Origin of the sequence: Tenacibaculum skagerrakense (assembly GCF_004345825.1) — a bacterium.
GTDB classification, from domain to species: domain Bacteria; phylum Bacteroidota; class Bacteroidia; order Flavobacteriales; family Flavobacteriaceae; genus Polaribacter; species Polaribacter skagerrakensis.
Genome location: NZ_SLXM01000004.1, coordinates 57672 through 115342, shown reverse-complemented (window position 1 = coordinate 115342; position 57671 = coordinate 57672). Strand labels below are relative to the sequence as shown.

Genomic DNA, 57671 nt, shown 5'->3' with positions numbered 1-57671 from the left:
GTTTACACATGGTTTAGCGAATCTTCTTTAGCTACCATGAAACGGGTTGAGGAAATTCAAAAAGGATTAACTCATAAACCTTTTAATCCGAATTCTGAGGCACATCAAAAGTTTTTAGAAAAACTCACTCTAAAACAAGAGCAACTTACGCAAGAGTTTTCTTTTATTAAATTCTAATAAATACCTACTCATAGGGAATACAATTAGCTTGCGCAAGATTTAATTTTATTGACATAATTCAAACATTAAAACTTTAATTATGAGACAATTATTATTAATCTGTGCTATGTTCTTTTTTATAGGAACATCTTTTGCTCAACGCAAATCAACAACAACAATTTACAAGAGTAAATCAAAAGCGAAATCTACTGTGATTCCAAATTCAAAAGGAGGCACAGATGTTATTGTTAATCAATCAACCCAAACACCAAAAAAGGCTAATGGAAATTATAGCAAGGTGAAAATACATCCAAAGAAAAAAAGTAAGTGGGATAAAGTAAAAATGCACCCTAAGAAAAAGGTGAAAATGGGTAAACCTAAAAAAGGATCAGTAATAGAACAATAATCCATTTAAAATTGAAAGAAACAAAAAAGAGATGCTTTCGCATCTCTTTTAAACTATAATTAAATATCTTATAAATATTGGTCAACATTACCCCATGGACCTCCATTGATAATATCGATTCCGTGACTTTGTAAAAAATCGGTTGCTTGTCCACTTCTAGCTCCACTTCTACAAACAGCAATTACTGGTTTACCCCAAGATTTTATTTCCTCAACATTATTTGGAATAGTGTCTAAAACAATATGTTTTGCTCCTTCACTATGTCCTTCATTCCATTCTCCTAACGTTCTTACATCTAATACAACGGCACCTTTATCTAGGTACTCTTGAATTTCATTTGCCATATTTTTCTTTCTAAATAATAAATTAAATAATTTCATTTTTTAAACTACTTGCTCTTTATAGATAATTGATAATCCTTCATTAATTAAACTCGCGAATTCTTCATCTTTTGAAAGATTATCTAAATATTCTTTTATATCATGTTGAACAGCATAATTGTTTTCAACAGCTAACTCAAACAATTCTAATGCCAATAACCAATCATTATTAAACTTTTCTTGAATTGTAGCAAATATTCCAATAACAATATCTTCTGATACTGTAGTTGTTTCTCTCATTTCTCGAACTTGGTTGTACAATGCATACAATTCTCTGTCTGAATCTGAATACTTAATTTTATGTGTTTTAGTCTCAGAAACTTTTCCAATATCTCCATATGAATTTACATCAGCAGGACCTGCGTAAGCAGAAATAATTTCAACGCCAACAGCCATATCATAAATTCCCCAATCAGGATGAAAAAGAACAGTATCGTAATGAGTAACTGTACAATTCTTAAACGATATTAATTGAATTCTTCCTCTTAAATCTCTTATTCCAGTAATTACTTCTCCTTCAACTTTTACACCACCTTCGAACTCTAAACTAACTTTCTCTCCTTCGTAAATTCCATAGGCCTCTAAGTCTCTTGGACTCATATTTTCAATAGGAATGTTAATTCCTTTTAACTTCCCAATCGGACTTCCAAAACCTTCTTTATGATAATTAGTTCCATGACCAATTAACTCTTTATCTCTATTAGCCAATGCAGTTGGTCCAGTAGTTTGAATATAAATAGGATTGTTATTAGCATCTGTAATAACATTAGTAAAAACCCCTGAAACCTGAACTCCAGTAGACAATTCAATAGTTCCTAAACTCTGAGAATCTATAAGTTTGTTAACTCCAGTTATTCCTCCTTTTCGGATTCCCATTGTATTTGCATACTGCTCTAGCACCAAACTTAAATGTGCAAAATCTGGTGTAACGAATAATTGAGGTTGTGGTTTAGTAATATCAAAAGACACATTTGATGCTTCTAAAGTATATGGCAGTTTTTTAACTGAATCTTGCATACACCATTTACTTTCTCCTATTGAAGACAACAACCCTGCTCCATAAATTTTAGGGTTTTCTAGAGTACCTATCAATCCGTATTCAACAGTCCACCAGTGTAAATTTCTTATTTGAGACATTTCCGAAAGTTCACCCATATTATCTTGAAGCCATTCAACTTTTTCTTGTGCTTCATTGATTTCTTTTTGGGTTGAATTTGGATCTTCTTTTAAGATAGATAATAATCGAATAGCTTCATACATTTCATAATCACGGGCTGAAGAAATAGCTTTCGCTCCTATTTCTCCAAACCTTCTTAAATATTCGGCATATTCAGGATTTGCAATAATTGGTGCATGTCCTGCAGCTTCATGAATAATATCTGGTGCTGGTGTATATTTAATATGATCAATAGTTCGCATATCGGAAGCGATTACTAATACGTTATACGCCTGAAATTCCATAAAAGCATTTGGAGGAATAAATCCGTCAACAGAAACTGCTGCCCAGCCAATTTCTTTTAAAATTCTATTCATCCCTTCCATTTTAGGAATTGTATCAACAGAAATTCCTGTTTTTTGCAATCCTTCAATGTAAGAACCATGAGCTACCCTACTTAAATAATCAACATTCATTCTCATTACATATCGCCACACTGCTTGGTTTTGAGATGTATATTCATCATAAGGTTGCTTTACCACAAACTTGTGTAAATGCTTAGGTAACTTTCTTGTAACTTCATTAAGCTCAAAGTGAGTATCCATAAGTTAAAATGTTTCTGTTGTTTGTAAGCATAAAAATACTCATTTGAAAATTAATAACCCTTGATTTTTTCATTTTTGTATCTTTACAAGTAACATCAAAAACATAGAAAATGAAAAGAGGAGGATTGAAATTTCGACTACTGATAGGCTTAATAATTGTTGCTTTTGCCTATTTAAGAAAATGTAGTCAACGACAAGAAAATCCCTACACCGGTAAAGTACAAACCATCAGTTTAAGTGCAAAACAAGAAATTGCTATTGGCTTACAACAAGCTCCTGCAATGGCTAATCAACATGGAGGTTTACACCCAAATAATGATTACCAAGCTTACATTGATAAAATTGGAAAACGATTGGTAGATAATTCAATGGCAAAAAAATCAGAATATAATTATGAGTTTCATTTATTAAGAGACGATAGAACTATTAATGCTTTTGCCTTACCTGGCGGACAAATATTTATAACGTATGCCTTACTTTCTCGTTTAACAGACTCCTCTGGAAGAATAAGTGAAGATATGGTTGCGGGTGTATTAGGCCATGAAATTGGTCATGTTTTAGGAAGACATTCTAATGAACGTATTAGTGAAGCTAATTTCTGGAAACTGATTACTATGGGTGCCTCAGTTGGTGCAGATTTAGGAGAACTTGCAAATAATGTCGGTCAAAATACTTTACTTAAAAATGGTAGAGGTGATGAATTAGAGAGCGATGAATTAGGTGTTAAATTGATGTTAGACGCTGGATACGAACCAAAATACTTAATTAATGTTATGGAAGTTCTTAAAGCAGCAGCTGGCCCTAACAGAACACCTGAATTTCAGAGCACACACCCTGATCCTGAGAATAGAATTCAAAAAATTAAGGAAGCCATTAGAAAATATGGCAACTAAAAAAAGGCTGATATAATATATCAGCCTTTTTTGGTTCTAACAATTTTGAAAACTAAGCTCCTTTTAACTTCTTAATAGCTTCTTTTTTAGTTTCTATCTCTCTTTCTATCTTATTAAGTCTTTTTTCTATTCTTTCAATAACAGATGTTTTCCTAACAATTGCTTCTTTATCTAAAGAACCTTCTTTTTTCGCAGCTTCTAGTTTTTCTTTTTCTCTATTCAAACCTTCTCTTCCGCTTAGTAGCATTTCTTCATTAACACTGATATCATCTTCATACTCCATTATTTTTTTTCTATTCTCTTCAGTTAACTTGTCCTTTATAGCTTTTTTCTCAGCTTTTAATTTGTTATCTAATTTAGATAACTCTTCGTTCTTCTTAAGAAGCGCTTCTTGTTGTCTTTTAAAAGCTTCTTCACTTTCTTTAATCTGTTGAGCTAATTTTTGCTTTGCTAATTGTAATTCAGCTTCTCTTTCTTTAATATCTGAATTTGAATTTTCAACAGTCTCTTTTTCTATAATTGCAACATCTTGACTCTCCTCAACAGCAATATGCAAACTCTTTTTAAAATCGATTAATTCTTGCTTTTGTTTAGCTATTTTCTCTTCTAGAGATGAAAGTCTCGATTCTACGTTTCTAATAATACCCTCTTTTCTTTCTACTTCTTCATTAGAAATTTTCCCTTTACTTTTATCTTTTTCTAATCTATCTTTAATTCTTGATAATCCTTTAACTCCAGAAACTAACATTTCTTCGTTAACTCGAATTTCTTCTTCTTGCATTTTTATTTGCTTTTTATCCTCCTTTGAAATCTCTTGGGCAAAAGCAAAGTGAATATTAAAACACACTAAAACAAGTGCAGGGATAATTTTAAATAATTTCATTTTATACGGTACTTTTATTTATTCTTTACTTACACTAGTGTTTGAAACATTATTTTTAAAAAAGTCACAAACACCACCTTGTTTTTTTTGGGGGTGCAAATTTACAAATTAAACAAACACATCCAAATCTTATTTAAAAATTAACACTAAAAATATTTAAACGTAACGTTTTTAATAGTTTAGCTACTAATAGGTAAATTCAAAATTAATTGCTATGGGATTTGGAGGATCAGTGTCTGCTATGATTAGCAGCTTAAAAAACAACAAAAGAGAACGAAAAAGTGCTTTTGAGAAGATGAAAAAACATGCTAGCTCTTCGATACAATCGGATAGTTTAGTTTTTAAAAACAAAGCTTCTGAAGAAGATTTAGCTGAAATCAAAAGAAAGATTCGTTTGGAAAACAGAAAGGGACTGTTATTAAATAGCATCGGACTTACAGTTGTTGCCCTTTTGATTGTTTATGTATTAACTACGCTATAAGTAATCATACTATGAGAAGAAATAACTTCAACGGTTTACAAAGTTTATCTAGCCACGCTACTCTAATGATGAGTGTTTTAAGAAACAATAAAAGAGAAAGAATTGGAGTGTTAGAAAAAATCAAAAAGTATTCTAACAAAAATTCGACTCAAATTCAAATTACTAAAAACGCTACTAAAGAACAACTAAACAACATCAGAATTTCCATTAAAAAGCAAAATAGAAGAAAACTAATTTTACAATTCTTGTTTGTTGGCCTTGTTTCAATAACACTGTTAATCGCAATCGGTTTCGTTAAATTTTAGTCGTAGATTCTAAATGTTTACTACTTTTACTATCCAAACGAAATATAATGAACAAGAAAGTTATTTTAATGATTTTAGATGGTTGGGGTATTTCACCTGACCCAAAAGTATCTGCTGTTGATAAAGCAAATACACCTTTTATTGATTCTTTATATGTTGACTATCCTCATTCCGAATTAAGAACCGATGGAGAGCATGTTGGACTTCCTGTTGGACAAATGGGAAACTCTGAAGTTGGACATATTAATTTAGGTGCAGGTAGAATTGTTTATCAGAATTTAGCAAAAATTAATAAAGCAATTGTAGACAATACATTAGCATCAGAAAAAGTGTTAGTTGATACTTTTGAATTTGCTAAGCAACACAATAAAACAATTCATTTACTAGGTTTAGTTTCTGATGGTGGAATTCATTCACATATTAATCACTTAAAAGGATTAATTACAGCCGCAGATAATTATGGAATAGAAAACTTGTTCTTACATGCTTTTACTGACGGAAGAGATACTGATCCAAAATCAGGAAAAGGATTTATTGAAGACATTCAGAATTCCATGAGTACAACTTCAGCTGAATTAGCTACTATTACAGGTCGCTATTACGCAATGGATCGAGATAATCGTTGGGAAAGAGTTGCTTTAGCCTACAATGCTTTAGTAAATGGAGAAGGAACCAGTTCTACTGATGCTGTAAGTAGTATAGAACAAAGCTATACTGATGGCGTTACAGATGAATTTATTAAGCCTATCATTATGGTTGATGAAAATAATCAACCAAAAGCCACCATCAAAAAAGATGATGTTGTAATTTTCTTCAATTTTAGAACCGATCGTGGTCGCCAACTAACACAAGCTTTAAATCAACAAGATTTTCCAGAGCAAAATCTAAAAAAAATACCATTGTATTATGTTACCATGACTAATTACGATGATACTTTCAAAGGTATCAAAGTTATTTATGATAACAAGAATATTGAAAACACGCTAGGTGAAGTTTTAGCAAATGCTGGAAAGAAACAAATTCGTATTGCCGAGACTGAAAAATACCCACACGTAACATTCTTCTTTTCTGGTGGAAGGGAAAAAGAATTTGAAGGTGAAAAAAGATTACTATGTCCTTCGCCAAAAGTTGCAACCTACGACTTACAACCAGAAATGAGTGCTTTTGAAATTAAAGATGCTATCATTCCTGAACTTCAAAAAGGCGAAGTAGATTTTGTTTGTTTAAATTTTGCAAACGGAGACATGGTAGGTCATACTGGAGATTTCGACGCAGCTGTAAAAGCCTGTGAAGCTGTAGATCAATGCGCTAATGAGATCATTACATCTGCTTTAGAAAACAACTATACAACATTGGTTATTGCAGACCATGGAAACTGTGAGACTATGATTAATCCTGATGGCTCACCTAATACTGCACACACTACGAATCCTGTTCCGTTAATTTTAGTTGATAAAGAACTGAAGTCAATTAAAAATGGTATTTTAGGCGACATGGCTCCAACAATTCTAAAATTAATTGGAGTTGAACAACCAAAAGAAATGACACAACATTCGTTAGTTTAAGTTAACATGAAAAAAACACTTTTATTAGTATCAATAATACTTTTAGCAGCATGTGCTTCTAGCCAAAAAACTGTAAACACCACATCAAAACCTAAAGCTGTAAAAAATGCAGATGGAAATTTAGTTGGATATGCTGTTAAAGATGATTTCAAACAAGAACCATATGGAAGCGAATGGTTTAATGATTACTACGCGTATTACGAAACTGATAAAAATACCATAGAAAATTTAAAACCTCTTTTAGAAAACATTACTATCAAAGGTTTTATGGGAACTTGGTGTGATGACAGCAAAAGAGAAACTCCAAATTTTTACAAAATCATAGACGAAGTTGGGTTCAATTACAACAACCTTGATTTTGTTACTGTAAACAGAGATAAAAAAGCGAATGGTATAGAAAAAGGGTATCATATAGAAAGAGTTCCTACTTTTATATTTTATAAAAACGGAAAAGAGATTGGGCGTTTTGTTGAGCATACTGTAGATGGAGCTACTCTTGAACATGATATTCTTCAAATTGTTGCTCAAAAAGGATACAAACACGCTTACGAAAAATAGCTTTGATGAATAAACAGAATTTCGCAAAAATCTTAGTTTATTCAATTATTACTTTTTGTGTTATTTCCTATATTTCTATAATGTATTCTTTATTAATCTCGGCAGGAAAAACTCAAGTCAAACCTACTGTTAATATAGGCTTTCCTTTTAAGTATTATTACCAATTCTGGTTATCTGAAAATAATTATCCAAATAACGGCTGGAAAATAAACGCTTTTATATATAACTTCTTTATTTGTTTCATTATCAACCTAGGAGTTCAATTTTATCTTAATAAACGTAGACATTAACCACTATATAATAATCTTAAATTATATTTGCATTTTATTTTAAGTCATGATCATACAAAAAACTAAAGAAGAAATAGAATTAATGCGCCAAAGTGCGTTGGTGGTTTCTAAAACACTAGGAATGCTTGCTAAAGAAGTAAAACCTGGAGTTACTAGTTTGTATTTAGATAAGTTAGCCGAAGAATTTATTAGAGAACAAGGAGCTATTCCTGGTTTTTTAGGTTTGTACGACTTTCCAAATACACTTTGTATGAGTCCGAACTCACAAGTAGTTCATGGAATTCCAAATAACACACCATTAGTTGAAGGTGATATTATTTCTATTGACTGTGGAGCTATTTTAAACGGATTTTATGGCGACCACGCATATACTTTTCCTGTGGGAGAAGTTGCTCCTGAAACACAAAAATTATTAGACGTTACCAAAGAGAGTTTATATGTTGGTATTCGTGAGTTTAAAGTAGGAAATCGAGTTGGCGACGTAGGTTTTGCCATTCAAAACTTCACAGAAAAACACGGCTATGGTGTGGTTAGAGAATTGGTTGGTCATGGAATTGGTAAAACCATGCACGAAGATCCTGAAATGCCAAACTACGGAAGAAGAGGTCGCGGAAAGAAATTTGTTGAAGGTATGGTAGTTGCTATTGAGCCAATGACAAACATGGGAACACAAAAAATTAGACATCATAAAGATGGTTGGACAATTACTACTTTAGATGGAAAACCATCTGCTCACTTTGAGCACGATGTTGCTATTGTAGATGGAAAACCAGAATTACTTTCTACTTTCCAATACATTTACGAAGCTTTAGGTATTGAAAGCGACGAAGAAAATGAGTTTAGACAACAACCTTTAGTTTTATAAATTGTCTCTTTTTCAGTCCATATTAAACACCATACCAAGACCTTTACTCATTAAGCTTAGTTACCCAGTAAGGTATTTCTTAACTTTTTGGTTGAAAGGAAAAAAATTCACTGACCCAATTGATGGGAAATCTTTCAGAAAGATGCTTCCTTATGGATATGAAGTACAACGAAAAAATGTACTTTCTCCATCTACACTATCTTTAGAAAGACATCGTTTAATGTGGTTATATTTAAAAAACGAAACTGACTTTTTTACTTCAAAAGAAAAGAAAAAGCTTTTACATATTGCTCCAGAGCAATGCTTTTATAGTCGATTTAGACATCAGAAAAACTTAGAATATGTAACTTCAGATCTTGAATCTCCATTAGCTGATGTTAAGGCCGATATTTGCGATTTACCTTTTGATGATAATTCTTTTGATATTATTTTTTGTAATCATGTGTTTGAACATGTACCGAATGACAAAAAAGCAATGCAAGAGTTATTTAGAGTTATGAAACCAGGTGGGTTTGGAATTTTTCAAATACCTCAAGACATTGAAAGAACTAAAACTTTTGAAGATGACTCAGTTACTGACCCAAAAGAAAGAGCAAAAGTATTCGGACAATACGATCATGTTCGTATTTACGGAATGGACTACTTTGACAAATTGCGCTCTGCAGGATTTGAAGTAAACGAAATAAAATACTACGAAAAAATTCCTTCAGAATTAGTTACAAAATATGCATTAGATGAAACTGAAATCTTACCTGTTTGCTATAAAAATTAATTAGTAAACTCAAGAATTTCTCCTTCCTTATTTGCATACAACAACACTACTTTTAATTCAGGATGAGCTATCAGAAAAGCTTTTGTATCTTCTAATCCCATAGCCATAAAAGCAGTTGCATAGGCATCAACATCAGCACAATCACCTTCTATCAAAACAGAAGCGCTGAGTAAATTATTTTCTTGAGCCAAACCAGTTTTTGGATTTACAGTATGCACAACTTTTTCTCCGTTGCTATTTACTTTAAATTTTCGGTAATTTCCAGAAGTAGCCATCGATTGGTTATTCAATTCTATGGTTCTAGATTGACTTCTTGTACCATCAGTATTCGGATCATCAATCGCTACTTTCCAAAAAGAGTTTCTAGGACTCATTCCTCTAGCTCTTATTTCTCCACCTATTTCAACTAAATAGTTTTCAATTTTTTTACTTTCTAACAATCTTCCAATCACATCAACTCCTAAACCCTTAGCAAAAGCATTTACATTAAACTCGATTTCATCAGGTTTAAGTACTTTATTCTCCTTTAACACAATTTTTTCAAATCCCATCAACTGCTTTAAAGAATCTACTTCTTCAGTAGTAAGATTATTTATTTCTTTTCCAGAACCAAATCCATAAGCATTAATTAATTTACCGATTGTTGGATCAAAAAAACCATCTGTTTCATTATAAATCTTTTTTGCTTTTTCAAAAGCTTCTATAAAATAAGAATCCACAATAACCGAATTTTCATTATTATTAACTTTTGAAATTATAGAGCTTGGAATATAGGTTGATAATGAGTTATTAAAATCTTCAAATACTTTATCAATCTCTTCTTGATAATTCTCAGAACTCTTGTACACAATAGTATAAGTTGTGCCAAAAATATTACCTTGTAACTTTGTGTACGTGTCTTTTTTTTCTGTTTTACAAGCATTAAAGGTTATTAAAATAAAAATTGAAAGAAATAAATATTGTCTTAACATGGATGATTTATGTTTATTTAACAAAAATAAAGTAATATCCGCTAAAATAGCGTTAACATAACCTCATAGTTTAATCATTTTCTTAAATTTGTATCTTACCATTAACTATAATATATGATGAAAAAAATAGTATTATTTGTATCAGCCAGTCTTTTGTTGATGTCTTGTGCTGCTAATAAAGAGCTTGAAGCATTAAAAGCAAAACATGAGCAAACCAAAGAAGAATTGTTAACAGTAAAAACTAACTTGACTAAATGTTTAGTAGAAAAAGACAAATTTCAAGATAGGTCTAAAGATTTAGAAGCAAGAATAGATGAACTAAAAAAGGATAAAGAAAATACTATTCAACAAGTTGAGAACTTAACTGTGCTTACTAAAGGTGCAAACGACAATATTAAAGAAACGTTATCTCAGTTAAGCAAGAAAGATAAGTACATCAATAAAATTAGAGCAGCAGCTTCTAAAAAAGATTCACTTAACTTAGTAGTTGCTTTCCATTTAAAGAAAGAATTACAAGATGGAATTGATGACGAAGACATCGAAGTGAACGTTGAAAAAACTGTAGTATTTATTTCTATTTCTGATAAGTTATTATTCAAAAGCGGAAGCTACACAATTACAGACAAAGCTTCTAAAGTACTTAAGAAAGTTGCTACTGTTGTTAACGCTCAACCTCAAATGGATGTAATGATTGAAGGTCATACTGATAACACTCCAATTGCTGAAAACTCAACGTTAAAAGACAACTGGGACTTAAGTGTTAAAAGATCAACTGCAATTGTACGTGAGTTACAAAGTAAATATGAAGTTGCTCCAGAGCGTTTAATCGCTGCAGGTAGAAGTAGCTATATTCCTTTAGCTGCTAATGATACTCCAGCAAATAAGGCAAAAAACAGACGTACAAAAATTATTATTTTACCACGATTAAATCAATTCTTTGATTTATTAGACCAAAAAGTAGAGTAGTATAATTTTACAAAGCATAAAAAAAACCATCAGAATTCTGATGGTTTTTTTGTGTTTCTCTGTTTCTTTTTTAAAGAAATCTGTATGTAGCTTTTATAAGAAAAGTATTTTGTAGTGTGTTCTCTAAAATTTGATTATTTAAACCTCCTAATAAAGATCTATCTGAATCTACATTTCCTGTTGTTCCTTGAGCCCAAACTAAGAACAACTCTGAACCTGGAATATATTCCCATCTTGCTACTAAATTCGACCTAAACTGAACAAACGAGAAATTAGGATTTGAAAATTGATAATCTGTAACACCATTTGCATCTTCATCTACTAAATAATCACCGCTAGATGATTGTTGAATTTGATTATTAGCATACCATACAACACGTTCATTCAAATCTTTAGCTATCGAATTATTCACATAATTAAAGTTATTGTACCTTCCTCTTGAGATAAAAGGTTGTCCATAATATTGAATCGACAAATTTGGATTGATACTATAATTAAGTCGTAAAGTTGTACTCCATGTTTTTTGATCAATATTTCCTAAAATATATCTTTTTACCGAACCATAATCTGCTTCACTCACATATTGAGTTTTATTTGGATCTTCAGTATATTCAGTAGTTAATGAAGCATTAAAAGAATCAAATGGTTGGTAATTTAAACCAAACACGTACCTTGTAAATGAAAAGTTGTTTTGTTCTGTTCCACTTTTGATATATCCAATTCTAAAATTAACTTTCTTACTCTGATCTGAACCAAAAAACAATACCATATAATTTTCTTCAGAAAAACGCCATCTTGGACCTCCTCTTAAAAAGGTATTTATGAAAATTCTTGGTTTATGCACTAACTGCAATTCTGTCCACCAATTATTTATCCAATTTATATTTCCTTGAAGACTATACTCCATTCTATTATAATTACCTTCAAAATCAAAAGAGGATAATTGAAAAAGCTCAACACGAGCATCTCTGTATGTTTTTGTTGGAACTTGCCATAAATAACTCACACTCGCCGACTGTCTAATTTCATCAGTCCTCCTCAAAAAACCAATATCATTAAGCTCTAATTCTGGTGAACGCCAATTAACACTTGCCCAGTAACGCCAATTTCCTCCTCCTCTTTTTCCTCCAAAAACCCTACCTCCGGTTCCGGTTAATGAAGTTCTATTTGGATCTACTTCAACATGACTAGCATCTACTCGTTGAAATAAATGTGTTAACGACTCTTGAGTTGCTTGGATTGCTTCTTTACTTCCTACTACATGACTAGCCACTAAATTACTCTGAATATAATAATCTCTATTATGCCATTCATGTCTAAAATCTAATCCTCCAGTGTAGGCAGACTTTCTCAAAAAGTTTAACTTACCATCTAAATTCCTGTTAGTAGATGTAAAAACTCCACCTATATAACTATTACGCTCATTAAAATCTTTTTGTGCTCTTGCAACAAAATAATTAGTTAAAGGCTCTACCAGTTCTTCTCTTCTAGAACCATTCGCATCAATTACTGCATATTCATTAGAAGTAACAGTTTCTAAAACACCAATTGACCAACCATCTCTTGTTTTACCAGAAAACTTTGCTGCTCCTAAAATAGTAGTGTTATTAGGTGTATCAACAAATTCGTTTGAAGTAGCATTTGCACTTCCTTGAGGAGATCTTCCTATTCTTCTGCTGTAGAAAACATTATCAGACCCATCTGCAAATTGAAAATCAAAAATGTTTTTATTTTCTACAAAAAATGGTCGTTGTTCATTGAAAAAAATCTGAAATCCATCTAAAGCAATGGCACCCGGATCTGCTTCTACTTGTCCAAAATCAGGATTTACAGTCAAATCCAATGTTAAATCATTAGTAATTCCAATTTTTGCGTCTAAACCTGCATTGAAACCAAAATCACTTCCATCTCTAAAAGGATTATTTCCTTCTTTTTCGTATGTATCGTATTGAAAAACAGTAAAAGGCTGTATCTCTAACTGCTTTTGAGACTTCAACCCTTTCAATCCATGCAATTCTCCTGCTTCACTAATAAAACCAGATACTTCATTCGGAATTCGCTGCCAAAGAGATCGTTCTTGCTTTCGAAACAGCATTCTGTTAATGTTTAATCCCCAAACCTGCTCTTCTGCTTTTCCAAAACGTAATTGTGAAAAAGGAATTTTCATTTCAGCAGTCCAACCTTTATCATCTACAACTGCATCTGTATACCAAATAGGGTTCCAACTAGCATCCCAACTTTGTCCATTTTGAGTTGCCAATTCTTCTCCTTTTACACCTGCAGCAGTAACAGTAAAAACAAAAGCAGTTCTTTTATCGTGATAACTATCAATGATTACATTTATTCTGTCTCCTGCAAAACCATCTCTTCGAGACAATCGTTGCTCTATTTTTTCAGGCTCATCATCAAAAGCTCTAAGTGCTATGTACAGATATTTTTCATCGTATCCGATTTTGAATTTGGTTTGATAAGTTGGTGGAGTGCCTTCATCAGGAACCTTTTCAGTAAAATCTTCCCCCCAATCTAAATGATCCCAAGCTTTATCGGAAATAATTCCATCAATTTTAGGAAGCGTTATCATTTTCTTTGTATGATACTTCTTCTTAGGAACTGTAACTGAATTCGAATTTTCTTGACAATAGATATATGAACTTGTAAACAAGCCAAGAAACAGGAGTAAATATCTCGCTCTCATTAGTAAGTTTTATTGAACTTCAAAAGTATAGCAGAATTCTCTTAATAATATGTTAATTTAAAAAAGGCTTTGTATAAATGAAAACAAAAGCAACTTACTATTTGTCAGTAAAATAAATAATTGTAAATTTGCACTCCTTTTTTAAGGAAATAAATTAATTATTAACAGACAAAAACTAAATCGTGTATGAACACATTAAGTTACAAAACGGTATCGGCTAACAAAGCTACTGTAAACAAAGAGTGGGTTTTAGTTGATGCGGACGGGCAGTCATTAGGTCGTTTAGCTTCTAAAGTTGCAAAACTTATTAGAGGTAAATACAAGCCTAACTACACACCTCACGTTGATTGTGGTGATAACGTAGTAATTATCAACGCAGACAAGATCAATTTAACTGGAAGTAAGTGGGCTAACAAAACTTACATCCGTCACACAGGTTATCCAGGTGGACAAAGATCGCTTACTGCACAAGAAATGTTCGATAAAAATCCTACAAGATTAATCGAAAAAGCAGTAAAAGGTATGTTACCAAAAAACACATTAGGTAGCGCATTATTTAGAAATTTATATGTGTATGCTGGTACAGAGCACGGACAAGAAGCTCAAAAACCAAAATCTATTAACCTTAACGATCTTAAATAATGGAAACAGTTCACAAAATAGGTAGAAGAAAAACAGCTGTTGCTCGTGTATATGTTTCTGAAGGAAATGGAAACATTACTATCAACAAGAGAGAATTTAAAAACTATTTCACTACTCCAACTTTACAGTATAAAGTTCAACAACCTTTAATGTTAACTGAAAACTTAGGTTCTTATGACATTAAAGTAAATGTTTATGGTGGTGGAGTTACTGGTCAAGCTGAAGCAATTCGTTTAGCTATCACTAGAGCTTTAGTTTCAATAAACGAAGAGCACAAAGCAGTATTAAAGCCAGAAGGATTATTAACTCGTGATCCAAGAATGGTTGAGCGTAAGAAATTCGGTCAGAAGAAAGCTCGTAAGAAATTCCAGTTCTCTAAGCGTTAATATGTATGCTGGACTTGTTTCAGCATATTTACAATGTTTCGAGACTGTTATTATAAGATTAAAATTTTTATTAACAGTTTAGTATCTAAATAGTTCAGACGTAAAACTACTGTGCTATTGCGAAAACAGAACGTAAACACATTTATTAAAATGGCAAACATTCAAGAATTATTAGAAAGTGGAGTACACTTTGGTCACTTAACAAGAAAGTGGAACCCAAACATGGCTCCTTACATTTATACAGAACGCAATGGTGTTCACATCATCGACTTGTATAAAACTTCAGCTAAAATTGATGAAGCTACTGCAGCTTTACAAAAAATAGCTAACTCAGGACGTAAAATCTTATTCGTTGCAACTAAGAAGCAAGCAAAAGATATCGTTGCTGAAAAAGCAAAATCAGTAAACATGCCTTACATCACTGAAAGATGGCCAGGTGGTATGTTAACTAACTTCGTTACTATTCGTAAAGCTGTAAAGAAAATGGCTTCTATCGATAGAATGAAGCAAGATGGTTCTTTTGATGCACTATCAAAAAGAGAAAAATTACAAATTAACCGTCAACGTGAAAAGTTAGAGAAAAACTTAGGTTCTATTTCTGACATGACTCGTTTACCAGGTGCATTATTTGTAATTGATGTTAAGAAAGAGCACATCGCTGTTGCTGAAGCACAAAAATTAAACATTCCAATCTTTGCAATGGTTGATACAAACTCTGATCCAAGACCGATTGATTTTGTAATTCCTGCAAACGATGACGCTTCTAAGTCAATTGATAAAGTTTTATCATATGTAACTGAATCAATTTCTGAAGGATTAGCTGAAAGAAAAGCTGACAAAGAAAAGACGAAAGCTGACAAAGACGTAGATGCTACAGAAGTAGAAGCTGAAGAAGCTAAATAAATTTTAATTTAAAGGTTTCATTACATTGGAACCTTTATTTTATTATATCCTTGTAATAATTAATACAACTAATAAAAAAACATAAAATGTCAAAAATTAGCGCTGCAGACGTAAAAAAGTTAAGAGAAACTACTGGTGCAGGAATGATGGACTGTAAGAAAGCTTTAGTAGAAGCTGAAGGAGACTTCGATAAAGCTATTGAAATCTTACGTAAAAAAGGACAAAAAATTGCTGCTAAAAGAGCAGATCGTGATTCATCTGAAGGTGTAGCTATCGCTAAAGTTAGTGATGACAACACTTATGGAGTAGCAATCGTTTTAGCATGTGAAACAGATTTCGTTGCTAAAAACGATAGTTATAAAGAATTAGCACAACAATTTGTTGACATCGCTATTAATTTCACTAATAAAGAAGACTTCTTAGCTGCTGATTTTGGTGATGGTAATACTGTTGCTGAGAAATTAATCGAGCAAACTGGTGTTATCGGTGAGAAAATTGAGATTCCTTCTTTCGAAAGAATTGAAGCTCCTTATGTAGGATCTTATACTCACGTTGGTAAAATTGCTGCTTTAGTTGGAATTACAAAAGCTATTGATAAAGCTGCTGAATTAACTAAAGATTTAGCTATGCAAGCTGCTTCTATGGGTGCAACTACTTTATCTTATAAAGATTTCACTCCAGAGTATGTAGCCGCTGAAACTGAAGCTAGAATTGCTGCAATTATTAAAGATAATGAAGAGTTAGTTCGTTTAGGTAAAACTTTAAAGAACGTTCCTCAATTCGTATCTAGATTACAGTTAACTGACGAGGCTATGGCTCAAGCAGAAGAAACAGCAAAAGAGCAATTAAAAGCTGAAGGTAAACCAGAGCAAATTTGGGATAAAATCTTACCAGGTAAAATCGAAAGATTTATCTCTGATAACACTACTTTAGATCAAGAGCAGTGTTTATTAGATCAAAACTTCATCAAAGATGATAAGAAAACTGTTGCAGAATATGTTTCTTCTTATGGTGATGTAGAAGTTAAAAATTTCGTTAGAGTAACTTTAGGTTAATTCTAATTCGAACATATTTTTTAAGAAACCTTGCTTTTTGGCAAGGTTTTTTTGTGAGTAATATTTGTATATTTGCACAACTTTCAACAAAACTATGCAATACAAAAGAATACTTCTAAAACTTAGCGGTGAAGCCTTAATGGGAGACCGCGATTACGGAATTGACCCAAAAAGATTAAAAGAATACGCTTTAGAAATAAAACAAGTAGTTGAGAAAGGCATTGAAGTTGCCATTGTAATTGGAGGAGGAAATATATTTAGAGGTGTTTCTGGTGCTGCTAATGGAATGGATAGAGTTCAAGGTGACCACATGGGAATGCTTGCTACTTGTATTAACGGATTAGCGCTTCAGAGTGCTTTAGAAGATGTTGGTGTGTACACAAGAATGCAAACAGCTTTAGAAATTAAAGAAGTGGCAGAACCTTACATCAAAAGAAAAGCCATTCGTCACTTAGAAAAAGGTAGAGTAGTTATTTTTGGAGCAGGAACTGGTAATCCTTACTTTACTACTGATACTGCTGCTGTTTTAAGAGCTATCGAAATTGATGCAGATGCAATTTTAAAAGGAACTCGTGTAGATGGAATTTACAATGATGACCCTGAAAAAAACAAAGACGCAATTAAATTCGAAACTATTACGTTTAAAGATGTAATAGAAAAAGGGTTAAAAGTAATGGACATGACCGCTTTTACTCTAAGTGAAGAAAATAAACTACCAATTATTGTTTTTGACATGAATAAAAACGGAAATTTAGTTAAATTAGTTTCTGGAGAACCAATCGGAACAATAGTTGATTACAAATAGATCATCATATTTAATTATATCGATTAACAAATTTTTGAAAGATGACAGAAGAAATAGATTTTATATTAGATAGTACTAAAGAAGCTATGGATAGCGCAATTTCTCACTTAGAGAAAGAGTTAAGAAGTATTAGAGCTGGAAAAGCTTCTCCAGCAATGTTAGCTAATATTCAAGTAGATTATTATGGATCTGCAACGCCTTTAAGCCAAGTTGCAAATGTTAATACTCCAGACGCTAGAACAATTTCTATTCAGCCTTGGGAAAAAAACATGTTGCAAGAAATTGAAAAAGCAATTATGATTGCTAACATAGGTTTTAATCCAATGAATAATGGTGAAAACATCATTATAAATGTTCCACCATTAACAGAAGAACGTCGTCGTAACTTAGCTAAACAAGCAAAGGCAGAGGCTGAGCATGCAAAAGTTGGTGTTAGAAACGCTAGAAAAGATGCTAATAATGAAATTAAAAAGTTAGATGTTTCTGATGATATGAAAAAAAACACAGAAGCTGATATTCAAACTTTAACAGACAAATATGTAAAGCTTATTGATGAAAAGCTTGTTGTTAAAGAAAAGGAAATCATGACGGTTTAATTTTTATGATATATTTTTAAAAGAAGAGTGTTTACAACACTCTTTTTTTGTTCTATTACCTCTTTTTAACATACCTTTGCACAAATTTTTTTGAATGACTTTTTGGACTAAAATCGCAGGATTTATTTTACGAAATCGCTATCTAGTATTAGCTGTAATTATTGGTATAACTGCCTATTTAGTCTCCCAAACCAACAACATTCGTTTTTCCTATTCTGAGGCAAACCTACTTCCGGAAAACCATCAAGTCAACATAGAGTACAATAAATTCTTAGAAATTTTCGGAGAAGAAGGGAATTTAATAATACTTGGTTTAAAAGATAGTACCGTATTTGAAGTAAAAAAATTCAATGCTTGGAACGAATTAGCAAAAAAGTTAGATAACACTCCTCAAGTAGCTTTTACCGTATCTATTACTGATATTAAAAAATTAGAAGCAGACAGGAAAAACAGAAAGTTTGTAGTAAATCCTCTCTTAGAAAAAACTCCTTCCACTCAAGAAGACATAGAAAGTATTAAAAAACAGTTGTTTGAAGAATTGCCTTTTTATCAAAATATTCTTTTTAACGAAGAAGGTACAATTCAAACAGCAATATATCTTAAAAAAGACATTGTAAACACTCCTGAAAGAGCTGATTTTATTAATAATTATCTTATTCCAGAAGTAAAAAAATTTCAGAAAGATAATCAACTAGATGTACGTATCTCTGGTATGCCATACATTCGAACATTAAACTCTCAGAATATCGCTGATGAAATGCTTCTGTTTGTTGCTGGTGCTTTACTTATTACTGCCATCATCTTCTTTTTCTTTTTCAGATCTTTTAGAGCTACGTTTATCACTATGCTTGTTGTAGGAATTGGTGTTACTTGGGCGTTTGGTTTCATTGGATTGTTAGGATACGAACTTACTGTTTTAACAGCTTTAATTCCTCCATTAATTATTGTTATTGGAGTTCCTAATGCTGTCTTCTTAATTAATAAATATCAGCAAGAAGTTAAAAAGCACGGTAATCAAGCAAAGTCTTTACAACGTGTAATTTCCAAAATTGGTAATGCAACGTTAATGACGAATATTACAACTGCCTCTGGTTTTGCAACATTCGTATTTGTTAAAAGTCAACTTTTACGTGAATTTGGTATACTAGCTTCTATAAACATTATTAGTATTTTCATTTTAGCTTTATTGATTATACCAATTTTATATAGTTTCATGCCGCTACCACAAAAGAAGCATTTGAACCATTTAGAAAAAAAGTGGATGGAAAATGTGGTAAACTGGATGGAACGTACAGTAAGACATCATAGAATTACTATTTATATAACTACAGTAGTTATTATTATATTAAGTATGGCTGGTCTTTCTTTAATTAGAGTTTCTGGAAGCTTAATTGAAGATATGCCTAAAGGAAAACAGTTTTATAAAGACATCAAATTTTTTGAAACTGAATTCGGTGGTATTATGCCATTAGAAATTTTAATTGATACTAAAAGGGACAAAGGTGTTATGAAATTATCAACCTTAAAGAAAATGGAAAAGTTAAATGAAACCATTGAAACTTTCCCTGAACTTTCTAAGCCTATATCAGTTAACAATTTAGTAAAATACTCAAAACAAGCCTATTACAAAGGAAACCCTAAATATTATCAACTTCCAACGAGCCAAGAGCAAAGTTATATTTTTGCCTATACCAAGAACTCTGATAGTAATGCTGGGATGCTTAAGAATTTTGTTGACAGCACTGGACGATATGCAAGAATTACTACATTCATGAAAGATGTAGGTACTGATAAGATGGATATCATTCAAGAGCGTTTAAATGCAGTTATCAAGAAGCAATTTCCGGATGAAAAATTTGAAGTTTCTATGACTGGAAAAGCTTTAGTTTTTCTAAAAGGAACTAATTACCTTATAAAGAATTTAGTAATATCTCTTTCTCTAGCGATTCTCTTAATCTCAATTTTTATGGCGTGGATGTTTAGATCATTAGAAATGATATTAATTTCTTTAATCCCAAACATGTTACCGCTATTAATGACTGCTGGATTAATGGGATTCTTTGACATACCGATTAAACCATCAACTATTTTAGTTTTTAGTATTGCCTTTGGTATTTCTGTAGATGATACAATTCATTTTCTCGCTAAATACCGACAAGAATTACTGGCAAATAACTGGAGAATAAAACCTGCTGTATATTCAGCTCTTAAAGAAACTGGAGTAAGTATGTTTTATACTTCAATAGTTCTTTTCTTTGGCTTTTTAGTATTCACAGTATCTAGCTTTGGAGGAACTATAGCATTAGGAGGTTTGGTTTCTGTAACGCTGTTATTAGCTATGGTTTCTAATTTATTATTACTACCATCACTTCTATTATCTTTTGAAAAGAAAATAGCTAACAAAAAAGTGTTAAAGGAAACTAATTTTAAAATATTACCTCCTAAGGAGAAATCAGAAAAATAATTCTATTTTCATTAAAAAGCTACCATTCATGCATTAAATGCGTTGCTTGTTTCTCCTTAAAAAATTATATTTGTCCCTCAATTTTTAAAGGATATGAAAACAAGTAGCGTAAAAGAATTATTAGCTTCAGAAAAACTTCTTCAAGAAGTAAATGTTAAAGGTTGGGTAAGAGCGTTTAGAAGTAATCGTTTTATTCAATTAAATGATGGTTCTACGATTAATAATATTCAGTGTGTTGTTGATTTTGAGAATACAGATGAGGCTTTATTAAAAAGAATTACCACTGGCGCTGCTATTTCAGTTTATGGAACTTTAGTTGAAAGTCAAGGCAAAGGACAATCGGTTGAAATTCAAGTAACAAGTATTGATATTTTAGGAGATGCTGATCCTGATGAAGTTTCAAAAACTATTTTACAACCTAAGAAACACTCTTTAGAGTTATTAAGGCAACAAGCACATTTACGTGTTAGAACAAATACATTTAGTGCTGTAATGAGAGTGCGTTCGGCATTATCTTTTGCAGTACATCAATATTTCCAACAAAATGGATTTTATTATGTAAATACACCAATTATTACAGGTTCAGATGCTGAAGGTGCAGGTGAAATGTTTAGAGTTACGAATTTCGAACCAAACAAAGCTCCGTTAAATGAAGATGGTGAAGTTGATTATAGCCAAGATTTCTTTGGAAAACAAACTAACTTAACGGTATCTGGACAATTAGAAGCAGAGACCTATGCAATGGGACTTGGTAAAGTATATACATTTGGACCAACATTTAGAGCTGAAAACTCAAATACTACGCGTCATTTAGCTGAATTCTGGATGATTGAACCTGAAGTTGCATTTAATGATTTAGATGCGAACATGGATTTATCTGAGGATTTCATTAAGTATGTTTTACAGTATGTATTAGATAACTGTCAAGATGACTTAGCTTTTTTAAATGATAGATTCGTTAAAGAGGATAAAGCAAAGCCTCAAGCTGAGCGCAGTGAAATGTCATTGATTGAGAAAATTAAATTTGTTGTAGACAACAACTTTAAAAGAGTCTCTTATACTGAAGCAATTGATATTCTACGTAATAGCAAACCTAACAAAAAGAAGAAATTCCAATTTCCAATTGATGAATGGGGAGCTGATTTACAATCTGAACACGAACGTTATTTAGTTGAAAAACACTTTAAATGTCCTGTAATCTTATTTGATTATCCAGCTAATATTAAAGCATTTTACATGCGTTTAAATGAAGATGGTAAAACAGTAAGAGCAATGGACGTTTTATTCCCTGGGATTGGTGAAATGGTTGGTGGTTCTCAAAGAGAAGAACGTTTAGAGGTGCTGAAAGAAAAAATGGCTGCTTTAGATATTGAAGAAGAAGAATTATGGTGGTATTTAGACACTCGTAAATTCGGAACAGCAGTTCACTCTGGATTTGGTCTTGGTTTTGAACGTTTAGTATTATTTACTACAGGGATGAGTAATATTAGAGATGTGATTCCTTTCCCAAGAACACCTCAAAATGCTGAATTCTAAAAAGAATTAAAAAATACATACAGTAATCGCCATTCCTAACAAGAATGGCGATTTTATTTTTACTGAATTCATATATTTGTATCTATGCTAAAACAAAGTTTACATCAAAAATTACTTCAAAAACTGTCGCCTCAACAAATTCAGTTGATGAAACTTATTCAACTGCCTACTCAGGCGTTTGAAGAGCGTTTAAAGCAGGAAATTGAAGAGAACCCTGCTTTAGATACTGGAAAAGAAGAGAGTGATAATTTTGACGACGATTTTTCAAATGATACGGATTATGATGATGCCGGTAGTGAAAAAATTGAAGCTGATGATATCAATATAGACGAATATCTTAGTGACGACGAATTTCCTAGTTATAAAACGCAAACAAATAACTATTCTTCAGACGATGAAGAAAAGCAAGTTCCTTATGCCGCAGGTACAACTTTTCATCAATCTTTGAATAATCAATTAAATACTTTTAGAATAGATGAGGAGGAAAAAGCTATTGCAGAGTTTCTTGTAGGAAGTATAGATGAAAGCGGTTATATACGACGAGATTTAATTGATTTAATTGATGATTTAGCGTTCACCCAAAATGTATTTACTACAGAAGAAAAAGTTGCTTATGTGCTAAAAAATGTAGTACAACGTTTAGATCCAATTGGAGTTGGAGCAAGAGATTTAAAAGAATGCTTAATCATCCAACTAAGATCGAAAACACCTACTAAAAGTCGTGCTTTAGCAATTGACATACTAGAAAATGCTTTCGATCATTTTGTAAAAAAACACTACAATAAACTATTAGATAAGTTTAATATTTCTGAAGAAGAACTTAAGGAAGTAAACTTAGAAATATCAAAACTTAATCCTAAACCTGGTAGCTCTTATGCTGGTAATAATAAAATTGCCGAACAAATTGTTCCCGATTTCACTATTAGAATTATTGACGGAAAATTAGAGCTATCATTAAACTCTAGAAACGCTCCTGAGTTACATGTTTCGAAGGAATACAACAACATGTTAAAAGGATATCAAGATTCTAAAGATAAGACTAAGTCTCAAAAAGATGCGGTATTATTTATCAAACAAAAGTTAGATGCTGCAAAATGGTTTATTGATGCAATTAAACAGCGTCAGCAAACTTTATTAGTTACCATGAATGCTATCATGCATTATCAATATGATTATTTTTTAACGGGTGATGAACGAAAGTTGAAACCGATGATCTTAAAAGATATTGCAGATACGATCAACATGGATGTTTCAACGATTTCAAGAGTAGCAAATAGTAAATATGTTTCTACTCCTTATGGTACGAAATTAATTAAAGAATTTTTCTCTGAATCAATGAAAAACGATCAAGGAGAGGATGTATCTACTAGAGAGATTAAGAAAATACTAGAAAACGTAATAGCAGAAGAAAATAAAAAGAAACCTTTAACAGATGAAAAGTTATCTGCAATTTTAAAGGAAAAAGGATATCCAATTGCGAGAAGAACTGTAGCGAAGTATAGAGAACAATTAGACATTCCCGTGGCTAGATTAAGAAAAGAAATATAAATGAGATGGCATAAGTTTTTATCAACCATTCTTCATCCAATAGTAATGCCAACTATTGGTTTATTGTTGTATTTTTATTTATGTCCTTTTGAAGTTGATTTTAGAGAGCAATTATACTTTTTAAGCATTGTATTTATAGCAACGTATATCATTCCGATATTCATATTAATAGTTTTAAAGCTAACAAATAAAATTAGTTCTGTAAACTTACCCTCAATAAAGGAACGAAAAGCACCTCTCTTTATAATGATGTGTATTTTTTTAATCTTAGCTAGATACTTTAGTGCTTTTAGAAACGCTCAAGATTTATCATATCTCTTTTATGGCACCTTGTTAGGATTGATAGCTATATATCTGATTTTTGTTACTGGAATCAAAACTAGTATCCATTTATTATCTATGGGAAGTGCTGTTGGATATTTTATAGTTTTTCAGCTTATATACAACGTATCTGTTTTGCCTTTAATAATTATTTTAATACTGCTTTCCGGTCTTTTAGGAGCTTCAAGACTATACTTGAAGGCGCACACACCTAAAGAGGTTTATTTAGGCTTTATTTTAGGTGTTAGCTGTCAAATTATTGCCTATTATATGTTATAAAAAACTTATAGCAAGTAAAAAATTAAACCAAACTTAGTTATTTTAGAAGCTACTTCTTCTCCATTTACAATTGCATTTTTATAAACAGAATTAAGTCCGTAGTAGAAATAAAAATTAAATGCACCATATCCAGCAGATACTTCTAATCCTGTTTGAAATTTATTAAAAACGGCAATGTTAGAAAATTCAATTAGCTGGTTATTTAATTCATAAGAAAACTTATTATTCAAATTATAGGTTAATTTCATTCCAGCATAGACTCTCCAAAATGAATAGGTTACAGCATCTGATGTTCTCCAACGTAATTGGATAGGAAACTCCAAATTATGTAATTTGAGTTTATTTGATGCAATATTATCAGCTAATTGTAGCGTATTAGTATCTAACACTTGTAAGTCATGATTAAAGGAATTGTAACCATACCCTACTCCAACACCAGCAGATAAATTTCCTCTTCTTGTAAAAGGAATGTCTTTAATATAACCAAATGACAAGCTATAAGAAAAACCACTAGTTTCAGCCATAGCTGGTTGATTTCTCATTATATCATAGGAAACACTCATATACAATTGATCTTCCCAATACTTATCTCCTAAACGCAATGAATCTTGTTGAGCATAGGTTATAAAAGAGCATACTATAAAAAGTAAAAAGAAATAATTAGACTTCATGTTTAAATATAACTATTAAGAATAAAAAAAGAGCAATTTAAAAATTGCTCTTTTGTATATAATAAATCAAAATGAAATTTATTCACTAATAGTACTTCCCTTGTGAGTAGACAAACTTAACTTAAGAGCATTTACATCTCTTAAACGTTGTCTAATATCAGTTAAAGTACCTACACTCATTTGCTTATCAGCCTTGATTGACGTAGTCATTCTTGGGTGGTTTACCTCAGGAACATCTAATCTAGCATTTAAAATAAATGCTGGAATATCATCAGGACTTGCAATCTTATCGTTTAATTGGATACTGTTGTATTTATTACCAAACTTATCAGTTTCTTTAGCCTGTCCAACATAAATAGTAGTAACTAAACTTTTTTGTTCAAGCTTTTTTACTTCTGTTGCACTTGGTAATTTTGGACTGTTAATCTGTAAGTCTGTTTCTCTCATCACGGTAGTTACCATGAAGAAGAAAAGTAACATAAAAACAATATCAGGTAAAGAGGCAGTCGAAATAGCCGGTGTCCCTTTTTTCTTTTTTCCAAATTTTGCCATGGTTTAATTGTTTTTATAGTTATTATTCAGTACCAGTTGGATCTAGATCCGTAATAATTTGTGGATATGAATCTTTTATTACCTGAACTTGTCTTTCAAGATTCTCATCTTTATTACCACTTTTCTTATAAGCTTCCTCTATTTCATCAAAAGTTCTCTTATACTTTTTTAGAGATAATTCATTTCTTAATTCAGTATAGGCTCTTCTTAATTCGTTCTGTATGCTTACATAAACTTCATAATCAGCAGCTCTATCACTTTCAATTGAAATAATAGCTTTATTAGGGTGGTCTGATGATTCAGGGTCTCTATCCCCATTACAATAATCACATTCTTTACCCTTCTCTTCTCCTGGCATTGGATTTCCAATACCTCCACCATTATCGATAAATTTTTTAGCAGCTCCTTTAAGATCTTTTAACTCCATAACATCTCCGTCTACAAACAAATCGTTATTTCTGTTAATACTAATCTCAAAAATGTTCTTCTCTTTAATCTTTGGCGGATCGTAATTTGCTGGTGGTTTTTCTGGTAATTTCATTGAAATACCAGAGTCAACATCCATAGTTGTTGTTACTAGGAAAAAGATAAGTAGCAAGAAGGCGATATCTGCCATCGAACCTGCATTAATTTCTGGGTTTTCTCTTCTTGCCATGATAAATTATTTAATTAATCCTTTTAATAAATCGAATACAAAGAAAGCCCCTGCTATTACAAGCAAAAATAAACTTCCCCATATACCTGTACTAGTTAATTTAGAAACAGAACTACCTGCAGCTGCAATAATCTCATCGTTAGCATTAATAACTTGATTAGCATCAGCTATTAAATACGAAACTAAAAGTACTACACCTAAACTAACTACTCCCAAGATAGCTCTTTTAAGAGCTGCTGGGTTCTTAAAGAATCCTAATAAAGAAGCAACTACAGCAACTACTACCGAAGCAATCAATAAGATTACTGCAAAAGATACCATCGGTGAAGAAGCACCATCGATAGCTGCTACGTCGTCTTTATTAACCATCATAATGTTGGCGTATAATCCTATACCTACAACACCAATAATGGCTATTAATATTGTTAAAATTTTATTATTCATGCTAGATATTATTTTTTATACTTAGCTAATAAATCGATTAAAGAAATAGAAGCATCTTCCATGTTGTTAACGATACTATCTACTTTAGATACGATGTAGTTATAGAAAATCTGTAAGATAATTGCTACAACTAAACCAAATACTGTTGTTAAAAGTGCAATCTTAATACCTCCTGCTACTACTGCTGGTGAGATATCGTTTTGTACTTGGATTTTATCGAATGCTTCAATCATACCAATTACAGTTCCCATGAATCCTAACATCGGTGCAAGAGCGATAAATAAAGATAACCAAGAGATATTCTTCTCTAACAATCCCATTTGAACTCCTCCATATCCAACTACTGCTTTTTCAGCTGCATCTAATCCTTCATCAGCTCTTTCTAATCCTTGGAAGAAAATAGAAGCAACAGGTCCTTTGGTATTTCTACAAACTTCTTTCGCTGCTTCAACACCACCAGAACTTAATGCATCATCTACACTAGCAATTAATTTTTTAGTGTTTGTAGTTGCCATGTTTAAGTAAATAATTCTTTCGATTGCAATAGCTAAACCTAAAATTAAGGCTACTAATACAATCCCCATAAACGTTGGATCTCCTTCAATAAAACGTTGCTTTAACTCTTGGTGAAAAGTTTTTTCCGCTTCTTGTGCAAAAGTTGATTGAATAGCCCCAAAGAACATAAATCCTGTAAGAGTTAGGACATTTACTGCTTTTTTCATTTTGTTATAATTAATTTAAAAATAGTTAACGTGTTAAAAATACAAATTTTTATATAGTTAACCAGCCTGATTACTAGTAACCTATTTTTATAAGTATGGTTTAAACAAGTAACCCTGCCAGTTTTCAGAGAGCCAAGTAACAAAAAAATGTTGGTACATTAAAAAAAATTAACGCTAATTGTTAAAAAACTTTTCCTTTTTATCACTTAAATTTAAAATTTATCAATTAGGATTGTAAACTTATTTCTCCCCTCAACGGTTTTTCGAAATAATATTTAAAATCTTCTTGTGACAAATTTTCTCCTAATAGGTACATCATTTTAGCAACGGCAGTCTCTGTAGTAATATCTCTTCCGTTAATTATACCTATTCTTTTTAGGTCGGTACTAGTTTCGTACAACCCTAAAATCACACTTCCTCCAGCACATTGTGTAACATTTACTACCTGAACTCCTTTTTTAATTACTTCCTCTAATGATTTAATAAACCATTCTTCATTTAACGCATTTCCAGATCCATATGTTTCTAAAATTACACCTCTTAAACCATTAATATTTAAAATTGTATCTACTACTTTAGGCGTAATTCCAGGAAACAACTTCAAAATAACAATATCATCTATTAAATTTTTTCTAAAGATCAACTGACTCTCTTCACTATCATTTCTGAATAATAAATGCTGATTAAAATGTAAATGAACACCGCTTTCTGCAAGAGGTGGATAATTCATGGAAGCGAACGCTTCGAATTGTTCTGCATTAATTTTTGTGGTTCTATTAGCTCTATATAACTTATATTCGAAATACAAACCAACTTCTCTTATGATTGGTTGGTTATTTTCTCTTGCACAAGCAATTTCAATAGAAGTAATTAAGTTTTCTTTTGCGTCGGTTCTTAAATCTCCAATCGGTAGTTGAGAACCTGTAAAAATTACTGGCTTTTGAAGGTTTTCAAACATGAAGCTTATCGCTGAAGATGTATATGACATCGTATCAGAACCTGTTAAGACAACAAAACCATCATAAATACTATAATTATTTTTAATAATTTCTGCAATCTTAACGTAATAACCTGTATTCATATTAGAAGAATCAATAGGTTCTTCAAATGAAATAGTAGCTATATCACAATTCAAGTGTTTTAGTTCTGGTATTTTCTCTAAAATTTGATTAAAGTCAAATGCTTTTAATGCCCCTGTTTGATAATCCTTTATCATTCCGATTGTTCCACCGGTATATACTAGTAAAATCTTTGGTTTGTTTGCCATTTTGTCAACTTTTATCCCATTATAATAAAATGGAATAATTTATGTTGTAAATTTATTAAACAAAACAATATTTGAAAATTAATTAGAAACGATTATGATAGGTTTTTATATTCTTATAGGTATTATAAGTCTATTCAGCTGGATAGTAAGTAATACTTTAAAAACAAAGTTTAAAAAATACTCTAAAGTACATTTGAGAAATGGAATGAGTGGTGCTGAAATTGCAGAAAAAATGCTAGCTGATCATGGAATATATGATGTTAAGGTAATTTCTACACCTGGTATGTTAACAGATCACTATAATCCAGTAAACAAAACAGTGAATTTAAGTGAAGGCGTTTATAACCAAAGAAATGCTGCAGCAGCGGCAGTAGCAGCTCATGAGGTTGGGCATGCTGTTCAACATGCACAAGCGTATGAATGGTTACAAATGCGTTCTAAATTAGTTCCTATGGTAAGCATTACATCTAGTTTTTCTCAATGGATGATTATTGGCGGGATTGCTTTTGGAGCTGCTTCAGGAAATACAGGAATTGGTTTTTACATTGCTGTTGCTGGTTTATTGTTTATGGCATTGGGTACATTATTCAGCTTTATAACCTTACCTGTTGAGTATGACGCAAGTAATAGAGCTTTAGCTTGGCTTGAAAATAAAAACATGGTTAGTCGTGAAGAGTTAGCCGGATCAAAGGATGCATTAAAATGGGCGGCGAGAACTTATTTAGTTGCTGCTCTTGGATCTTTAGCAATGTTAGCTTATTGGGCGCTTCAAGTTTTAGGTAGTAGAGATTAACATAATTTTCAACATAAAAATAACAAAGGCTTCCCAAAAAGGAAGCCTTTGTTATTTCATATTGTTTGTTTCGTCTAATTGAAAAATGTATTTCATGAAAAAAGCTTTTTTATTATTCATAGCATGTTCAATGTTAAACACTTATTGTTATAGTCAAAAAATGAATCCAACTAAATTAGGAACGATGCTTGAAACTATTAGTGACAGTATTGTGAGTAATACTTCTCAATGGCGATTTATAATTAAAAATACTCCTTTTGTCGCAATTGCAGATTCAACTCATAATAGAATGCGAATTATGTCTCCAATAATAGAAAGCAATAACCTTTCTGAAGAGCTTAAAACAGCATTATTAATGGCAAATTTTCATACAGCCCTAGATGTTAAATATGCCATTTCAGACGGAATTCTTTGGTCAGTATATATTCATCCTCTAAAAGAACTTACAGAAAATCAAGTTTTAGATGCTGTAAGTCAAGTATATTATGCCAAAGTAAATTTTGGAACCACTTTCTCGAGCACTTCATTAGTTTTTCCTGGTAAAAAACCCAAAAAAGAAAATCCAAAATCTACCAAAAAGAATAAATTGATTGATAAAATGTAATTAGTAAAAACCTGATTCATCCGAAATTTATCCCAATTCATCAGTTTTTGATTTTCTAAGAGATGTAACAAGCATAGTTTTGACTTGTCATTAGAAAAATGAAAATCATAATGAAAACATACATTAAAAAGTCTTTTTTAGCATTTATTACTCTTTATTCTTTTCAATTAATCGCTCAACATTCCATTTCAGGAAGGATAACAGACGTAAAAAACCAACCTTTACCTTTTGCTAATGTTATTTTACTAAGCGAACAAAAAAACTCAAATCCTAAAGGAGCAGTTTCCGATGAAGAGGGGAATTATAGCTTTGAAAATATTTCTGAAGGAAGTTATACTATTGAGGTTTCTATGTTAGGTTTTAAAACCAAGACATCCGAAAAATTCATAGTAAATTCATCTAAAACATTCAACTTTATGTTAAAAGAGGAAAACGAATCCTTAAATGAAGTTGTTGTACAAAGTAAGCGTCCTGTAATTAAACAAACAGCCGAAAAATTAGTTGTAGATCTTCAAAACTCTGAAATGCTGAACAATAGTTTAGAGGACGTAGTTAAACGTGTACCTGGAATTATTGTAACTAATAATGGAATCAGCTTTGCTGGGAGATCTGATGTTCGAATTTTAATCAATGGTAAAACCACTGATTATATGGATATGGATACACTTTTACGAGATTTTCCAGCTGATAACATTGCAAAAGTTGAATTAATAGAACAACCTGGAGCTGAATTTGACGCTGAAGGTTCTGGTCCTATTATTAACATCATTTTGAAAAAAAATGTCCGATTAGGAACACATGGAAGTGTAGGTTTATGGATTGGTGAGGACGAAGGTTTTGAATACGGAACTAATGCATCTATTGCTAGTTATAAAAACAAATTAAACTGGCAGTTAAATACTGGTTACTCGGCTCCTACTTGGAGAGATGATTTATTTATTTTAAGAACAGTTGATGATACAACTTATGATCAAGCAACGATAGAGCCTTTTGACCCTAAACGAGTTTGGGTTGGAGGAAGTATTGATTATTACATAAACGACAAAAACTCAATTGGGTTTGGTACTAGGTATAACAACTCAACATCTGATAGAACTTCAAAAAGTAATACTGATATTAACTCGCCAAATTCATTTGAACGTTTTGTAACTGAAAACACTTTTGATAGAGATCAAAACACATTAAGCTTTAATCCTTACTACGAATATAAAACAGCAACTGACAAACTGTTAATTGATTTTAATTACATCAATTTTAAGAATGAAAACACCAATGATATTTATGCAGTAAATGGTAATACTGTTCCTTTTACGAATCAACGCTATTTACAAGATAGTAAATACACTATTAACACGTATAAAATAGATTATTCAAAAACATTTTCAGAAAATTTTAAGCTAAGTGCAGGGTCTAAATACTCTCAAGTAGATACTGACAGTGATTTAAAGTTATTTACTGAGAATACAAACGGTGATTTTGATTTTCAGCCTGATAATAGCAATCGCTTTTTGATTGATGAAAACATCTTTGCACTCTATTCAAAGGTAAATGCCTCTTATGGCGATTGGTCTTTATCTGGTGGATTACGTTATGAAAATAGTAATACAAAAGGAACATCTGTAAGCACAAACGAAACTAGAACAAGAACAATATCTCAATTATTTCCTAGCGCTTCTGTAAGTAGAAAATTGACAGAACAACTTGGAGTAAATGTAGCCTACAGTTATAGAATTAGAAGACCAAACTACAATAGCTTAAATTCTTTTGTAACAGTATATGACCCTTTAACCTCAGAAGTTGGAAACCCAAACTTGAAACCTTCTTTTACAAACAATTATCAATTTAACTTAACTTTCGATAGTCAACCGTTTTTTACAGTTGCTTACAGTGAAACTAAAGACAATTTATTTTTGTTTATTTCTCAAGATGATGCTACTGCACAAATATCTCGAACGACTATTAATCTTAAAGACAGAGAAAACTGGAATTTTAGATTATTTGGACCTTTAGATTTTATTAAAGGATTAGAAGGTTTTACGGGGTTTATTGTTGATTATAATAAATTTGCTTCTGATGAACTAAATCCTAATTTATTATTAACTAAATGGAATTATGGATGGTATACACAAGCAAGTTATAAACTACCTTGGGCTATAAACGCAGAAATGTCTAGCTATTTTGGTTCTGGTGCTTTAGAAGGACAAATTGATGTAGGTTGGATAGGTAATTTGGGCTTTTCATTTGGTAAGAAGTTCCTAGAAGACAGGTTAAAAGTTAACTTAGGAATTAATAAAGTGTTAGACAGAGGATTTGTTGGTCGTGTTAACTACGATAACATTAATGCAAACATTGAGAGTAACGGTTCTAGACAAAATGTACAATTACGATTAACCTATAACTTCGGTTCTAAATTTGGTAAAAAGAAAACCAAGAGTAATTCATCAAGAGATGAAGAAAACAGAATAGATAGCAACGATTAGATTCTTATGAAAACATATTATAAAATACTTTTTGTAATTGGTTTACTATTTGAAGCCATTGGACAAATACTACTTTCTAGAGGAAATGAATTTGTTTACGCATTAAAACCTATTGATTTTGCTCATTGGTCATTACTTCTAGGAGTTGTATTACTAATTCCTCAGGTTGGAAACTTCCCAAGAAGTATGGCAACCTATTTAGGAGTTCCAACTATTTTAATTGGAATTACATGTATTATAGGAATGTGCGTGTTAGATTTTATATGGTGGAGTCAACCTAATCAAGAAATAAGAAATGAATTCGCTGGTCATTTATACAACGTAAAAGCTATATGGAATCCTTTTATAGCTGTCGGTCCCAATTTCTTAAACGTTGGTTTGTTTTTACTCGCTTTAAATTATATCAAAACAACTAAAACTGGAGTAATATTAATTGTTTTAGCAACCTTAACTGTTTTTTTCGGTAGCTTTATTCCTTCAAGATTAATTTATGTGTATTTAATCACAGCTATTGGTTATGGATTAATCTTTTTCAATAATAAAACAACTAATGAATACTAAACTTAATAAATCCGATGTAGTTCTTCTAGCTATCTATTTTGCAGTTTCTTTTATTAAACAAGGAAGAGATTATTACAAAAGAGATGCTTTAATACGTGAATATTTTATAGATTTTCCTGTAGAAATATTCATGATTGGATCTATCGTTTTTTTATTTATTTTTTGGTTAATTCCAAAATTTACTACCAAAAAACAATATTTTTCATTTACGATTATCGGAGTTTTTATTTTAGTATTTTTTGCTGGAATAGACTATGTAATTGGTTATTGGTCTGGAAACAATGATTGGTCTAAATTCCCTAAAACTGTAGATTTCTTTTTTCTAATGATTGATAGATCTACCTATTCAACAGCTTTCCCTTTTGCTCTTTTACTTACTAAGAAATTTTACGAAGGACAAGCGCAGATTTCAAAAATAAAAGAGCAACAAAAAGAGAACGAACTAAAACTACTACGTTCTCAAATAGACCCTCATTTTTTATTCAATAACTTAAATACACTAGACAGTTTAATTGATTCTAATACCGAAAAAGCAAAAGAATATATTAATAGACTTTCTTTAATTTACAGGTATCTAATTAAAACAAAAGACTCAGAAGTTATGGAGCTTTCTGAAGAAATACAGTTAGCAGAAAACTACATCTTTTTAATTCAAACTCGATTTGAAAATGATTACGATTTTCATATTGACAAAAGAGCGTCAATAACCGATAAATTTATTCCAACTGGAGCTTTACAAACTTTGTTAGAAAATGTAGTTAAGCATAATATACCGGATAAAAAGCCAATTAAAACAACTATTGTTATAGAAGATGAATGTTTAAAGATTTGTAACAATAAATCTTTATTGAATAATAAAAAAGAGTCTTTTGGCACCGGATTGCAAAACTTGAAAACTAGATATCAGTTATTATCAGACCAAGAGATTACTGTTATAAATACCGAAAATGAATTTAAGGTTACTCTTCCTATTATTAACTTGATTGCATAAGAAAACCTATGAAAATATTAATTCTAGAAGACGAAATTCCTGCTTATCAAAAGCTAAATACTTATTTAAACGAGTACTTCAATACTGAAGAAGTGCATTCAGATTGGGTAAGAAGCATTAAAGATGGAAAAGCGCTTATAGAAAACACTACTTACGATGTTATATTATCTGATATCCAATTATTAGATGGTATTTCCTTTGACTTGTTTGATGAAATAGCTATAAACACTCCTATTATTTTTTGCTCTGCTCATGATGAATATTTATTCAAAGCATTTAATTCTAATGGAATTGCTTATATACTGAAGCCTTACACCAAAAAAGAATTTAATAGTGCAATAGAAAAATATCAATCTTTATTTAAAAAAGGCGATTATGGTAATTTAAATTCAGAAGTAATAAACGAACTTAAATCTACTCTTAAAGAAGAAAATGCTGCGTTTAAAAAACGCTTTGTTATCAAAAAAACTAAAGGGATTCAACTACTCAATGTAATCGATATTTCTTTTATTGAAGCCTCAGGAGATTTTTGTATTGCTACTGATAAAACTGGCAAAAGACACTCAATTTCTCAGAGTTTGGGCGCTATCACTAAGCAACTAAATCCTAATAAATTTTTCAAAATTAACCGAAGTGAACTAGTTAACATCGAGTATATAGAAAATATTGAAAACCATTTTAAAAACCGTTTATTACTTACCGTAACAGGTTGTAAAGAAAAACCGATGACCAGTACTTCAACAACAGCAGAATTTAGAAAATGGTTAGAACAATAGAAAACAACCAAAAATCAAAAAGACTCGAATACTCGAGTCTTTTCTTACATATAAACGATTGTGATTAAAATTAATCTCTGTCTAAAAATATTTGTAATACATACCAGAATAATAACATTAATGATGCAAATAATCCTAATGCTGCTGGAATGTAATCTTCCGTAGTAAATTTATGTACTAAGTTAGATGTTTGGTATAAAATAGAACCTCCAGCTAATACACACATACCAACTGAAAACCATAATCCTAAGTTAAATCCGAATAAAGTTCCTGCGACTATTAATCCTATAGCAATAAAAAAACCAATAGTTAAAGCTGACTTTAAAAAAGAAAAATCTTTCTTGGTCATTATTACTACTGCAGACAACCCTGCAAATAAAGTTAATGTAACAATTCCTGCTTGTTGCAACACTTCAAAACTTTCAGTGTACGCAACAGCTATGTATATTAAAGGAATAAAAATAAATGCTTCTGCAAATACATAACCAGCATAAGCCATGTATTGTAAATTTTTATCTGTAGTACGTAAAGCGGTACTTTCTGCATAATTAGTAACCAACATAAAGCCTCCAAGTAATAACAACCACTTCCAGCCTTGAGTCATTGATAAAGCAAACTCTACTATTGTGTTACTTTGTAATAATAAATATTCAAAAATGATAAATAACAATACACCTCCAGCTACGTGTGCATAGGTTTTTTTGTAAAAAGCTACTCTTTCTACTTCTGTAGATTGAGCTACTAAAACTCTATCGTGATTATCAAAAGAGTTAAAAGAATTTTCCATAATAATTTTTTAATGATTTTCGATTGGTAAAAATAGAATTTATTTTTAAATAAAAAACCCTAGCAATTAGTTACTAGGGTTAAAAATATCTTAATCGTTTAATTTTAAAACTGCCATAAACGCTTGTTGTGGTATTTCTACATTACCAATTTGTCGCATTCTCTTCTTACCTTTCTTTTGTTTCTCTAAAAGTTTACGTTTACGAGAAATATCTCCTCCATAACATTTTGCTGTTACATCCTTACGTAAAGCTTTCACTGTTTCACGTGCTATTATTTTTGCGCCAATTGCTGCTTGAATTGGAATATCAAATTGTTGGCGTGGAATTAATTCCTTCAATTTCTCACAAATTCGCTTTCCTATAGAATACGCATTACTATCATGTAATAAAGATGAAAGCGCATCAACTACTTGTCCGTTTAATAGCATATCTACACGAACAAGTTTAGATTTTTTTAATCCAATTGGATGATAATCAAACGAAGCATATCCTTTAGAAACTGTTTTTAGTCGATCATAAAAGTCAAATACAATCTCTGCTAAAGGCATTTCAAATATTAATTCAACTCTTTCTGGAGTTAAATATGTTTGATTTACAATCTGTCCTCTTTTTTCAATACATAAACTCATTACTTGTCCCACAAAATCGGCTTTTGTAATAATAGAAGCTTTGATAAAAGGTTCCTCTACCCTGTCCAATTTAGAAGGATCTGGTAAGTCAGATGGATTATTAACAATAATTACCTCATCCGGTTCTTTTTTTGTGAATGCATTGTAAGAAACGTTAGGAACTGTGGTAATAACTGTCATATTAAACTCACGTTCTAAACGCTCTTGAATAATTTCCATGTGTAACATTCCTAAGAATCCACATCGGAAACCAAAACCTAAAGCTGCAGAGCTTTCTGGCTGAAACACTAAAGAAGCATCATTTAATTGTAACTTCTCCATAGAAGATCTTAATTCTTCATAATCTTCAGTGTCTACAGGATAAATCCCTGCAAATACCATTGGTTTTACATCTTCAAAACCTTCAATAGTATCAGTAGTTGGATTTACAAAATCTGTAATAGTATCTCCTACTTTTACTTCTTTTGCTGTTTTAATACCCGTAATTAAATAACCAACATCTCCTGTTTTTATCTCGTTTTTAGGGTCTTGTTTTAATTTAAGTGTTCCTACCTCATCGGCAAAGTATTCTTTACCTGTAGCCATGAACTTAATTCTTTGATTCTTTTTTATAGAACCATCAATAATTCTAAAATACGTTTCAATTCCTCTATAAGAATTGTATACACTATCAAAAATTAGAGCCTTTAATGGCGCATCAGGATTTCCTTTTGGAGCTGGAATCCTATTAATAATAGCTTCTAAAATTTGATCTACACCAAAACCAGTTTTTCCACTAGCCGGGATTACATCTTCAGGATCACAACCTAATAGATCGACAATATCATCGGTAACTTCTTCTGGGTTTGCAGATGGTAAATCTACTTTGTTTAGAACAGGAATTATTTCTAAATCATTGTCTAACGCTAAGTATAAATTTGAGATTGTTTGTGCTTGAATGCTTTGAGCAGCGTCTACAATTAACAAAGCTCCTTCACATGCCGCAATTGAACGAGAAACCTCGTATGAAAAATCTACGTGTCCTGGAGTGTCAATTAAGTTTAAAATATAGGGCTCTCCTTCATGAACATAATTCATTTGAATTGCGTGCGATTTAATAGTAATTCCACGCTCTCTCTCCAAATCCATATTATCTAATAATTGATCTTGCTTTTCACGCTCAGTAACAGTTTGCGTAAAATCTAATAATCTATCTGCAAGAGTACTCTTACCATGATCAATATGAGCGATAATACAAAAATTCCTTATGTTTTTCATTCGTTCTTATTCCTTCTTAATGACTTGCAAAGATACGCTAATTGCATCTTCTCTAGCAAAAAAAGTTTCGGTTAAAGTTTAGCATAAAAACTACGCCCTCAGCTTTTAGAATTATAATTTGATATCGACTATAATATTGAAATGTCATTTAATTTTCAACCGTTTTTTTTCCCTTTCAACCTTAAAAAGTTCCTTTTAAACATCTTTTACAGTGTGTAATCTTTAAAGCTAAAATACATTTGCTGTAACATTGATTGAAAGATTGATGTTTTACACGAAATAGATACTAGATAGCATCATAAAAATATTGAAGATCATCATTCCAGAGTGTAACTTAATTTATTTGAAGTTGACCTCTAAGGCTCAGCATATCTGTTTTGTTTTTTTGAATTGAAAACACGATGTAAGGGGGAACGTTATTTACAATTTAATGTTTGCAAATTCATTTAAACCTTAAACAACATATGCTGAGTTCTTAAAAAATTGACAATCTTCTTAAAGGTTATATTTCCTTTTAAACAAGAAATTTTCCTTTTTTAGTAATTTTATGAATCTAACCAACAACAATATAAAACATCTTTGTACCAGCTATGTGAAAGGTATTTGAGTGTGAATGGAATAAACCTCTTAAGTTAACCGTTATTAACCTATAAAAACTAAATCATGAAAAAACGTAACCTAACATTCTTATTTGTATTAGCTTTTTTGATTGCAAATTGTACTTCCTCTGAAGTAGCAAACGATGATCCTGTTGTAATAGACCCAACTCAGAAAGTTACTTATGAAAAAGATGTAAAAAACATTATTAACAACAGTTGTGCAGTAAGCGGATGTCACATTGGTTCTAATCCTCCAGCTGGTATTTTACTTACCACGTACAACCAAGTAAGAAGTCAGGCTGAAAACGGAAACTTAATTGCACGAATGAATAACAGTTCCAATCCTATGCCTCCAACAGGAATTTTACCTAGTTCTACTAGAAGTGTTATAGATCAATGGAAAGCAGATGGCTTTCTTGAGAACTAATTGTTAAACTATAAAAGAAACTTTACTATGAGATTACTTATAACTTTATTACTGATTTCTCAATCTATATTTGCCCAAAAATATTTTACGAGAACTGGGGCTACTGAATTCAAAGCTTCGGTTAAAGCCTTTGAACCTGTTCAGGCAACAAACAACAGCACCAGTGCTATACTAACAAACGATGGACAAATAGCTGCTCAATTATTTATTAGTGCGTTTCAATTTCGTTTGGCTTTAATGCAAGAACATTTTAACGAAAATTATATGGATTCTGCAGAGTTTCCTAAAGCTACCTTTAAAGGAAAAATAGAAAACATTATAGTAAGCGACCTTGAAAACTCCAAAGAAGTTATCATAAAAGGAATTTTAACCGTTAGAGGAATTGAGAAAAAAATTGAAACAAAAGGAACACTTTCTAAAATTGGCGATAAGATTAAGTTAGTTTCTGATTTCGTTGTACTTCCAAGCGATTTTAATATTGAAATACCAAGTTTAATACGACGTAAAATTGCACGTGAAGTAACCATTAATTTGAACTATGACTTTACTAAAAAAATATAAGAATTTAATTATTACATCTGTGCTTGTGCTAATTGGTATTTTTGCTTACAATCAAATATTTAAAGAAGCTGAAACTACTGAAGAAATCGAAGCAGTGTTTAAAGGTTCATCGGGAGAGTTAGTAACTCTTCTATCAAAAGATCTTTCAAGTTTAAACAATAAAGCCGTGGAAGTTGAAGGCATCATAACTTCAATAAACAATGAAGGAATTATAATAGACAAAACTATATTCTGTCAGTTTATTCAACATGAGGTAGCACAGCAATTAAAAGCACAACAAAAAATTAAAGTTAAAGGAATCATTGTTGGTTACGATGATTTACTAAATGAATTAAAACTAAATCAATGTATTATAAAAAACTAACCTTACTGATTTTCTTTGCTTTTTCAATCTATACACATTCTGTAATCGGGCAAGAAGATTTGTTAAACGAACTAGATGAGTTTGTGAAAACCGATAAAGATTCTTTAAAAAATAACAAAGAAGGTTCGTCAAACTTTGAACTACCTGCTTTTAAAACACTTAAAATTGGCAATTTGCAATCTACAAAAGTTGCCGATCAAGGGGATTTATTCTTAATTGTTTCGCATAGATTTGGACCTTTAAAAGATGGATTAGACACTTTTCTAGGTCTAGATCAAGCGAATACAAAAATTGAGCTTTTGTATACTTTTTTTGAAGGATTACAATTTAGCATCAGTAGAGAATCTTTTGAAAAGACTGTTTCTGTTGCCGGTAAACTTCGTTTAGAAAGACAATCAAGTTCATTCCCTCTAAACTTAACAGCTTATGGTACTATTAATATTAATACCGAATTAAATAATAGTCGTTTTTCTAATTATCGCTTAAAAGATGAAGATCGCTTCAGTTATGCTCTACAATTATTAGCATCGCGACGTTTTTCAAAAAACTTTTCTCTAGAAATTGCTCCGACGTATGTTAGAGAAAACTTACAAATTTTAGAAGAAACTTTTGAAGCCAATCATAATCAGTTTGCATTAGGATTTGGTGGTAGATTAAAGTTAAGTAAGAGAATTAGTTTTAATGCAGAGTATGTATACAATTTTAACAGACATGAAAACTCAATTTATTACAATCCGTACACTTTCGGTGTAGATATTGAAACTGGCGGACATGTATTTCAACTATTATTTACAAATGCACAATCTACTAATGAACCTGGATTTATTAGTAATGCAACCGGAGACATTGCATTTGGATTTAACATTGTAAGGGTATTTTAATCAGTTATCCCTTGATTTAACAAATGTAGTTTATCACTAATCATGATTAGGATAAACTACATTTATTTTTGTTCGTATTTCATCTAAGGTTTTTATTAATTCCAAACTAAAATCATTAGATAAAATTGGACTTTCTATTAAACCTTTGTCTAAGCATTCCATCACATGGGCAGCTTCAAAATAGTAACCATATCCTGGTCCATCATCCTCTTTCATTTCTTGAATTCCTTTTTCTGTTTTAATAATAATAGGACAATTCATTTCTCTAGAAATTTGAACCGTTCCCTTTTCAAAGTGAAAAACAGAATAATTTGGAGCGTCGTTCCTAAAACCAGCTCTCAAATACGCTTTTTTATCATTTTCATATTCAAAAATTATATCAAGATGTTCATCGGAACCTGTAGGACTTTTAATCGCATACGCAAGTATATTATTAGGTTTTCCTAGTGTTTGAAGTGCTGTAAAAACCGGATAAATTCCAATATCTAATAAAGCACCTCCACCTAAACTTAGATCATATAACCTACTTTTAGCATTAAAAGGGACGTAAAACATAAAATCTGATTGTATAGTTTTGAGTTCTCCTAACTCTTTAGAATTTATAATCGATAAGACTTTTTTAAACGTAGGAACTAATCGAGTCCAAAAAGCTTCCATTAAAAAAGTATTGTGTTCTTTTGAAGCATTTATCATTAACGCCACTTCCTTTTGGTTTATAGCAAAGGCTTTTTCGCATAAAACTGCTTTTTTTCTCTCTAAAGAAAGCAACGTGTATTTACAGTGAAAACTGTGAGGAGTGGCTATATATACAATGTCTACATTATCATCTTCAAGCATTTCAATATAACTTCCATAGGCTTTTTGAAAACCAAACTTATTTGCAAAGTTTTTTGCTTTTGAAAGATTTCTTGATGCTGCGGCATATAAAACAGCATTGTCTACAATCTTTAAATCACTTGCAAAAATTTCTGCTATCCAACCACAACCTAAAATTGCCCAATTATATTTTTTCAAAACCTAACTGATTTAGTTCATTTGAAAAATACTACAATAGTTAAATTGATATTGATAGTAATTATACAAATGTTACCTAATTATTCGAACTAAAATCCTCCAAAGCATATTCCTAATCCGACAATTAAATATAAAACAGCTAAAATGTAAAAAACAGTAGCGGCATCTTTATATTTTTTTCGAATTAAAAATCCGATTGCAGCTAATACAATTGGTGGTAATAAGAGGATAATAAATATGATGACGAAAATACCAGAATAATCTGCTTCTAATGGAATCATAATTATAGTGTTTTTAGTTTTTTAAGTTGTTCTTTTTTATCATCTCTATACAGTAAGTTCATCGTTTCAAAAGGAATGATTTTATAATCTTTATCAACAATATGAACACATGACTTTTTGATTGCTCTTACATCAAAATTGTAGGCATCAATAAATTGCATTATGATAATTCTAAATAAATTATCATATCCTAAATTAGGCGCATCAATATTTGGCAAACAACACATTATTGATTTTAAATTCTCTTCTGCAACTTCAACAGAATTTCCTGTACTAAACAATTCAATCATTTTACCATGTAGCTGTTCGTCTTGCTCGTATACAATGGTGTTTTTACTATTATCTAATAAATCAGCAGGATTCACATAACGTGTTAACGGAAATACTTCTCCATCTAATTTTAAAGCATATCCCATTACCAAAGCATCTGGATTACATGGTACTGGAATTAAATCATCTGAATTAAAAATTGGTGCTTGTTCTAATATTTTTCTTCTTACCTCAGTAAGCGTCAATCGATCAGTTTCAGGATTAAAATTCTCTAAACGACCTGCAATTTGTGTAGGTTGTAAAGTAACTCCTCTAACACACTTTTGTTGTAATGCATAGTCAATAATCTTTCCTATTTCGTGATCATTCAAACCCTTTTGAAGTGTAACAACCAATGTTGTTGATAAATTTACTTCATTTAAATTAGCAATTGCTTGTTCTCTAATTTCAGATAGATGAGCGCCACGCATTGATTTTAACACCTCATCATTAAACGAATCAAACTGCAAATAAATTTCAAAATCTGGTGTGTAGGATTTTAATCGTTTAACAAATTCTTTGTCTTTTGCTATTTTAATTCCGTTAGTATTTAGCATTAAATGCCTTATTGGAAGCGATTTTGCATACTCTAAAATTTCAAAAAACTGTGGATGAATTGTTGGTTCTCCTCCACTAATCTGAACTACATCAGGCTCTTTTTCATTTTTAACAATAGTATCCAACATTTTTTTAACCTCCTCCAACGTTCTATGTCTTCCATAAGTTGGAGAAGATCCTGCATAACACGTAGGACAAGTTAAATTACAACGATCGGTTACTTCTAAAACTGTTAAACAAGAATGTTGTTCATGATCGGGACATAATCCACAATCATATGGACATCCATAATGTGTTTTTGTATTGAATGTATAGGGCGTTTCAGAAGGTTTATTATAATTTCTGATATTCTTATAATACTCAATATCATCCGCAATTAATACTTTAGAGTTTCCATGTTCGGTGCATCTCTTTAACATGTAAACCTTCTCGTTTTCAAAAACGATTTTGGCATCAACACGCTTTAAACATTCTGGACATAAACTCAACGTAAAGTCGTAATATGTATACTTTCTAACGGGCATGTTTCATAGCTTTAAAAATAAATTTATAGTAATATAACCAACAAGTTATACATAATATTTGAATTGTACTTAACCCTAAAATAAAAAACTGGTTTGGTTTTAAAAACTCCATCAGAAATCGAAAACCAAAATAGGCTAACATGAAATACTTGAAAACAGCTCCGTTTTCTGTATTTCTTTTACTAAATGCTTTCAAAGCGAAAAACAAGAGTATTAAAAACAACAACTCGTACAATGCAATTGGGTGTCGTAAAATACCATCGCCTAAATCCATTCCCATAAAAAAAACAGTCTCTTTTCCATATGTAAACTCATTAGTTCCCATTAGAAAACAACCTATTCTACCGATAAATATTCCTACTATAATTGGTAAGGTAAATAGGTCTCCAGAAGAATGCTTTTCTCCTATGATTTTCTTTGCAAGTTCTACCCCTAACAATCCGCCAAATAAACCTCCCATAATTGTTTTTGAATTCAATAAATATAGTAGTGGCTGATTAGATAAGGCCAAAGGGTGTTCTAATACTCCAACAATTCTAGAACCTAACAATGCTCCAATAGCAGCTCCTAAAATAATGTACAACCTATTTGAAGTAGTTATTACATCATTACTGTTTCTTTTCAAGTAAACATAGTAACGATACCCGATAAAAAATGCCAAATATTCTAAGAGTAGATGGATATTGAGTTTGTAACCTGCTACAATTGGTTCGAATGGAATATCCATTTACCTATTAATTTTGAAGTTATTACCAAACTTATAAAAATCGTTTTTAAAAAAACTGTAATTTTGCATCGATTTTGAATTATGGTAAAGATAGATAAAATAGAACTTCCTGATTTTCCGTTGCTGTTAGCACCAATGGAAGATGTAAGCGACCCTCCTTTTAGAGCTTTGTGTAAGGAAAATGGTGCTGATGTGGTATATACTGAATTTATATCTTCAGAAGGATTGATTCGAGATGCTGCAAAGAGTGTCATTAAACTAGATATTTATGAAAAGGAACGTCCTGTTGGAATCCAAATTTTTGGAGCTAACATGGATTCTATGTTACGTTCTGTTGAAATAGTTGAAAAAACGAAGCCAGATATCATTGATATTAATTTTGGTTGTCCTGTTAAAAAAGTAGTTTCTAAAGGTGCTGGCGCAGGTATTTTAAAAGATATTGATTTAATGGTGAAGCTTTCCGAAGCTATGGTAAAACATACCAATTTACCAATTACTGTTAAAACTCGCTTAGGATGGGACCATGATTCTATTCGTATTGTGGAAGTTGCAGAACGTTTACAAGACGTGGGTATTAAAGCTATTTCTATTCACGGAAGAACCCGAGCACAGATGTATAAAGGTAGTGCTGATTGGGGACCTATTGCTGAGGTAAAAAATAATCCTAGAATGCACATTCCTGTATTTGGAAATGGTGATGTTGATACTCCAGAAAAAGCGATGGAAATGCGAGATAAATATGGATTAGATGGCGCAATGATTGGTAGAGCCTCAATTGGTTATCCATGGTTTTTTAATGAAGTAAAACATTTCTTTAAAACAGGAGAACATTTACCTACACCTACTATTGCTGAACGTGTGGATGTAGCTCGCCGTCACTTACAAATGTCTATTGACTGGAAAGGAGAACATTTAGGTGTAGTAGAAACAAGAAGGCATTATACAAACTATTTTAAAGGAATTCCACACTTTAAAGAATACCGTTTAAAATTGGTTACTTCAGATGATCCAAATGAAGTTTTTAAAGCTTTTGATCAGATTGAAGCGGAGTTTGGTTCTGCAAGAATTCCTGAAATTGGATAGTATTTCCAATTATCGAAATTTTTAAACATTTTGTCGAAAAAACAGCTATTAGCTATCTAAACTTTTGACTTTGGAACGCATTTTGGTTGTAAATTAGCAGAGTTAGTTAATTATATTAATCCCAAGTTATATAGAATTAATTAGACTTTTAGTTGATAAATGAAACATAAAGTAAATCTCGCTTTCCCGTATAGAGATCCCTAAAAAGAAACATGTATCAATCAAAAAAACCATAAAACCTCAACAATTTCTGTTGAGGTTTATTTTTATAATATTAGGTTATTGTTTAATTTCCAAAGACCTTATAATCTTCTTCACATCGTCAAGATATAATGAGTAATAGAGGTTTGCAGAATGATAATTAACAAAATAAACTCTTTTATCACCAAATACAATGGCATCTGTATCTGTACAATTCGTAAAATTTCTGTACAAACCATATTTAAAAAGCAAAATTGAACCTAGTTTTGAATCTTGAGTTTCAATCATTTCATACTTAAAATCAGCTAGTTTGTATTGCTTTCTTTTAAAGTTTAAATAATAATTTATAGCTTCTTCTTTGTTGTATACTTTTATTGAATCTTTATGATAACTATTTGTCATTATATAACAATCCAAATAATATCCTCTCTTCTTCTTGTTATTTTTATTGAACTTGAATATATCCTGAGCTTTTTGTTTCTGAAATACAGAATCACTCATTTCTTTCAAAGTTTCTCCTTTTTTGAAATTCATTCCTAATGGAGAATAAAATATATTGCCATGACTCCCTACATATCTATTCCAATATTCAGGAATTTCGAATGAGAAATATTTATGTATCTCATCAGCTTCGGATTTAGTGATAACCAAATTTGATTTGTTAACGTCTTTAAGTAATGGACGTTTGTAAACCTTTTTAGACTTACAAGAATAAGTAACAGCTATAGCTATTACCGCTAGGTATTTAATAAATTTCATAACAATTATTTTCTTACAAAATTATAAGAAATCCTTGAACTTGCAATTTTAGCAGCTATAAAACCTAATACAGAAATTGTTAGCATTACAACTAGTAAGTTCGTCCATCTAAACTCAACTGGATATGGAATGTTTTGCGTTATCATAAACAAACCAAATTGCTGTTGAATAATAACCAAAATTACTCCTAAAAACAATCCAACTCCCATTCCTATTAAGCATAAAAGAAATCCTTGAAGTACAAATATTTTCTTTATATCCTTCAAAGTTGCACCTATATCTAACAATGTTTTTAAGTTTTTTCTTTTGTCAATAATCATCATAATTATTGCTCCTACAACATTAAATAAAGCAATAATTACAATCAGTGTAAATATTAAATAGGAAACAAAATTCTCCGTATTAATTACTTTATAAATTAAAGCGTTTAATTCTGTTCGAGTTTGCACGTTATAATTAGCTCCTAAATTTTGTTGTAGTAAAGCAGCTTCTTGGTCAATTACGTTAGCATCTCTTACTTTAATTTCAATAGCTGAAATTTGATTTGGATTATAATTGAGTAATTGTTGAGCTACTTCTAATTCTGTAAAAACATACTTGTTTTGAAACTCTTCAGCTCCAGTATAAACTCCAACTATCTGAACATTTATAGAATTAAAAGCATTATTAGCATTTAACAATCCCTTTCCTGGCTTTGGTACAAAAACTTTTAAAGGTTCCGTTATATTAAAAACCCTAAGAGAAAGTTTGTATGAAATTCCACTACCTATAACTGCGGTTCTTTTAAACTCAGGATCTATCCATTCTCCAACTACTAAAGAAGAATCAACTGCAACTACTTCGGTGTAATTGTTATCGACTCCTTTTATGTAAGCAATATGACTTTTATCGTTATACTTTAAAAATACACGTTCTTCTGCTACTTTTGAAAAGGAAGCTATATTAGTATTTGAAATAAGTTCTTCATCGAGAGTTTTTGAATACTCGAATGTTTTCCCTTTTACAGGTGAAATTTTAATATCTGGATCTGAGGCATCTAATAATGAATAACTAAATGTTCGTAAACCCGAAAAACCTGATAAAATAATGAATAACGCCAGTGTACCAACTATTACTCCAAACATAGCGATGATAGTAATAATATTAATAGCGTTGGTGCTACTTTTAGATTTTAAATATCTTTTGGCTATGTAAAAAGGAAAGTTCAATTACGTTTAAATGTATAGCAATGTACTAATTAGGTTACTTAACGTTTTTGTCTGCGTGGTAAAATGTCTGGATTTTTTATAGGATTATCATCCTCACCTTTTAAAGACTTATCGATTTCTTCTATATAATCCAAACTATCATCTCCAAAGAACAACAATTCTGGCATTCTTCTTAATTGATTTCTAGTTCGTTGAGCCATTTCATGACGAATTAATGGCGTATTAGACTTTACTCCTTCTACAATTTCATCTCTCTTGTCAGATGGGAAAACACTTAAATACACCTTTGCTACTCCTAAGTCTGCCGTTACAGAAACCTTAGAAACAGAGATGATTACTCCTTTCATTCCGTTTTGAGCAGCACGTTGAAGTACATCAACTAAATCTTTTTGTAATAATGCTGCAATTTTTCGTTGCCTGTTCGTTTCTTCCATGTTGCAAATTTACCGATAAATATTGAATTATAAATGGTTGTATTACGTATATACTCAATCATAGCAAAATAAAAAAGTAGCCTTTGTTAAAACTTTTAGAAAAGCTTTATACTAGGCTACTTTTATCTTTAATATAATGTTTGATACTGTTACACTAAGGCATATAAATCTTATTTTTTATAGCGTACATTACCAATCCTACTCTATTCCGGATGTTTAATTTTGTAAATAGACTATCACGATAACCATCTATAGTCTTTGGACTTAAAAACATTTTTTCCGCAATTTCTTTGTAAGTAAGTTCAGAACACGCCAAGCGCATGAACTTAATTTCATTTTCTTTAAAGTCAATGTTGCTTTTGCTCTTCTTTCCTGAAACTGACTCTAATAATAGGTTTGTTACATTCTTTGTATGATAAAAACCATTGTCCATAATTTCTATCAATGCTCGCTCTAAGACCTCCTTTTTGGTGTCTTTTAGCAAGTAACCTATTGCTCCAGCTTTTAGCATTTTTAAGATAGTGCCATCTGCATCTTCAACTGATAAAGCTAATACATTTACATTTGGATAATTAGCTACAATCCATTCAGTAGTTTCTATACCGTTCATTACTGGCATATTAACATCTACTAAAACAATATCTGGAATGTTTCTGGGGGAGGCTGCAAATTTTTCTTGTACCTCTCCTCCATTTTTACAGGTGTATAATACTTTAAATTTATCAAAAGTATTTACCATACCTTCTATTGCTTGAGACAACAGCGTATGATCGTCCACTACGACAACTGAATATTTCATGTTCGTTAGATAAGTTTGGTTATTAAATTAACTACAAGTAGGAGATTATACTTCATAAAAGTAGTAATAAATATTTAAAGTAGTACCCTTCTTAGGTTCCGATTTTATATTAGCCTCAGCATTAATTAGTTCTACTCTAGTTTTAATATTCTGAAGTCCAATTCCTTTTTTTGCTACCTCATTAATATTAAATCCTACACCATTATCTTTCGCTATTATTTCTAAAGCATCTTCTTTAAAATGTAAAAAGACATCTAGCTTAGATCCTTTTGCATGTTTTATGGTATTTGAAAAGAATTCTTGCAGAATTCTAAACATAATAATACCATGCTTTTGGTCTACTTCTTTTTCTTCACCTGTAATAGTTAATGTGGCATCTATAAACTTTAAACGGTTGAATCGTTCAATTTCTAGCGCTAAAGCTTCTTTAAATTTGATGTTTTTTATAAACTCAGGATTGATAAGTTTAGACAACGATCTAATTTCATTTAAACTTTTAGTGATGGTTTCTGAAATATCCCCAAGGTTTTCTTCTGAAGCATTTTGCAATTGTATTTTAGCTAAAGTTAGAAGTTGCCCGATGTTATCGTGCAACTCCCAACTAATATTTCTTAAGGTTTCTTCTCTAATTTCTATTTGCGTTTCGGCTATTTCTTTCTCGAAACGTTTTTTTTCTTCTGCTTTTTCAGTTAATAACTGGTTTTTTCGGCGTTGAAATATTGTGAATAATATGACTATAAACAAAACACCTAGAACAACTAAGATTGTAGATATGACTACTATTATTTGACTCTGTTCCAACTCCATAAAAATCCGGTAATAAAACAAGAATGCATTATTATAGTTAACAACTTCTGAATATGATACAAAAACTGAAAAGAATCATTTTTTTTCATATAACTTAAAATTCCTGTTAAAGGTAAAGTTCCTAAATAATACATAAATAATCCAACTGTTATCCAAAAAAGAATATTCTTCTTGTAACTTAAAATTTCTTCAGAAATTAGAAATTCTCTTAAAAATAGGATTAATACAATACTAATCTGAAAAGCTCCAAACAATGGAGCTAAATTATTATAAGTAACAGAGAGAACATCTTTCCCTAAAAAAATACTCGTCCCAACAAAAATCGCATTATATAAAATAATATTTATTAACGACACTTTTTTGGTTAAAGTATTCTTGCTTACAGCTCTATAAAAGAAAAAAAGCAGATTAAATTCAACCAGACTCAGTAAATTATATAAAGAAGAATTTTCTACACCAAATTTCAAAAGAATCAACGCACCTATATCAATACTAAACATGAAAAAGAGATAAAGAATAAAATATTTCATTTTCACGAATGATTTGTTTTTTAAATATCTTAAACAAAATAATGTAAGACTAAAAAAACTCAGAAAGTGTATTAAATAAACTAGATGCATAAATATCTCTTAACAATTTTAGTTTGGAGGCGATAAGTGTGTTTTATTTCCTAAACCACTTTCTTCTTCAGTAAACCCATCACGCATCATGATAGCTTTAAAAGAAGTTTTTACTTCTTCTTTTTTACTAGATTTCAACTTAAAGTTTTCTTTGTTATCGTAGCGCCATTCGTAATTATATTCTTTTAATTTACTTCTTAAAGTTACAATATTATCTTTAGTAGAATTTAAAACATCTATTTCTACTTCTTCTCCATTGACAATAGCTGTTGGTGTGTACAATAAGTTTTCATAATTAATAAACTCATCTTTCGGAGCATTCTCTTCTGAGTAAACACCTTTAATGAAACTAATCCCTTTTAATTTTATACCTTTTTCCTTAGCTTCCTTCTCCATATAATTCATGTAGTTTTTCAACTCATAAAAGTCAAATGTATTAATTCGGGTGTCTTCAAAACCTAATCCATTTACCAATAACTCAAATCGAGTTCTATCATATTCGTGTAACATGGTAACAATTTCCTTGTAAGTCAGTAATGTTTTTGGTTTTGTTGTGTCTGGAGTATCAATAGTATTAACTCCAAAAAGTTTACAAAGTTTACGTAGTAACGTTTTCATTTTAGTTAAAGTTTAGTTATTTAATCAATCCAAAAATACAAGCATTTTTTTTACAGAAAGCAAACTCTTTAATTCTTTGTCAAATAACTTAATAACTTTACAACAAAATCGCAGGAAAAACCCCTTTTACAAATCGGTTGCTTACCTATATATTTAAAACTTGATGGAAAAAAACTAGAATAATTCAACAAATATCTTACTGAAATGAATATAAACTATTCCATAGAAGGAGATAAATGGCCATAATTAGAAGAGCTACTTTCCAAATCTTCTGTACTTCTTCTTTTCATAAAATTTTCTTGAAGTCTTTTACTCACAACTTTTCTACCTTCATAATCTTCTTTACTATCGTACACCCAGTTGTATCCATAATGAGCAAACATTTCCTTCATAGTTACTACTTCTTCTTTTGAAGATTGTACCGGATCAAATGCTATATTCTTTGCATTTATGTTTGTTGTTGGCATTAACATGATGTTCTGATAATTAGGCACACCATGACCAGTATTCTTAGGATATGCAACAGAAACAAAATTAATTCCTGTAAATTCAATTCCTTTTTCTTTTGATAATTGTTTAACATACTTAATGTAATTCTCTAAAGTTTCAATAGAGTAATGATTAATTCTTGTATCCTCAAAACCTAAAGCATTCTCTAAAACTGGTTTCCTAGTTTTATCATAATGCTCAAGCATACCAATCATGTCTTTGTACATTAAAGCGTTGTAAGGTCTTTCTGCTGATGAAACCTCTACATTTGGATTCACAGCATCTTCATCTTTTTGGCATCCAATAAAAGACACCACAGTTACTACCATAGCAAGCGCCACAATTTTTATTGCCTTCATAATTGAAAACATTTAATAGTTAATAAAATACTCTTTGAAATAACAACTCCTTATCGGTTCTTAGCAAAAAAAGGAGATAGCAATTATTTAGTATTAAAAATTCAAAGAATTTTCAATTTTTTAGGTTAGAAGGAGTATTAATTTAACCTTAAATATAAAGATTGTTTCATTTCATTCGCAATGACTATTATGAATCTCATTTTTTAAAACTAATATTCACATGCTACTTACATAGCGACTACAATTTCTCAAAAAAATGTATCCAGAATTTTTTCTCTTTTTTTCACGAGAAAAACACTTAAAAATCTTACTGAATACAACCTTTATAATTACAGTTTTTCTACTACCAATCAAACTATTTCTTTTCCAAATCTTTGCCCTCACTATTTCGAAATACAAAAACAATGGCGGAAACCGAAAAGCCAAATAAAAGAGTAGGAAATATCTAAAAATTATTAATTATGCCAAATTTAGTACCTGAGCTTAATAGCTTAGATTTTAATGTGTATGTTGGAGGTCCTTTACAGGCAGCTATTCAAGCACAAACTGCAGCTTCAATGGCTACGGTAAACTTTATAAAAGAAGTAGGATTTGAAAAAGACAGCGATCCAACAAAGCCAGATGCATTACGTTATGTAGATTTTCAATATAAAAAATCGGTTCCAAATCCACATAAAGGAAAAACTTCTCAAGAACTTCAAGACGAAGGATTACCTGCAAACACAGATGTAACATCAAATTTTATTGATAGCGAAATCGAAATTAAAGTTCCGTTTTTAACGATGTTAACAATTCCATCAATTCGTATTGATGAAGTAAACATTGACTTTAATGCGCGTTTAAGTTCTACAGAAACTAGTAATGTTTCATCTGAATTTGCGGCAAGTGCTGAACTAGGAATCAATTACAAAATTGTAAACTTTAAAGCTTCCGCTTCTTACAAAAGAAATACTTCTCAAGGCGTGAAAGTTGATAAAACTTACAATTTAGGAGTAAAAGTAAAAGCGGTAAATGATGAGTTACCAGAAGGATTAAGCAGAATTTTAGACATGTTAGAAGATAGCATCGCTGCTGTTGCTTAATACAAATTTAAAGGTCATTCTACTTTTTGAATGACCTTTTAACTCTTATTCTCTTCAATTAATTTAAAACTTACATCATGATTAACTTAAATGAATATATCGGTAGTATCGCAACAAGTTTAACAGAAGCAAGAATGATTTCCGATTTAAAATCATTAGAAATTGCTGAAAAATTTGCGCAACACGATTTGCTTAAACATTTTTCTATTCCAAGATTTAGAGCACAAAATATCGAATTAACAATTCCTGTTGCAATTGGCGAATTAGAAACTCAATATCAAAAAGATTATCAACCAATAGATAATATAGAGTTTAGTGCACAAACCTATAGTATTTTAAAAGATGTAACTCAAAGAACCTCTTTTGATAGACAAACCTCTATTCAGTTAAAAGCAGCCATAAATAATGAAGTTGAATCTCTTGAAAAAGCCATCAAAGCTACCAACGACGAAGGTAGCGCGTTAAAACTTTACTCTTCAAGAATTGCAGAGCAATTTATTAATATTTCAAATGAAAAAATTGATGTTCCAACATTGATACATCGAATTACTGAAAACTTAGCCAGTCAAATTAAGCCTAAACAACCTGTTAAGCAAGAACCAAAAGTAATTGTAGAGAGTTATAAACTTCAAGAGATAAAGCCCGAGAATTTAATTCAAATAAAAATGACCTTAAATGAAGAAGGTTTAGAGTGGCATACTTCTGAAGATGAAAATGGAAACAAAAACTCTAAATTATTACCAGAATAATCATGAGAAAGTCAACCACTAAAATTGTTGGTGATATCGAGATACAATTATCAAAGATTTCAAACATTGTTAACCTACTCGAAAAGAAAAGTAGCGCCAGTACAAAAACCTTAAAAAACTGGCTTTCGGAAACCGAAGAACTTCTTCAAAAATTAAGTATTCCAGAATCGTCAATGTTTGCTGTAAAACGAGGAGAACTAAGCACCTTTATTCCGCAGGATACCCGAAATAAGCGCAAAGAACTATATTATTTCTCAGCTAATCTTTTAACAGGAGCCCAAGAAAATATTTGGAGTGTATATCAAAAACACAAAGAGAAGTTAGATAATGCTACTCAACTTATTCATCAATTGTTGCAAATAATATATCAAAGTAATCAGTTTAAATATGATGCAAATGAAGACTTTACCCTATTTATTCATCAAGTTTGGGAATTCTGTTGCGCACATGAGCAACTAAAACCGTTAACACTACAAATATTAACATTAATCAACAAAACAGATGTTCTCTTAGTATTGGCTAAGGAAATAGAAATTGAAAATCTATAGACAATAGTTTATAGATTTTTTATTTTTACATCATGAACAAAATAGAACACATCGGAATTGCTGTAAAAAGCATTGAAAAATCAAATACATTATTTGCTTCATTGTTTGGAGAGGCACATTACAAAATCGAAGAAGTAGCTAGTGAAGGCGTTAAAACTTCTTTTTTTAAAACAGGCCCAAATAAGATTGAGCTATTAGAAGCCACAAATCCTGATAGCCCAATTGCAAAGTTTATTGAGAAAAAAGGAGAAGGAATTCATCATATTGCTTTTGCTGTAGATGATATTGAAAGTGAAATAAAGCGTTTAAAGAATGAAGGCTTTACTGTTTTAAATGAAGTTCCTAAAAAAGGTGCTGATAATAAACTAGTTGCTTTTTTACATCCTAAAACCACAAATGGAGTTTTAATTGAACTTTGCCAAGACATAAAAGAATAATGGTGATTGAGCGAAGTCGAAATCACATTTTTTGATAAGCTTTATCTTCGACTCCGCTCAGCTACCAGTTTTTAATAATTATTTTAGGTTGAAACCCTAAATAATTCCTAATTCACAACTGATAATTGATAATTGATTATATTGCCATCCAAAACTCAAGTACATGACGAATTCTTATGATTCTTTTCAAAAAAGACGATTACGTTCATCCTATGCTTCAGTTATTATAAGTATTGCTATTGTACTATTCATGATTGGAATCTTAGGTTTGATTTTATTAAAATCGACCAAAGTTGCTAATCATTTTAAAGAAGAAGTTGTAATGTCTCTCTTCTTGAAAGATGATGTTACAAAAGATCAAATAAGTAGTTTTAGAGAGTCTTTAATAAAAGAACCTTTTACTAAAGATTTATACTTTATATCAAAAGAAGAAGCAGCTAAAACATATAGTAAAGATTTAGGTGAAGATTTCCTAGACTTTTTGGGTACAAACCCTCTAAAAAACGGAATTGATTTACATTTAAACGCAGACTATGTTACACCAGACTTAATGCAAGAGCTACAGCAAAAATTCTTAAAAAATGCATATATAATTGATGTTTCTTATGATAAAAATTTGGTAGAACAATTAACCAAAAACATACAACGTATTAGTTTTTGGCTCTTAGTGTTAAGTGGTTTTTTTGTGGTAGTTTCTATAATTTTAATTAACAGTTCTATCCGATTATCTATTTACTCTAAACGATTTAACATTAAAACCATGCAGATGGTTGGTGCTACCAAAAACTTTATTCGCAAACCATTTATTTGGCAAAGCATTAAACTAGGGTTAATTGGAGCATTGATTGCATTGGTATTTTTAGGGTTTGTAATTTATTATATAGATAAATACATACCTTCTTTAGAATTAGCTAAAGACTATTTATCTTTAGTATATTTGTGCGCAGGAATTATAGTTAGTTCATTAATCATTACTTGGGTTAGCACCTATTTTGCAACACAAAGATTCTTAAACTTACAAACCAACGAATTATACTATTAAACTATGAATAAAAATAAAAATTCAAATCAACCAGAATTTTTATTCGGTAAAAGAAATTACATGTTAATGCTTATTGGCTTAGCTGTTATTGCTTTAGGATTTATCCTAATGGCTGGTGGAGGAAGTGATGATCCAAATGTATTTAACCCAGATATTTATAGTTGGAGAAGAATTCGTTTAGCACCTACGTTGGTAATTGTAGGATTAGCAATTGAAATCTACGCTATTTTAGCAAATCCTAAAAAATAAGCATGAATATTATTGAAGCAATTATCCTTGGAATCATTCAAGGACTTACTGAGTTTTTACCTGTATCATCTAGTGGACATTTAGAGCTAGCTAAAGCAATTTTAGGAGACACTTCTGTTCCTGAAGAAAGTTTAACTTTTACGGTTGTATTACACTTCGCTACTGCTTTAAGTACTTTAGTCATTTTTAGAAAAGAAGTTGGTGAAATTCTGAAAGGATTATTTCAATTTAAATGGAATGAAGAGTTTCAGTTTTCTTTAAAAATTGTGATCTCTATGATTCCAGCCGTTATTATTGGTTTATTTTTTGAAGACCAATTGGAATCGTTATTTGGAGGAAAAATATTATTTGTAGGGTTCATGTTATTAGTAACTGCTTTATTACTTCTTTTGGCAGACAGAGCTAAAAACACTGATAAAAATGTTTCTTTTTCTAATTCGTTAATCGTTGGAATTTCTCAAGCTATCGCTATGTTACCTGGAATTTCAAGATCTGGTGCTACAATTTCTACATCGGTTTTATTGGGAATTGACAGAACTAAAGCGGCTAAATTTTCTTTTTTAATGGTTGTTCCATTAATTTTTGGAAAAATAGCTAAAGATATTTTAGGAGGTGATATTAATTTTCAATCTTCTGAAATGATCCCTATGTCAGCTGGTTTTGTTGCTGCCTTTGTAGCTGGTTTATTAGCTTGTCAATGGATGATAGCCTTGGTAAAAAGAAGTAAGCTTTCTTATTTTTCAATTTACTGTGCTATTGTAGGTAGTATAGCCATAGTGTATTCTTTAGTAAGTTAAGCATGAATACTGTTGAAAATTTTAAAGACGGCAAGGTTTTACTTATCGATAAACCTCTTGAATGGACTTCTTTTCAAGTAGTAAACAAACTTCGTTGGCACATTCGCAAACAATTTAATCTTAAAAAAATTAAAGTAGGCCACGCGGGAACTTTAGATCCACTAGCTACTGGTTTATTGATTATTTGCACAGGAAAGCAAACAAAGAATATTGAGACCTATCAAGGTCAGATTAAAGAATATACAGGAACAATTGTCGTTGGAGCAACTACACCGAGTTACGATTTAGAAACAGAAGTCAACGAAACTTTTCCTATAGATCATATTACTGACGAATTAATTCATAAGACTACAGAACAGTTCATTGGAAAAATTCAGCAGAAGCCACCAATTTTCTCCGCTATTAAAAAAGATGGGAAACGTTTGTATGAACTAGCTAGACAAGGAAAAACTACTGAAATCAAATCAAGAGAAATTGAAATTAGAGAATTCGAAATCACTAAAATTGATTTACCAAATATTGAATTTCGTGTTGTGTGTAGCAAAGGAACTTACATCCGATCTTTAGCAAACGATTTTGGAGTTGCCTTGAATTCTGGTGGTCACTTATCTGTATTACGAAGAACAAAAATTGGCGATTTTACTGTTGAAAATGCTTTGAGCATTGATGGTTTTATAGATGAATTGAAATCATAAAGAAACTCAGTTCTAAAATCCGACAACAACCAAATACAACAAACTCAATAAACAAGTTACAAATAAAATTACAGCTATTAAGCTAGATTTTCTTTCCTTTTTTGCTTTTTCTTGAATTGCCAATTTAATTTGATGTAGTTTCTCTTCTGATACTTTATCGAATTTTAATTTAGACTTTGACTCTGAATTTGGATTGTTGAGAAACTTTCTTTCTCTACGTAATTTTTTATTATTACTAACAACTGTTTGTATGCTACTTCCATATCCTCCCATAACTTTTTTATTATAGGACGAAAAAATTAATTTTTGTTACATTCTTGTTATGACAACAAAAAAGTGCATTTATTTATTAAATGCACTTTAGGTAGTTAAAAGAAAAAACTCTTGTTTATTTTTTTAAAAATTTTATTGCTTGATATACTTCTACTTTAAGGATATAAACTCCTTTTGCTAACTTATTGACATAAATTTTATCTGATAAGAATTTATCTGACTGAACTTCATTACCAAGAATTGAATAAATTTTGAATTGTTTACCAATTAACTCTGATGATAAAATTAATTTGTCAGACGCTGGATTCGGATGCGCTTTAATAATCTTCTCCTCTACATCATTTACACTTAAAACGCCAGCATTGAACTGAGCAACTGGCGACAGCACCTTTTGAGTACTGTTTCTATTAACACCTCTTGAAGAAGTTTGCGTAATTTCCATTTCTAACTGATAGCTTCCAGATTTTGACGGAGTAAATGAATCTTGTGTAGCTCCTGAAAT

Annotated in this window: 66 protein-coding genes (2 of these 66 cut by a window edge); 39 read left to right on the top strand and 27 right to left on the bottom strand. The window is 31.0% G+C overall.

Annotation, left to right across the window (positions count from 1 at the left end; all coding sequences use genetic code 11):
- Both EV195_RS08225 and EV195_RS08220 read left to right on the top strand, forming a co-directional pair.
- Window positions 1-177: the 3' end of a GSCFA domain-containing protein gene (locus tag EV195_RS08225; protein WP_132794469.1), read on the top strand. Its footprint begins 774 nt before the window's first position; 177 of the gene's 951 nt are visible here — the last part of the coding sequence; the start codon falls outside the window, past its left edge; its stop codon occupies window positions 175-177.
- 82 nt (window positions 178-259) lie between these two features.
- Window positions 260-565, top strand: a complete 306-nt coding sequence (locus tag EV195_RS08220; RefSeq protein WP_132794468.1) for a hypothetical protein — start codon at window positions 260-262, stop codon at window positions 563-565.
- A gap of 68 nt (window positions 566-633) precedes the next feature.
- On the opposite strand, the gene EV195_RS08215 is transcribed toward EV195_RS08220, so the two are convergent.
- Window positions 634-945 (bottom strand): rhodanese-like domain-containing protein, encoded by a 312-nt coding sequence (locus tag EV195_RS08215; RefSeq protein WP_243693093.1) that lies wholly within the window; start codon window positions 943-945, stop codon window positions 634-636.
- A gap of 3 nt (window positions 946-948) precedes the next feature.
- A complete protein-coding gene (locus EV195_RS08210) occupies window positions 949-2706 on the bottom strand; it encodes an aromatic amino acid hydroxylase (protein ID WP_132794467.1) in 1758 nt (585 codons plus the stop codon).
- 110 nt (window positions 2707-2816) lie between these two features.
- Here EV195_RS08210 and EV195_RS08205 point away from each other — a divergent pair, with 110 nt between their 5' ends.
- A complete protein-coding gene (locus EV195_RS08205; RefSeq protein WP_132794466.1) occupies window positions 2817-3599 on the top strand; it encodes a M48 family metalloprotease in 783 nt (260 codons plus the stop codon).
- A 52-nt stretch (window positions 3600-3651) separates the two neighbouring features.
- On the opposite strand, the gene EV195_RS08200 is transcribed toward EV195_RS08205, so the two are convergent.
- Window positions 3652-4482: a coiled-coil domain-containing protein gene (locus EV195_RS08200; RefSeq protein ID WP_132794465.1), complete on the bottom strand. Its 831-nt coding sequence runs from the start codon at window positions 4480-4482 to the stop codon at window positions 3652-3654.
- A gap of 214 nt (window positions 4483-4696) precedes the next feature.
- Here EV195_RS08200 and EV195_RS08195 point away from each other — a divergent pair, with 214 nt between their 5' ends.
- From EV195_RS08195 to EV195_RS08170, 6 genes are all read left to right on the top strand, one after another.
- Window positions 4697-4963: a hypothetical protein gene (locus tag EV195_RS08195; protein WP_132794464.1), complete on the top strand. Its 267-nt coding sequence runs from the start codon at window positions 4697-4699 to the stop codon at window positions 4961-4963.
- Between the two features lie 11 nt (window positions 4964-4974).
- Window positions 4975-5268 carry a hypothetical protein gene (locus EV195_RS08190; protein ID WP_132794463.1) on the top strand — a complete coding sequence of 98 codons (294 nt, stop codon included), beginning with the start codon at window positions 4975-4977 and terminating at the stop codon, window positions 5266-5268.
- Between the two features lie 47 nt (window positions 5269-5315).
- The gene (gene gpmI / locus EV195_RS08185) at window positions 5316-6833 is read left to right on the top strand and encodes a 2,3-bisphosphoglycerate-independent phosphoglycerate mutase (RefSeq protein ID WP_132794462.1); all 1518 of its coding nucleotides are present in this window, start codon (window positions 5316-5318) and stop codon (window positions 6831-6833) included.
- Window positions 6834-6839: 6 nt separating this feature from the next.
- The gene (locus EV195_RS08180) at window positions 6840-7391 is read left to right on the top strand and encodes a thioredoxin family protein (RefSeq protein WP_132794461.1); all 552 of its coding nucleotides are present in this window, start codon (window positions 6840-6842) and stop codon (window positions 7389-7391) included.
- 336 nt (window positions 7392-7727) lie between these two features.
- Window positions 7728-8546 carry a type I methionyl aminopeptidase gene (gene map, locus EV195_RS08175; protein ID WP_132794460.1) on the top strand — a complete coding sequence of 273 codons (819 nt, stop codon included), beginning with the start codon at window positions 7728-7730 and terminating at the stop codon, window positions 8544-8546.
- Between the two features lies 1 nt (window position 8547).
- Window positions 8548-9318 (top strand): class I SAM-dependent methyltransferase, encoded by a 771-nt coding sequence (locus tag EV195_RS08170; protein WP_132794459.1) that lies wholly within the window; start codon window positions 8548-8550, stop codon window positions 9316-9318.
- On the opposite strand, the gene EV195_RS08165 is transcribed toward EV195_RS08170, so the two are convergent.
- Window positions 9315-10289: an FAD:protein FMN transferase gene (locus EV195_RS08165; RefSeq protein WP_132794458.1), complete on the bottom strand. Its 975-nt coding sequence runs from the start codon at window positions 10287-10289 to the stop codon at window positions 9315-9317. The two genes, EV195_RS08170 and EV195_RS08165, sit on opposite strands and share 4 nt — an antisense overlap.
- Before the next feature lie 114 nt (window positions 10290-10403).
- On the opposite strand from EV195_RS08165, the gene EV195_RS08160 reads away from it, so the two are divergent.
- Window positions 10404-11255: an OmpA family protein gene (locus tag EV195_RS08160; RefSeq protein WP_317128219.1), complete on the top strand. Its 852-nt coding sequence runs from the start codon at window positions 10404-10406 to the stop codon at window positions 11253-11255.
- Window positions 11256-11325: 70 nt separating this feature from the next.
- Here EV195_RS08160 and EV195_RS08155 read toward each other — a convergent pair whose 3' ends face one another.
- Window positions 11326-13950, bottom strand: a complete 2625-nt coding sequence (locus tag EV195_RS08155) for a DUF5916 domain-containing protein (RefSeq protein ID WP_132794456.1) — start codon at window positions 13948-13950, stop codon at window positions 11326-11328.
- 186 nt (window positions 13951-14136) lie between these two features.
- Here EV195_RS08155 and rplM point away from each other — a divergent pair, with 186 nt between their 5' ends.
- From rplM to EV195_RS08105, 10 genes are all read left to right on the top strand, one after another.
- Window positions 14137-14592: a 50S ribosomal protein L13 gene (gene rplM, locus EV195_RS08150; RefSeq protein ID WP_132794455.1), complete on the top strand. Its 456-nt coding sequence runs from the start codon at window positions 14137-14139 to the stop codon at window positions 14590-14592.
- Window positions 14592-14978, top strand: a complete 387-nt coding sequence (gene rpsI / locus EV195_RS08145) for a 30S ribosomal protein S9 (RefSeq protein WP_132794454.1) — start codon at window positions 14592-14594, stop codon at window positions 14976-14978. The genes rplM and rpsI overlap by 1 nt, the downstream gene beginning before the upstream one ends.
- Window positions 14979-15128: 150 nt before the next feature.
- Complete coding sequence (gene rpsB / locus EV195_RS08140; protein ID WP_132794453.1) at window positions 15129-15881, top strand: 30S ribosomal protein S2; 753 nt, start codon at window positions 15129-15131, stop codon at window positions 15879-15881.
- Window positions 15882-15967: 86 nt separating this feature from the next.
- Window positions 15968-16936, top strand: a complete 969-nt coding sequence (gene tsf, locus EV195_RS08135) for a translation elongation factor Ts (protein WP_132794452.1) — start codon at window positions 15968-15970, stop codon at window positions 16934-16936.
- A 94-nt stretch (window positions 16937-17030) separates the two neighbouring features.
- Entirely contained in the window at window positions 17031-17741 is a 711-nt protein-coding gene (gene pyrH / locus EV195_RS08130; RefSeq protein WP_132794451.1) for a UMP kinase, read from the top strand.
- Between the two features lie 41 nt (window positions 17742-17782).
- The gene (gene frr, locus EV195_RS08125) at window positions 17783-18337 is read left to right on the top strand and encodes a ribosome recycling factor (RefSeq protein ID WP_132794450.1); all 555 of its coding nucleotides are present in this window, start codon (window positions 17783-17785) and stop codon (window positions 18335-18337) included.
- A gap of 94 nt (window positions 18338-18431) precedes the next feature.
- On the top strand, window positions 18432-20801 hold the full coding sequence (locus EV195_RS08120) for an efflux RND transporter permease subunit (protein WP_132794449.1): 2370 nt from the start codon (window positions 18432-18434) through the stop codon (window positions 20799-20801).
- Between the two features lie 93 nt (window positions 20802-20894).
- Window positions 20895-22337, top strand: a complete 1443-nt coding sequence (asnS, locus tag EV195_RS08115; RefSeq protein ID WP_132794448.1) for an asparagine--tRNA ligase — start codon at window positions 20895-20897, stop codon at window positions 22335-22337.
- Between the two features lie 84 nt (window positions 22338-22421).
- Window positions 22422-23885, top strand: a complete 1464-nt coding sequence (gene rpoN, locus EV195_RS08110; protein WP_132794447.1) for an RNA polymerase factor sigma-54 — start codon at window positions 22422-22424, stop codon at window positions 23883-23885.
- Entirely contained in the window at window positions 23886-24485 is a 600-nt protein-coding gene (locus EV195_RS08105) for a phosphatase PAP2 family protein (RefSeq protein ID WP_132794446.1), read from the top strand.
- A 5-nt stretch (window positions 24486-24490) separates the two neighbouring features.
- Here EV195_RS08105 and EV195_RS08100 read toward each other — a convergent pair whose 3' ends face one another.
- The 6 genes from EV195_RS08100 to EV195_RS08075 all read right to left on the bottom strand — a co-directional run bounded on the left by EV195_RS08100 (window position 24491) and on the right by EV195_RS08075 (window position 28796).
- Entirely contained in the window at window positions 24491-25156 is a 666-nt protein-coding gene (locus EV195_RS08100; RefSeq protein ID WP_132794445.1) for a porin family protein, read from the bottom strand.
- Window positions 25157-25234: 78 nt separating this feature from the next.
- Window positions 25235-25708, bottom strand: coding sequence for an ExbD/TolR family protein (locus EV195_RS08095; RefSeq protein ID WP_132794444.1), 474 nt, complete (start codon window positions 25706-25708; stop codon window positions 25235-25237).
- 22 nt (window positions 25709-25730) lie between these two features.
- Window positions 25731-26363 carry an ExbD/TolR family protein gene (locus EV195_RS08090; RefSeq protein WP_132794443.1) on the bottom strand — a complete coding sequence of 211 codons (633 nt, stop codon included), beginning with the start codon at window positions 26361-26363 and terminating at the stop codon, window positions 25731-25733.
- 6 nt (window positions 26364-26369) lie between these two features.
- Window positions 26370-26807 (bottom strand): hypothetical protein, encoded by a 438-nt coding sequence (locus EV195_RS08085; RefSeq protein ID WP_132794442.1) that lies wholly within the window; start codon window positions 26805-26807, stop codon window positions 26370-26372.
- A gap of 8 nt (window positions 26808-26815) precedes the next feature.
- Window positions 26816-27529 (bottom strand): MotA/TolQ/ExbB proton channel family protein, encoded by a 714-nt coding sequence (locus EV195_RS08080; RefSeq protein ID WP_132794441.1) that lies wholly within the window; start codon window positions 27527-27529, stop codon window positions 26816-26818.
- A 226-nt stretch (window positions 27530-27755) separates the two neighbouring features.
- Window positions 27756-28796 (bottom strand): asparaginase, encoded by a 1041-nt coding sequence (locus EV195_RS08075; protein WP_132794440.1) that lies wholly within the window; start codon window positions 28794-28796, stop codon window positions 27756-27758.
- Between the two features lie 94 nt (window positions 28797-28890).
- On the opposite strand from EV195_RS08075, the gene EV195_RS08070 reads away from it, so the two are divergent.
- The 6 genes from EV195_RS08070 to EV195_RS08045 all read left to right on the top strand — a co-directional run bounded on the left by EV195_RS08070 (window position 28891) and on the right by EV195_RS08045 (window position 35001).
- Window positions 28891-29589 (top strand): zinc metallopeptidase, encoded by a 699-nt coding sequence (locus tag EV195_RS08070; protein ID WP_132794439.1) that lies wholly within the window; start codon window positions 28891-28893, stop codon window positions 29587-29589.
- 94 nt (window positions 29590-29683) lie between these two features.
- On the top strand, window positions 29684-30193 hold the full coding sequence (locus EV195_RS08065; protein ID WP_132794438.1) for a hypothetical protein: 510 nt from the start codon (window positions 29684-29686) through the stop codon (window positions 30191-30193).
- 110 nt (window positions 30194-30303) lie between these two features.
- Entirely contained in the window at window positions 30304-32673 is a 2370-nt protein-coding gene (locus EV195_RS08060) for a TonB-dependent receptor domain-containing protein (protein WP_132794437.1), read from the top strand.
- 6 nt (window positions 32674-32679) lie between these two features.
- Complete coding sequence (locus EV195_RS08055; protein WP_132794436.1) at window positions 32680-33234, top strand: hypothetical protein; 555 nt, start codon at window positions 32680-32682, stop codon at window positions 33232-33234.
- Window positions 33224-34225, top strand: coding sequence for a sensor histidine kinase (locus EV195_RS08050; RefSeq protein ID WP_132794435.1), 1002 nt, complete (start codon window positions 33224-33226; stop codon window positions 34223-34225). Before EV195_RS08055 ends, EV195_RS08050 begins: the two co-directional genes overlap by 11 nt.
- Before the next feature lie 8 nt (window positions 34226-34233).
- Window positions 34234-35001, top strand: coding sequence for a LytR/AlgR family response regulator transcription factor (locus EV195_RS08045; RefSeq protein WP_132794434.1), 768 nt, complete (start codon window positions 34234-34236; stop codon window positions 34999-35001).
- 70 nt (window positions 35002-35071) lie between these two features.
- Here EV195_RS08045 and EV195_RS08040 read toward each other — a convergent pair whose 3' ends face one another.
- Both EV195_RS08040 and lepA read right to left on the bottom strand, forming a co-directional pair.
- Window positions 35072-35788: a Bax inhibitor-1/YccA family protein gene (locus EV195_RS08040; protein WP_207899779.1), complete on the bottom strand. Its 717-nt coding sequence runs from the start codon at window positions 35786-35788 to the stop codon at window positions 35072-35074.
- Window positions 35789-35878: 90 nt separating this feature from the next.
- Entirely contained in the window at window positions 35879-37675 is a 1797-nt protein-coding gene (gene lepA, locus EV195_RS08035; protein WP_132794432.1) for a translation elongation factor 4, read from the bottom strand.
- 663 nt (window positions 37676-38338) lie between these two features.
- On the opposite strand from lepA, the gene EV195_RS08030 reads away from it, so the two are divergent.
- From EV195_RS08030 to EV195_RS08015, 4 genes are read left to right on the top strand one after another with little or no spacing between them, the layout of a single operon-like run.
- Window positions 38339-38701 carry a hypothetical protein gene (locus tag EV195_RS08030; RefSeq protein WP_132794431.1) on the top strand — a complete coding sequence of 121 codons (363 nt, stop codon included), beginning with the start codon at window positions 38339-38341 and terminating at the stop codon, window positions 38699-38701.
- A gap of 27 nt (window positions 38702-38728) precedes the next feature.
- On the top strand, window positions 38729-39262 hold the full coding sequence (locus EV195_RS08025; protein WP_132794430.1) for a YceI family protein: 534 nt from the start codon (window positions 38729-38731) through the stop codon (window positions 39260-39262).
- Entirely contained in the window at window positions 39240-39626 is a 387-nt protein-coding gene (locus EV195_RS08020) for a hypothetical protein (RefSeq protein WP_132794429.1), read from the top strand. The genes EV195_RS08025 and EV195_RS08020 overlap by 23 nt, the downstream gene beginning before the upstream one ends.
- Window positions 39608-40507 carry a DUF5777 family beta-barrel protein gene (locus tag EV195_RS08015; RefSeq protein ID WP_132794428.1) on the top strand — a complete coding sequence of 300 codons (900 nt, stop codon included), beginning with the start codon at window positions 39608-39610 and terminating at the stop codon, window positions 40505-40507. Before EV195_RS08020 ends, EV195_RS08015 begins: the two co-directional genes overlap by 19 nt.
- Before the next feature lie 36 nt (window positions 40508-40543).
- Here EV195_RS08015 and EV195_RS08010 read toward each other — a convergent pair whose 3' ends face one another.
- The 4 genes from EV195_RS08010 to EV195_RS07995 all read right to left on the bottom strand — a co-directional run bounded on the left by EV195_RS08010 (window position 40544) and on the right by EV195_RS07995 (window position 43920).
- Window positions 40544-41521 (bottom strand): Gfo/Idh/MocA family protein, encoded by a 978-nt coding sequence (locus EV195_RS08010; protein WP_132794427.1) that lies wholly within the window; start codon window positions 41519-41521, stop codon window positions 40544-40546.
- Window positions 41522-41610: 89 nt separating this feature from the next.
- Window positions 41611-41802 (bottom strand): hypothetical protein, encoded by a 192-nt coding sequence (locus EV195_RS08005; protein WP_132794426.1) that lies wholly within the window; start codon window positions 41800-41802, stop codon window positions 41611-41613.
- Between the two features lie 2 nt (window positions 41803-41804).
- Window positions 41805-43193 (bottom strand): radical SAM protein, encoded by a 1389-nt coding sequence (locus EV195_RS08000; RefSeq protein WP_132794425.1) that lies wholly within the window; start codon window positions 43191-43193, stop codon window positions 41805-41807.
- Window positions 43183-43920, bottom strand: a complete 738-nt coding sequence (locus EV195_RS07995) for a prolipoprotein diacylglyceryl transferase (RefSeq protein ID WP_132794424.1) — start codon at window positions 43918-43920, stop codon at window positions 43183-43185. Before EV195_RS07995 ends, EV195_RS08000 begins: the two co-directional genes overlap by 11 nt.
- Window positions 43921-44001: 81 nt before the next feature.
- On the opposite strand from EV195_RS07995, the gene dusB reads away from it, so the two are divergent.
- Entirely contained in the window at window positions 44002-45003 is a 1002-nt protein-coding gene (gene dusB, locus EV195_RS07990; protein WP_132794423.1) for a tRNA dihydrouridine synthase DusB, read from the top strand.
- A 279-nt stretch (window positions 45004-45282) separates the two neighbouring features.
- On the opposite strand, the gene EV195_RS07985 is transcribed toward dusB, so the two are convergent.
- The 8 genes from EV195_RS07985 to EV195_RS07950 all read right to left on the bottom strand — a co-directional run bounded on the left by EV195_RS07985 (window position 45283) and on the right by EV195_RS07950 (window position 51297).
- On the bottom strand, window positions 45283-45963 hold the full coding sequence (locus tag EV195_RS07985; RefSeq protein WP_132794422.1) for a hypothetical protein: 681 nt from the start codon (window positions 45961-45963) through the stop codon (window positions 45283-45285).
- Between the two features lie 5 nt (window positions 45964-45968).
- Entirely contained in the window at window positions 45969-47171 is a 1203-nt protein-coding gene (locus tag EV195_RS07980; RefSeq protein ID WP_132794421.1) for an ABC transporter permease, read from the bottom strand.
- Between the two features lie 38 nt (window positions 47172-47209).
- Window positions 47210-47605, bottom strand: a complete 396-nt coding sequence (gene rbfA, locus EV195_RS07975; RefSeq protein ID WP_132794420.1) for a 30S ribosome-binding factor RbfA — start codon at window positions 47603-47605, stop codon at window positions 47210-47212.
- Between the two features lie 154 nt (window positions 47606-47759).
- A complete protein-coding gene (locus EV195_RS07970; protein WP_132794419.1) occupies window positions 47760-48404 on the bottom strand; it encodes a response regulator transcription factor in 645 nt (214 codons plus the stop codon).
- Between the two features lie 45 nt (window positions 48405-48449).
- Window positions 48450-49211, bottom strand: a complete 762-nt coding sequence (locus EV195_RS07965) for a sensor histidine kinase (protein ID WP_132794418.1) — start codon at window positions 49209-49211, stop codon at window positions 48450-48452.
- Entirely contained in the window at window positions 49187-49741 is a 555-nt protein-coding gene (locus tag EV195_RS07960; RefSeq protein WP_132794417.1) for a hypothetical protein, read from the bottom strand. Before EV195_RS07960 ends, EV195_RS07965 begins: the two co-directional genes overlap by 25 nt.
- Window positions 49742-49849: 108 nt before the next feature.
- The gene (locus EV195_RS07955; protein WP_132794416.1) at window positions 49850-50449 is read right to left on the bottom strand and encodes a hypothetical protein; all 600 of its coding nucleotides are present in this window, start codon (window positions 50447-50449) and stop codon (window positions 49850-49852) included.
- 215 nt (window positions 50450-50664) lie between these two features.
- Window positions 50665-51297, bottom strand: a complete 633-nt coding sequence (locus tag EV195_RS07950) for a hypothetical protein (RefSeq protein ID WP_132794415.1) — start codon at window positions 51295-51297, stop codon at window positions 50665-50667.
- A gap of 461 nt (window positions 51298-51758) precedes the next feature.
- Here EV195_RS07950 and EV195_RS07945 point away from each other — a divergent pair, with 461 nt between their 5' ends.
- The 8 genes from EV195_RS07945 to truB all read left to right on the top strand — a co-directional run bounded on the left by EV195_RS07945 (window position 51759) and on the right by truB (window position 56896).
- Complete coding sequence (locus EV195_RS07945) at window positions 51759-52379, top strand: DUF2589 domain-containing protein (protein ID WP_132794414.1); 621 nt, start codon at window positions 51759-51761, stop codon at window positions 52377-52379.
- A 77-nt stretch (window positions 52380-52456) separates the two neighbouring features.
- Entirely contained in the window at window positions 52457-53128 is a 672-nt protein-coding gene (locus EV195_RS07940) for a hypothetical protein (protein WP_132794413.1), read from the top strand.
- A 2-nt stretch (window positions 53129-53130) separates the two neighbouring features.
- Entirely contained in the window at window positions 53131-53676 is a 546-nt protein-coding gene (locus tag EV195_RS07935) for a hypothetical protein (RefSeq protein WP_132794412.1), read from the top strand.
- A 32-nt stretch (window positions 53677-53708) separates the two neighbouring features.
- A complete protein-coding gene (gene mce, locus EV195_RS07930) occupies window positions 53709-54113 on the top strand; it encodes a methylmalonyl-CoA epimerase (RefSeq protein ID WP_132794411.1) in 405 nt (134 codons plus the stop codon).
- A gap of 163 nt (window positions 54114-54276) precedes the next feature.
- Entirely contained in the window at window positions 54277-55155 is an 879-nt protein-coding gene (locus tag EV195_RS07925) for a cell division protein FtsX (protein WP_132794410.1), read from the top strand.
- A gap of 3 nt (window positions 55156-55158) precedes the next feature.
- Window positions 55159-55404 carry a DUF3098 domain-containing protein gene (locus EV195_RS07920; protein WP_132794409.1) on the top strand — a complete coding sequence of 82 codons (246 nt, stop codon included), beginning with the start codon at window positions 55159-55161 and terminating at the stop codon, window positions 55402-55404.
- Between the two features lie 2 nt (window positions 55405-55406).
- Window positions 55407-56201 (top strand): undecaprenyl-diphosphate phosphatase, encoded by a 795-nt coding sequence (locus EV195_RS07915; RefSeq protein WP_132794408.1) that lies wholly within the window; start codon window positions 55407-55409, stop codon window positions 56199-56201.
- A 2-nt stretch (window positions 56202-56203) separates the two neighbouring features.
- Window positions 56204-56896: a tRNA pseudouridine(55) synthase TruB gene (gene truB / locus EV195_RS07910; protein ID WP_132794407.1), complete on the top strand. Its 693-nt coding sequence runs from the start codon at window positions 56204-56206 to the stop codon at window positions 56894-56896.
- Between the two features lie 12 nt (window positions 56897-56908).
- On the opposite strand, the gene EV195_RS07905 is transcribed toward truB, so the two are convergent.
- Together EV195_RS07905 and EV195_RS07900 are read right to left on the bottom strand one after the other, a co-directional pair.
- On the bottom strand, window positions 56909-57169 hold the full coding sequence (locus tag EV195_RS07905) for a hypothetical protein (RefSeq protein WP_132794406.1): 261 nt from the start codon (window positions 57167-57169) through the stop codon (window positions 56909-56911).
- Between the two features lie 115 nt (window positions 57170-57284).
- Window positions 57285-57671: the 3' portion of a T9SS type A sorting domain-containing protein gene (locus EV195_RS07900; protein WP_132794405.1), read on the bottom strand. The gene runs 1407 nt beyond the window's last position; the window shows 387 of its 1794 coding nt (coding positions 1408-1794); its start codon lies off the right edge, out of view — the gene reads right to left on this strand; the stop codon is at window positions 57285-57287.

Excerpts from the sequence above, each read along its gene's own strand:
- EV195_RS08195 (WP_132794464.1), top strand. The coding sequence starts at position 4,697 with ATGGGATTTGGAGGATCAGTGTCTGCTATGATTAGCAGCTTAAAAAAC.
- EV195_RS08220 (WP_132794468.1), top strand. The coding sequence starts at position 260 with ATGAGACAATTATTATTAATCTGTGCTATGTTCTTTTTTATAGGAACA.
- EV195_RS08065 (WP_132794438.1), top strand. The coding sequence starts at position 29,684 with ATGAAAAAAGCTTTTTTATTATTCATAGCATGTTCAATGTTAAACACT.
- gpmI (WP_132794462.1), top strand. The coding sequence starts at position 5,316 with ATGAACAAGAAAGTTATTTTAATGATTTTAGATGGTTGGGGTATTTCA.
- pyrH (WP_132794451.1), top strand. The coding sequence starts at position 17,031 with ATGCAATACAAAAGAATACTTCTAAAACTTAGCGGTGAAGCCTTAATG.
- EV195_RS08210 (WP_132794467.1), bottom strand. The coding sequence starts at position 2,706 with ATGGATACTCACTTTGAGCTTAATGAAGTTACAAGAAAGTTACCTAAG.
- dusB (WP_132794423.1), top strand. The coding sequence starts at position 44,002 with ATGGTAAAGATAGATAAAATAGAACTTCCTGATTTTCCGTTGCTGTTA.
- frr (WP_132794450.1), top strand. The coding sequence starts at position 17,783 with ATGACAGAAGAAATAGATTTTATATTAGATAGTACTAAAGAAGCTATG.
- EV195_RS08050 (WP_132794435.1), top strand. The coding sequence starts at position 33,224 with ATGAATACTAAACTTAATAAATCCGATGTAGTTCTTCTAGCTATCTAT.
- EV195_RS08000 (WP_132794425.1), bottom strand. The coding sequence starts at position 43,193 with ATGCCCGTTAGAAAGTATACATATTACGACTTTACGTTGAGTTTATGT.
- EV195_RS08070 (WP_132794439.1), top strand. The coding sequence starts at position 28,891 with ATGATAGGTTTTTATATTCTTATAGGTATTATAAGTCTATTCAGCTGG.
- EV195_RS08190 (WP_132794463.1), top strand. The coding sequence starts at position 4,975 with ATGAGAAGAAATAACTTCAACGGTTTACAAAGTTTATCTAGCCACGCT.
- EV195_RS08080 (WP_132794441.1), bottom strand. The coding sequence starts at position 27,529 with ATGAAAAAAGCAGTAAATGTCCTAACTCTTACAGGATTTATGTTCTTT.
- EV195_RS07940 (WP_132794413.1), top strand. The coding sequence starts at position 52,457 with ATGATTAACTTAAATGAATATATCGGTAGTATCGCAACAAGTTTAACA.
- rbfA (WP_132794420.1), bottom strand. The coding sequence starts at position 47,605 with ATGGAAGAAACGAACAGGCAACGAAAAATTGCAGCATTATTACAAAAA.
- EV195_RS08060 (WP_132794437.1), top strand. The coding sequence starts at position 30,304 with ATGAAAACATACATTAAAAAGTCTTTTTTAGCATTTATTACTCTTTAT.
- asnS (WP_132794448.1), top strand. The coding sequence starts at position 20,895 with ATGAAAACAAGTAGCGTAAAAGAATTATTAGCTTCAGAAAAACTTCTT.
- rpsI (WP_132794454.1), top strand. The coding sequence starts at position 14,592 with ATGGAAACAGTTCACAAAATAGGTAGAAGAAAAACAGCTGTTGCTCGT.
- rplM (WP_132794455.1), top strand. The coding sequence starts at position 14,137 with ATGAACACATTAAGTTACAAAACGGTATCGGCTAACAAAGCTACTGTA.
- EV195_RS08005 (WP_132794426.1), bottom strand. The coding sequence starts at position 41,802 with ATGATTCCATTAGAAGCAGATTATTCTGGTATTTTCGTCATCATATTT.
- EV195_RS08120 (WP_132794449.1), top strand. The coding sequence starts at position 18,432 with ATGACTTTTTGGACTAAAATCGCAGGATTTATTTTACGAAATCGCTAT.
- tsf (WP_132794452.1), top strand. The coding sequence starts at position 15,968 with ATGTCAAAAATTAGCGCTGCAGACGTAAAAAAGTTAAGAGAAACTACT.
- EV195_RS07970 (WP_132794419.1), bottom strand. The coding sequence starts at position 48,404 with ATGAAATATTCAGTTGTCGTAGTGGACGATCATACGCTGTTGTCTCAA.
- EV195_RS08155 (WP_132794456.1), bottom strand. The coding sequence starts at position 13,950 with ATGAGAGCGAGATATTTACTCCTGTTTCTTGGCTTGTTTACAAGTTCA.
- EV195_RS07920 (WP_132794409.1), top strand. The coding sequence starts at position 55,159 with ATGAATAAAAATAAAAATTCAAATCAACCAGAATTTTTATTCGGTAAA.
- EV195_RS08160 (WP_317128219.1), top strand. The coding sequence starts at position 10,404 with ATGATGAAAAAAATAGTATTATTTGTATCAGCCAGTCTTTTGTTGATG.
- EV195_RS07995 (WP_132794424.1), bottom strand. The coding sequence starts at position 43,920 with ATGGATATTCCATTCGAACCAATTGTAGCAGGTTACAAACTCAATATC.
- EV195_RS08180 (WP_132794461.1), top strand. The coding sequence starts at position 6,840 with ATGAAAAAAACACTTTTATTAGTATCAATAATACTTTTAGCAGCATGT.
- EV195_RS08095 (WP_132794444.1), bottom strand. The coding sequence starts at position 25,708 with ATGGCAAAATTTGGAAAAAAGAAAAAAGGGACACCGGCTATTTCGACT.
- EV195_RS07905 (WP_132794406.1), bottom strand. The coding sequence starts at position 57,169 with ATGGGAGGATATGGAAGTAGCATACAAACAGTTGTTAGTAATAATAAA.
- EV195_RS08205 (WP_132794466.1), top strand. The coding sequence starts at position 2,817 with ATGAAAAGAGGAGGATTGAAATTTCGACTACTGATAGGCTTAATAATT.
- EV195_RS07965 (WP_132794418.1), bottom strand. The coding sequence starts at position 49,211 with ATGGAGTTGGAACAGAGTCAAATAATAGTAGTCATATCTACAATCTTA.
- EV195_RS08055 (WP_132794436.1), top strand. The coding sequence starts at position 32,680 with ATGAAAACATATTATAAAATACTTTTTGTAATTGGTTTACTATTTGAA.
- EV195_RS07955 (WP_132794416.1), bottom strand. The coding sequence starts at position 50,449 with ATGAAAACGTTACTACGTAAACTTTGTAAACTTTTTGGAGTTAATACT.
- EV195_RS08105 (WP_132794446.1), top strand. The coding sequence starts at position 23,886 with ATGAGATGGCATAAGTTTTTATCAACCATTCTTCATCCAATAGTAATG.
- EV195_RS08045 (WP_132794434.1), top strand. The coding sequence starts at position 34,234 with ATGAAAATATTAATTCTAGAAGACGAAATTCCTGCTTATCAAAAGCTA.
- lepA (WP_132794432.1), bottom strand. The coding sequence starts at position 37,675 with ATGAAAAACATAAGGAATTTTTGTATTATCGCTCATATTGATCATGGT.
- EV195_RS07925 (WP_132794410.1), top strand. The coding sequence starts at position 54,277 with ATGACGAATTCTTATGATTCTTTTCAAAAAAGACGATTACGTTCATCC.
- EV195_RS08100 (WP_132794445.1), bottom strand. The coding sequence starts at position 25,156 with ATGAAGTCTAATTATTTCTTTTTACTTTTTATAGTATGCTCTTTTATA.
- EV195_RS08015 (WP_132794428.1), top strand. The coding sequence starts at position 39,608 with ATGTATTATAAAAAACTAACCTTACTGATTTTCTTTGCTTTTTCAATC.
- EV195_RS07915 (WP_132794408.1), top strand. The coding sequence starts at position 55,407 with ATGAATATTATTGAAGCAATTATCCTTGGAATCATTCAAGGACTTACT.
- EV195_RS08090 (WP_132794443.1), bottom strand. The coding sequence starts at position 26,363 with ATGGCAAGAAGAGAAAACCCAGAAATTAATGCAGGTTCGATGGCAGAT.
- EV195_RS08075 (WP_132794440.1), bottom strand. The coding sequence starts at position 28,796 with ATGGCAAACAAACCAAAGATTTTACTAGTATATACCGGTGGAACAATC.
- map (WP_132794460.1), top strand. The coding sequence starts at position 7,728 with ATGATCATACAAAAAACTAAAGAAGAAATAGAATTAATGCGCCAAAGT.
- EV195_RS07950 (WP_132794415.1), bottom strand. The coding sequence starts at position 51,297 with ATGAAGGCAATAAAAATTGTGGCGCTTGCTATGGTAGTAACTGTGGTG.
- truB (WP_132794407.1), top strand. The coding sequence starts at position 56,204 with ATGAATACTGTTGAAAATTTTAAAGACGGCAAGGTTTTACTTATCGAT.
- EV195_RS07985 (WP_132794422.1), bottom strand. The coding sequence starts at position 45,963 with ATGAAATTTATTAAATACCTAGCGGTAATAGCTATAGCTGTTACTTAT.
- EV195_RS08030 (WP_132794431.1), top strand. The coding sequence starts at position 38,339 with ATGAAAAAACGTAACCTAACATTCTTATTTGTATTAGCTTTTTTGATT.
- EV195_RS07935 (WP_132794412.1), top strand. The coding sequence starts at position 53,131 with ATGAGAAAGTCAACCACTAAAATTGTTGGTGATATCGAGATACAATTA.
- EV195_RS08215 (WP_243693093.1), bottom strand. The coding sequence starts at position 945 with ATGAAATTATTTAATTTATTATTTAGAAAGAAAAATATGGCAAATGAA.
- EV195_RS08085 (WP_132794442.1), bottom strand. The coding sequence starts at position 26,807 with ATGAATAATAAAATTTTAACAATATTAATAGCCATTATTGGTGTTGTA.
- rpsB (WP_132794453.1), top strand. The coding sequence starts at position 15,129 with ATGGCAAACATTCAAGAATTATTAGAAAGTGGAGTACACTTTGGTCAC.
- EV195_RS07960 (WP_132794417.1), bottom strand. The coding sequence starts at position 49,741 with ATGAAATATTTTATTCTTTATCTCTTTTTCATGTTTAGTATTGATATA.
- EV195_RS07945 (WP_132794414.1), top strand. The coding sequence starts at position 51,759 with ATGCCAAATTTAGTACCTGAGCTTAATAGCTTAGATTTTAATGTGTAT.
- mce (WP_132794411.1), top strand. The coding sequence starts at position 53,709 with ATGAACAAAATAGAACACATCGGAATTGCTGTAAAAAGCATTGAAAAA.
- EV195_RS08020 (WP_132794429.1), top strand. The coding sequence starts at position 39,240 with ATGACTTTACTAAAAAAATATAAGAATTTAATTATTACATCTGTGCTT.
- EV195_RS08040 (WP_207899779.1), bottom strand. The coding sequence starts at position 35,788 with ATGGAAAATTCTTTTAACTCTTTTGATAATCACGATAGAGTTTTAGTA.
- rpoN (WP_132794447.1), top strand. The coding sequence starts at position 22,422 with ATGCTAAAACAAAGTTTACATCAAAAATTACTTCAAAAACTGTCGCCT.
- EV195_RS08165 (WP_132794458.1), bottom strand. The coding sequence starts at position 10,289 with ATGTTAAGACAATATTTATTTCTTTCAATTTTTATTTTAATAACCTTT.
- EV195_RS08025 (WP_132794430.1), top strand. The coding sequence starts at position 38,729 with ATGAGATTACTTATAACTTTATTACTGATTTCTCAATCTATATTTGCC.
- EV195_RS08200 (WP_132794465.1), bottom strand. The coding sequence starts at position 4,482 with ATGAAATTATTTAAAATTATCCCTGCACTTGTTTTAGTGTGTTTTAAT.